This is a genomic window from Streptomyces sp. NPDC005963 (assembly GCF_040638655.1).
Classification (GTDB): Bacteria; Actinomycetota; Actinomycetes; order Streptomycetales; family Streptomycetaceae; genus Streptomyces.
This window is the reverse complement of sequence record NZ_JBEXVD010000004.1, coordinates 112,134-169,804: the sequence shown is the minus strand read 5'-3', so window position 1 is coordinate 169,804 and position 57,671 is coordinate 112,134. Positions and strand designations below refer to the sequence as shown.

General features: G+C 69.2%; 45 protein-coding genes and 2 pseudogenes (2 of these 47 cut by a window edge). 33 read left to right on the top strand and 14 right to left on the bottom strand.

The genetic code is table 11. The annotated features are described in order from the left end of the window. Positions 1-301 carry the 5' portion of a DUF6343 family protein gene (locus tag ABZ348_RS08630; protein WP_358930720.1) on the bottom strand. The gene continues 5 nt to the left of window position 1, outside the view, so 301 of the gene's 306 nt are visible here — the first part of the coding sequence; its start codon is at positions 299-301; its stop codon lies off the left edge, out of view. A gap of 369 nt (positions 302-670) precedes the next feature. On the opposite strand from ABZ348_RS08630, the gene ABZ348_RS08625 reads away from it, so the two are divergent. The 5 genes from ABZ348_RS08625 to ABZ348_RS08605 all read left to right on the top strand — a co-directional run bounded on the left by ABZ348_RS08625 (position 671) and on the right by ABZ348_RS08605 (position 9,316). Then, positions 671-1,699: a slipin family protein gene (locus tag ABZ348_RS08625; RefSeq protein WP_358930718.1), complete on the top strand. Its 1,029-nt coding sequence runs from the start codon at positions 671-673 to the stop codon at positions 1,697-1,699. A gap of 350 nt (positions 1,700-2,049) precedes the next feature. Next, positions 2,050-5,439 carry a DEAD/DEAH box helicase gene (locus ABZ348_RS08620; protein WP_358930716.1) on the top strand — a complete coding sequence of 1,130 codons (3,390 nt, stop codon included), beginning with the start codon at positions 2,050-2,052 and terminating at the stop codon, positions 5,437-5,439. A gap of 80 nt (positions 5,440-5,519) precedes the next feature. After that, a complete protein-coding gene (locus ABZ348_RS08615) occupies positions 5,520-6,773 on the top strand; it encodes an SWIM zinc finger family protein (protein ID WP_358930714.1) in 1,254 nt (417 codons plus the stop codon). A gap of 332 nt (positions 6,774-7,105) precedes the next feature. Continuing rightward, entirely contained in the window at positions 7,106-8,302 is a 1,197-nt protein-coding gene (locus ABZ348_RS08610) for a cytochrome P450 (protein WP_358930712.1), read from the top strand. A 276-nt stretch (positions 8,303-8,578) separates the two neighbouring features. After that, positions 8,579-9,316 carry a chaplin gene (locus tag ABZ348_RS08605; RefSeq protein WP_358930710.1) on the top strand — a complete coding sequence of 246 codons (738 nt, stop codon included), beginning with the start codon at positions 8,579-8,581 and terminating at the stop codon, positions 9,314-9,316. Between the two features lie 120 nt (positions 9,317-9,436). Here the strand turns inward: ABZ348_RS08605 and ABZ348_RS08600 are convergent, their stop codons facing one another. Then, positions 9,437-9,895, bottom strand: coding sequence for a hypothetical protein (locus ABZ348_RS08600; RefSeq protein ID WP_358930708.1), 459 nt, complete (start codon positions 9,893-9,895; stop codon positions 9,437-9,439). Between the two features lie 145 nt (positions 9,896-10,040). On the opposite strand from ABZ348_RS08600, the gene ABZ348_RS08595 reads away from it, so the two are divergent. From ABZ348_RS08595 to ABZ348_RS08585, 3 genes and pseudogenes are all read left to right on the top strand, one after another. Continuing rightward, the gene (locus ABZ348_RS08595; RefSeq protein ID WP_358930706.1) at positions 10,041-10,772 is read left to right on the top strand and encodes a hypothetical protein; all 732 of its coding nucleotides are present in this window, start codon (positions 10,041-10,043) and stop codon (positions 10,770-10,772) included. A gap of 638 nt (positions 10,773-11,410) precedes the next feature. After that, positions 11,411-11,851 (top strand): cupin domain-containing protein, encoded by a 441-nt coding sequence (locus ABZ348_RS08590; protein ID WP_358930704.1) that lies wholly within the window; start codon positions 11,411-11,413, stop codon positions 11,849-11,851. A gap of 69 nt (positions 11,852-11,920) precedes the next feature. Continuing rightward, positions 11,921-12,567: pseudogene (locus ABZ348_RS08585) on the top strand (uridine kinase). Between the two features lie 245 nt (positions 12,568-12,812). On the opposite strand, the gene ABZ348_RS08580 reads toward ABZ348_RS08585, so the two are convergent. The 4 genes from ABZ348_RS08580 to ABZ348_RS08565 form a co-directional block, all read right to left on the bottom strand. Then, positions 12,813-14,021, bottom strand: coding sequence for an MFS transporter (locus tag ABZ348_RS08580; protein ID WP_358931066.1), 1,209 nt, complete (start codon positions 14,019-14,021; stop codon positions 12,813-12,815). 247 nt (positions 14,022-14,268) lie between these two features. Next, positions 14,269-14,799, bottom strand: coding sequence for a methylated-DNA--[protein]-cysteine S-methyltransferase (locus ABZ348_RS08575; protein ID WP_358930702.1), 531 nt, complete (start codon positions 14,797-14,799; stop codon positions 14,269-14,271). Positions 14,800-14,916: 117 nt separating this feature from the next. Further along, entirely contained in the window at positions 14,917-15,423 is a 507-nt protein-coding gene (locus ABZ348_RS08570; protein ID WP_358930700.1) for a YfbM family protein, read from the bottom strand. A 196-nt stretch (positions 15,424-15,619) separates the two neighbouring features. Next, positions 15,620-16,519, bottom strand: a complete 900-nt coding sequence (locus tag ABZ348_RS08565) for a glycerophosphodiester phosphodiesterase family protein (protein WP_358930698.1) — start codon at positions 16,517-16,519, stop codon at positions 15,620-15,622. 286 nt (positions 16,520-16,805) lie between these two features. Between ABZ348_RS08565 and ABZ348_RS08560 the strand changes: the two are divergent. From ABZ348_RS08560 to ABZ348_RS08540, 5 genes and pseudogenes are all read left to right on the top strand, one after another. Beyond that, positions 16,806-17,546: pseudogene (locus tag ABZ348_RS08560) on the top strand (MHYT domain-containing protein); the annotation flags it as partial. A 541-nt stretch (positions 17,547-18,087) separates the two neighbouring features. Next, a complete protein-coding gene (gene uvrB, locus ABZ348_RS08555) occupies positions 18,088-20,205 on the top strand; it encodes an excinuclease ABC subunit UvrB (protein ID WP_358930696.1) in 2,118 nt (705 codons plus the stop codon). A gap of 200 nt (positions 20,206-20,405) precedes the next feature. Further along, the gene (locus tag ABZ348_RS08550) at positions 20,406-20,990 is read left to right on the top strand and encodes a TerD family protein (RefSeq protein ID WP_358930694.1); all 585 of its coding nucleotides are present in this window, start codon (positions 20,406-20,408) and stop codon (positions 20,988-20,990) included. 364 nt (positions 20,991-21,354) lie between these two features. Next, positions 21,355-23,316: a TerD family protein gene (locus tag ABZ348_RS08545; RefSeq protein ID WP_358930692.1), complete on the top strand. Its 1,962-nt coding sequence runs from the start codon at positions 21,355-21,357 to the stop codon at positions 23,314-23,316. A gap of 575 nt (positions 23,317-23,891) precedes the next feature. Continuing rightward, positions 23,892-24,917 carry a TerC family protein gene (locus ABZ348_RS08540; RefSeq protein ID WP_358930690.1) on the top strand — a complete coding sequence of 342 codons (1,026 nt, stop codon included), beginning with the start codon at positions 23,892-23,894 and terminating at the stop codon, positions 24,915-24,917. 132 nt (positions 24,918-25,049) lie between these two features. Here the strand turns inward: ABZ348_RS08540 and ABZ348_RS08535 are convergent, their stop codons facing one another. From ABZ348_RS08535 to ABZ348_RS08520, 4 genes are read right to left on the bottom strand one after another with little or no spacing between them, the layout of a single operon-like run. Further along, the gene (locus ABZ348_RS08535; protein ID WP_358930688.1) at positions 25,050-26,324 is read right to left on the bottom strand and encodes an ABC transporter permease; all 1,275 of its coding nucleotides are present in this window, start codon (positions 26,322-26,324) and stop codon (positions 25,050-25,052) included. Continuing rightward, complete coding sequence (locus ABZ348_RS08530) at positions 26,321-26,995, bottom strand: ABC transporter ATP-binding protein (protein ID WP_358930686.1); 675 nt, start codon at positions 26,993-26,995, stop codon at positions 26,321-26,323. Before ABZ348_RS08530 ends, ABZ348_RS08535 begins: the two co-directional genes overlap by 4 nt. Next, positions 26,992-28,320: a peptidoglycan-binding domain-containing protein gene (locus ABZ348_RS08525; protein WP_358930684.1), complete on the bottom strand. Its 1,329-nt coding sequence runs from the start codon at positions 28,318-28,320 to the stop codon at positions 26,992-26,994. The genes ABZ348_RS08530 and ABZ348_RS08525 overlap by 4 nt, the downstream gene beginning before the upstream one ends. After that, the gene (locus tag ABZ348_RS08520; protein WP_358930683.1) at positions 28,317-28,859 is read right to left on the bottom strand and encodes a hypothetical protein; all 543 of its coding nucleotides are present in this window, start codon (positions 28,857-28,859) and stop codon (positions 28,317-28,319) included. The genes ABZ348_RS08525 and ABZ348_RS08520 overlap by 4 nt, the downstream gene beginning before the upstream one ends. Before the next feature lie 224 nt (positions 28,860-29,083). Here ABZ348_RS08520 and ABZ348_RS08515 point away from each other — a divergent pair, with 224 nt between their 5' ends. After that, a complete protein-coding gene (locus tag ABZ348_RS08515; protein ID WP_358930681.1) occupies positions 29,084-29,740 on the top strand; it encodes a response regulator transcription factor in 657 nt (218 codons plus the stop codon). Positions 29,741-29,805: 65 nt separating this feature from the next. Further along, a complete protein-coding gene (locus ABZ348_RS08510) occupies positions 29,806-31,029 on the top strand; it encodes a HAMP domain-containing sensor histidine kinase (RefSeq protein ID WP_358930679.1) in 1,224 nt (407 codons plus the stop codon). A 21-nt stretch (positions 31,030-31,050) separates the two neighbouring features. Here ABZ348_RS08510 and ABZ348_RS08505 read toward each other — a convergent pair whose 3' ends face one another. Continuing rightward, positions 31,051-31,707, bottom strand: a complete 657-nt coding sequence (locus tag ABZ348_RS08505) for an MBL fold metallo-hydrolase (RefSeq protein ID WP_358930677.1) — start codon at positions 31,705-31,707, stop codon at positions 31,051-31,053. A 10-nt stretch (positions 31,708-31,717) separates the two neighbouring features. Continuing rightward, a complete protein-coding gene (locus ABZ348_RS08500) occupies positions 31,718-32,428 on the bottom strand; it encodes a maleylpyruvate isomerase family mycothiol-dependent enzyme (RefSeq protein WP_358930675.1) in 711 nt (236 codons plus the stop codon). Positions 32,429-32,813: 385 nt separating this feature from the next. On the opposite strand from ABZ348_RS08500, the gene uvrA reads away from it, so the two are divergent. Then, complete coding sequence (gene uvrA, locus ABZ348_RS08495) at positions 32,814-35,918, top strand: excinuclease ABC subunit UvrA (protein WP_358930673.1); 3,105 nt, start codon at positions 32,814-32,816, stop codon at positions 35,916-35,918. Between the two features lie 231 nt (positions 35,919-36,149). After that, on the top strand, positions 36,150-36,767 hold the full coding sequence (locus ABZ348_RS08490; RefSeq protein WP_358930671.1) for a DinB family protein: 618 nt from the start codon (positions 36,150-36,152) through the stop codon (positions 36,765-36,767). 90 nt (positions 36,768-36,857) lie between these two features. On the opposite strand, the gene ABZ348_RS08485 is transcribed toward ABZ348_RS08490, so the two are convergent. After that, positions 36,858-37,757 (bottom strand): carbohydrate kinase, encoded by a 900-nt coding sequence (locus tag ABZ348_RS08485; RefSeq protein WP_358930669.1) that lies wholly within the window; start codon positions 37,755-37,757, stop codon positions 36,858-36,860. Positions 37,758-37,918: 161 nt separating this feature from the next. On the opposite strand from ABZ348_RS08485, the gene ABZ348_RS08480 reads away from it, so the two are divergent. Next, positions 37,919-38,350: a Rieske (2Fe-2S) protein gene (locus ABZ348_RS08480; RefSeq protein ID WP_358930667.1), complete on the top strand. Its 432-nt coding sequence runs from the start codon at positions 37,919-37,921 to the stop codon at positions 38,348-38,350. Positions 38,351-38,454: 104 nt separating this feature from the next. Here ABZ348_RS08480 and ABZ348_RS08475 read toward each other — a convergent pair whose 3' ends face one another. Further along, the gene (locus tag ABZ348_RS08475) at positions 38,455-39,387 is read right to left on the bottom strand and encodes a hypothetical protein (protein ID WP_358930665.1); all 933 of its coding nucleotides are present in this window, start codon (positions 39,385-39,387) and stop codon (positions 38,455-38,457) included. Positions 39,388-39,642: 255 nt separating this feature from the next. On the opposite strand from ABZ348_RS08475, the gene ABZ348_RS08470 reads away from it, so the two are divergent. From ABZ348_RS08470 to ABZ348_RS08400, 15 genes are all read left to right on the top strand, one after another. Next, positions 39,643-40,248 carry a papain-like cysteine protease family protein gene (locus ABZ348_RS08470; protein ID WP_358930664.1) on the top strand — a complete coding sequence of 202 codons (606 nt, stop codon included), beginning with the start codon at positions 39,643-39,645 and terminating at the stop codon, positions 40,246-40,248. 5 nt (positions 40,249-40,253) lie between these two features. Next, a complete protein-coding gene (locus ABZ348_RS08465; RefSeq protein ID WP_358930662.1) occupies positions 40,254-41,087 on the top strand; it encodes a hypothetical protein in 834 nt (277 codons plus the stop codon). A 216-nt stretch (positions 41,088-41,303) separates the two neighbouring features. Next, positions 41,304-43,427, top strand: coding sequence for an excinuclease ABC subunit UvrC (gene uvrC / locus ABZ348_RS08460; RefSeq protein ID WP_358930660.1), 2,124 nt, complete (start codon positions 41,304-41,306; stop codon positions 43,425-43,427). Next, complete coding sequence (gene rapZ, locus ABZ348_RS08455) at positions 43,424-44,362, top strand: RNase adapter RapZ (protein ID WP_358930658.1); 939 nt, start codon at positions 43,424-43,426, stop codon at positions 44,360-44,362. The genes uvrC and rapZ overlap by 4 nt, the downstream gene beginning before the upstream one ends. Then, the gene (yvcK, locus tag ABZ348_RS08450) at positions 44,359-45,393 is read left to right on the top strand and encodes a uridine diphosphate-N-acetylglucosamine-binding protein YvcK (RefSeq protein ID WP_358930656.1); all 1,035 of its coding nucleotides are present in this window, start codon (positions 44,359-44,361) and stop codon (positions 45,391-45,393) included. Before rapZ ends, yvcK begins: the two co-directional genes overlap by 4 nt. Continuing rightward, positions 45,384-46,373 carry a DNA-binding protein WhiA gene (gene whiA / locus ABZ348_RS08445; RefSeq protein ID WP_329017067.1) on the top strand — a complete coding sequence of 330 codons (990 nt, stop codon included), beginning with the start codon at positions 45,384-45,386 and terminating at the stop codon, positions 46,371-46,373. Before yvcK ends, whiA begins: the two co-directional genes overlap by 10 nt. A gap of 210 nt (positions 46,374-46,583) precedes the next feature. Beyond that, a complete protein-coding gene (locus tag ABZ348_RS08440) occupies positions 46,584-49,529 on the top strand; it encodes a M14 family zinc carboxypeptidase (RefSeq protein WP_358930654.1) in 2,946 nt (981 codons plus the stop codon). Between the two features lie 210 nt (positions 49,530-49,739). Further along, positions 49,740-50,747: a type I glyceraldehyde-3-phosphate dehydrogenase gene (gene gap, locus ABZ348_RS08435; protein WP_358930652.1), complete on the top strand. Its 1,008-nt coding sequence runs from the start codon at positions 49,740-49,742 to the stop codon at positions 50,745-50,747. Between the two features lie 209 nt (positions 50,748-50,956). Continuing rightward, on the top strand, positions 50,957-52,168 hold the full coding sequence (locus ABZ348_RS08430; RefSeq protein WP_358930651.1) for a phosphoglycerate kinase: 1,212 nt from the start codon (positions 50,957-50,959) through the stop codon (positions 52,166-52,168). Between the two features lie 8 nt (positions 52,169-52,176). Further along, positions 52,177-52,953, top strand: coding sequence for a triose-phosphate isomerase (gene tpiA, locus ABZ348_RS08425; protein ID WP_358930649.1), 777 nt, complete (start codon positions 52,177-52,179; stop codon positions 52,951-52,953). A gap of 117 nt (positions 52,954-53,070) precedes the next feature. Continuing rightward, positions 53,071-53,301: a preprotein translocase subunit SecG gene (gene secG / locus ABZ348_RS08420; protein WP_338678195.1), complete on the top strand. Its 231-nt coding sequence runs from the start codon at positions 53,071-53,073 to the stop codon at positions 53,299-53,301. Between the two features lie 134 nt (positions 53,302-53,435). Then, a complete protein-coding gene (locus tag ABZ348_RS08415) occupies positions 53,436-53,771 on the top strand; it encodes an RNA polymerase-binding protein RbpA (RefSeq protein ID WP_079110552.1) in 336 nt (111 codons plus the stop codon). A 227-nt stretch (positions 53,772-53,998) separates the two neighbouring features. After that, positions 53,999-55,690, top strand: a complete 1,692-nt coding sequence (pgi, locus tag ABZ348_RS08410; protein WP_358930647.1) for a glucose-6-phosphate isomerase — start codon at positions 53,999-54,001, stop codon at positions 55,688-55,690. A 5-nt stretch (positions 55,691-55,695) separates the two neighbouring features. Then, positions 55,696-56,211, top strand: a complete 516-nt coding sequence (locus tag ABZ348_RS08405) for a PH domain-containing protein (protein ID WP_358930645.1) — start codon at positions 55,696-55,698, stop codon at positions 56,209-56,211. Then, positions 56,208-57,671 carry the 5' portion of a PH domain-containing protein gene (locus tag ABZ348_RS08400; RefSeq protein WP_358930643.1) on the top strand. Its footprint extends 192 nt past the window's final position, so only the first 1,464 of its 1,656 coding nucleotides appear in the window; the start codon lies at positions 56,208-56,210; the stop codon falls past the right edge of the window. The genes ABZ348_RS08405 and ABZ348_RS08400 overlap by 4 nt, the downstream gene beginning before the upstream one ends.

The following is a 57,671-nucleotide window of genomic DNA, read 5'->3' as shown; positions in this document are numbered from 1 at the left end:
GGCGGGGCCGTGGGCGCGCCTGCGGTCGCGGCTTCGGGTGGCCTTCTCCATGGACGGGTTCGTACGGGGGCACGTCCTTGCCCGGCTGGTAGTGCGGGCCCTGATGGATGTGGTGGACGATCATGCTTAGGTCGATCGTCACGATCACCAGGAGCGCTCCGAAGGCCGCGGTCCAACCGGGATGCCCCGTCAGGCCGAAGGCGACCGCACCCGCGGCGGACCAGAGGAATCCCCATACGCTCAGCCAGAACCGTGCCCGCAGCGCGCTGCGGGCGGTGAGCGGTTCACTGCCGGTGCGCATGGCTCATACATCTCCTCCTCCAGGATGCACCCATTTCTCGTCTCTTCGTCCGGTCTGAAAGGGCGGCTTGAATCTGTGGTTGCGAGGGCGTTCGTCCGCGGAATTCCTCGCACATGGAGGATCTCCTCGGCGTTCGTCCGTCCGACCGAGAGCGGCGCGCAGGTACGCGATCGGCTCGCCCTCGGCGACGAGTCGACCGCTGTCCGTAGCTCTCCGCTGCGGGTCTGTGCGTCCTGTAGGAGTCGGCCGCTGAAAGGGCGGTGGCCGCGCTGTCATGGGTATCCAGCACCTAGGAAGATTTTCGCTTTATCGGGCACATCGGGCATATCGTGAACAGTGGGCGTAGCTCGGACGGAAGGGGGTGCCCTGATGGTCGAGGAACTGGTGATAGCGGCGGTGGCCATCGCATCCGCTCTGGTGCTTTACACGATGGCGGCGGCGCGCGTGGTCAAGCAGTACGAGCGGGGCGTGGTGTTCCGCCTGGGGCGACTGCGAGGTGGGATTAAGGGGCCCGGATTCACCATGATCGTTCCGGCCATGGATCGGCTGCGGAAGGTCAACATGCAGGTGGTGACCCTGCCGGTACCCGCACAGGAGGGCATCACCCGCGACAACGTCACGGTTCGTGTTGACGCCGTCGTCTACTTCCGAGTCGTCGATCCCGCGAACGCCATCGTCGAGGTCGAGGACTACCGCTTCGCGGTCTCCCAGATGGCCCAGACCTCCCTGCGGTCGATCATCGGCAAGAGCGATCTGGATGATCTCCTCTCCAACCGGGAGAAGCTCAACCAGGGGCTTGAACTGATGATCGACAGCCCTGCGATGGGCTGGGGCGTGCAGATCGACCGGGTCGAGATCAAGGATGTGTCCCTGCCCGAGGCCATGAAGCGGTCCATGGCGCGACAGGCAGAGGCGGACCGTGAACGCCGTGCGCGGGTGATCAACGCGGATGCCGAGCTCCAGGCATCGAAGAAATTGGCAGCGGCGGCGGGCGTGATGTCGAAGGAGCCGGCGGCCCTCCAGTTGCGTCTGCTGCAGACGGTGGTCGCCGTGGCCGCGGAGAAGAACTCCACGCTGGTGCTCCCCTTCCCGGTCGAACTGCTCCGCTTCCTGGAGCGGGCCCAACAGCCACAACCGTCGCAGATGGAGCGGCAGCTCCCGTCGGGCAGCGGCCCGGGGGACCAATCTGAATCCCTTGTTGATCACGAGGGCGACGCCTCCGAGGACACGCCGCCCATGGTCTCCGACACCTTCGAAGACACGCCGCCGACAGCCACGAAGGGCCGTCAGGCGCGGCACCCCGATGGCACCCGCGAGACCCCACGGGCCACTACCGGTGGGGTGCGCCCCATGGCGTCGGCGGCTTCACGAGGAGGGGACCGGCCGCCGGCCGCATGAGCGCCGTCGAGGATCACGGACTCCCGTCCGTGCCGCCCGTTCCCTGCACGGGCGACACGGACGGGGCGATGCGGGAGAGGTCGGGGGCAGTGCGGCCTGCGGGTCGAAGAGGTACGTGCGGCGGGACCGCCCTCTCCTGGCAGTGTGCTTCTCCTACGCGGCCGGGTCGGTTGCGGCGCCGGGACCGTGTTCTCGGGGTCAGCGAATCGACGTATCACTTCGAACCTCCGCGGAACCGGTCTGAGCTGCTGGTATGCAGTGGCTCAGCGGCAATGTCAGACCCCACCCGTATGGTCGTGGTCAGTGATGAATCAGCGCCAAGACACCACATCGGTGGAGGGGGGTGACCCATGCAGCTTCCTACGAAGGTTCCGACGACGGAGCGCGCGCATCCGTCCGACTCCGAGGACCCCGCGGCGTTCTGCGCAGCCGTCTTCCTTCCGGCGGAGCTCCCGCGCGAGGGCAAGGTCGCCTTCTGGTCCCCCGAGGGGCACCGGCTGGAAGGGGCATCCGACGAGATCGCCGTCGTGTTGCCGGCCGCCGAGTCCGCCGAAGGCCTCCCGAACGATGATCGACGCCCTTCCGTTCGAACCGTCCCTGCCGTGGTCCTGCCGGTGGTCGATGCGCTACCCCTGCTGGTCCGCGCCCGCTCGCACCCGTCCGCACATCCCGCCGCCGCTTGCTGGGGAGCAGCAGCCCTGCACGCGCTGCACCTCGTCGCAAGTGGCAAGTTCCTCCCCGGTCTGACGCCGGCCGATCACGACGCATGGCGAGCAGGGCCGCTCGACGCCCATGACATCGCCCAGTTGCGGGCGATCGCCGCCGCCATGCCCTACGAGGCGTACGCGACACCGGCAGTCACCCACGCGGACACCGCCCTGCCCGAGCCCGAGGCGCTGATCAGAGCGTTCTTCGATGCGACGGCCGACGCCCTGCCACGGACTCCCGCCGCAGCCTGGGCGGTGGGCGCCCCCTTCGCAGCCCAGGTGCCGCAGTGGCTGCCCCACACCCGTGCCTGGGCGGCGGAGGCCGCCCAGGGGATGGACGCCGGCGTACGGGTGTCGCTCCGACTCGACCTCTCCTCCTTCGAGCTGTTCGACACGGCAGCAGAGGGGGAAGAGCAGCGCAAGGGTGCCGCGGCGGCCGTCGTCCAGGTGCACAGCCTCGCCGACCCCACCCTCGTGGTGGATGCCGATCGGCTCTGGGCGGGCGGCGGATCCCCACAGTTCGGGCCGAGGGCCGAGATCGATGCCGTTCTCGCCGTGCGTCGGGCGGCGAGGGTCTGGCCGCCCCTCGCCCGGCTGCTGGAACGCGACGTGCCCGATGTGCTGACCCTTGAGGAGGACGAGCTCTACGAACTGCTCGGTCCCGGCGCTCAGAAACTCGCCGCTGCCGGGGTGGTCGTGCACTGGCCCCGAGAGTTGGCGCGCTCGCTGTCGGCCACCGCCGTCGTGCGACCGGCTCCGGGATCGGCCACGGACGGCACCCCCTTCTTCGACAGTGCGCAACTCCTCTCGTTCAACTGGCAACTCGCCCTGGACGGAGATCCGCTCACCGATCATGAGATGGACCTCCTCGCCGAGGCGCACCGTCCGATGGTCCGGTTGAGGGACCGGTGGGTGGTGATCGATCCGGACCTCGTACGGAAGGCGCGCAAACGCGAGTTGGGGCTGTTGGAGCCCATCGACGCGTTGGTCGTGGCGCTCACCGGGACCGCCGAGGTGGACGGCGAGTCCGTGGCGGCCGTACCCACCGGGACCTTGGCAGCCCTGCGTGACCGACTCGGTACCGGTCCCGCACCCGTGGCGCCGCCCGCGGGCCTCGCAGCGACCTTGCGTGACTACCAACAGCGGGGGCTGGCCTGGTTGGACCTGATGACATCCCTCGGGCTCGGCGGCTGCCTCGCCGACGACATGGGCCTCGGCAAGACCGTGACGCTCATCGCACTCCATCTGCATCGCAACCGGACCGAGCCGACGCTGGTCGTATGCCCCGCTTCGCTCCTCGGCAACTGGCAGCGCGAGATCGCCCGCTTCGCCCCCGGTATCCCGGTCCGTCGCTTTCACGGTGCCGGTCGCACGCTGGACGGCGTGGCAGGCGGATTCGTTTTGACCACCTACGGCACGATGCGCTCCAGCGCCGAACAACTCGCCTCGCATCCTTGGTCGATGGTGGTCGCCGACGAGGCACAGCACGTCAAGAACCCCTTCTCGGCGACCGCCAAGGCGCTCCGCACCATTCCTGCACCCGCCCGGGTCGCGCTCACCGGCACTCCGGTGGAGAACAACCTCTCCGAGCTCTGGGCACTGCTGGACTGGACCACCCCGGGGCTCCTCGGACCGCTGAAGGCATTCCGGGCACGGCACGCCAGATTGGTGGAGCTCGGCGAGGACGACGAGGCGGCCGAGCGGCTGTCCCGACTGGTTCGACCCTTCCTCCTGCGCCGGAAGAAGTCGGATCCCGGCATCGTTCCCGAACTTCCCCCCAAGACCGAGTCGGACCACCCCGTCGCCCTCACCCGGGAACAGGTTTCGCTCTACGAGGCCGTGGTGCGCGAGGCCATGGCCACGATCGGCGGTGCCGAGGGGATCGGGCGTCGTGGGCTGGTGATGAAACTGCTCACCGATCTCAAGCAGATCTGCAACCACCCCGCTCAGTTCCTGAAGGAGTACGAGGGGGTGAAGGGCCGGGGCACCCACCTGGCGCATGAGAGGCGCGCGCTGCTCGGGAAGACCTCCGCAGACATGATGAGCCCCGCAGGGCCCAGCCTGGCTGCCGTACCGGACGGCGCCCTCCCGGTGCGCCCACGGCCGGCTGCCGGAGCGCTGGGGACGCTGAGCCCGGTGGGTTCGGGGGCATCAGCTGGCGAGGGCTCATCAGCCCTTGCCCCGTCCGCCCGGGTACCGGGCCGCCCTTCGGGCCCGGGTGCCTCCCCCTCGGACGTCGATGCATCGGAGGTTGATGCATCGGACGTCGCGGACCCGTCGGAGGTCGCGGATCCCGGACGGCGCCGGGCCCTGCGCTCCGTCGTCGAACAGGTGGGAGATCCGCAGTTCACCGCGGGTGGCCCTGCGGGCGTCGATGCCCTGGAAGATCCGCTACACAGGCCCCCGCTCGACACCTCCGGGGAGCGAGGGCGCACAGGAGGGTCGGTCCACGGTGTCACGGACCAGGGAAGCGACCGCACGGGGAGGACGGTCAGGCTCGCCGGGCGTTCCGGAAAGCTCGCCCTCCTCGACGAGTTGCTGGAAGTGATCCTGGCCGAAGGCGATTCGGTGCTGGTGTTCACCCAGTACGTCACGATGGCCAGGTTGATCGACCGACACCTGTCGTCCCGTGGTATCGCAACCCAACTCCTGCACGGCGGAACGCCCGTAGCGGAGCGCGAGAGGATGGTCGACCGCTTCCAGTCGGGGGACGTGCCCGTGTTCCTCCTCTCCCTCAAGGCCGCCGGCACCGGCCTCAACCTCACGCGCGCGGCACACGTCGTCCACTTCGACCGCTGGTGGAATCCCGCGGTCGAGGAACAAGCCACCGATCGCGCCTACCGCATCGGTCAGACACAGCCCGTACAGGTCCATCGGCTGATCGCCGAGGGCACGGTCGAGGACCGCATCGCGACCATGCTCGCCGACAAGAGGGCCCTGGCGGACGCCGTCCTCGGCTCGGGAGAGGCTGCGCTGACCGAGCTGACCGATCGCGAGTTGTCGGATCTCGTCTCCCTGCGGAGGCCCGCATGAACCCTCCCCACGGTCGTCCCCGAGTTGCCGTCCGGCAGGAGCACCAAGGGCCACACGCCCCGGTGCACGAGCTCCGGGCTGTGCGAGGACGACGAACCGCACCGGCGGCGACACGGCACGATGACCGGCGCCGCACCTTTCCCGCTCCGGAACCTCTGACCGGCGGGGAAACCGCCTCCAGTTGGTGGGGCAACGCCTGGGTCGAAGCCCTGGAGGACACCGCGCTCGACCAGGCCAGACTCACCCGCGGTCGTGCCTACGCGGGCCGAGGTCTCGTCGACTCGATCACGATCACCCCCGGGCGGGTCACCGCCTACGTCCACGGCAGTCGACCCCGCCCCTATCGGACGGAGATCCGCCTCCGCACACTAGGCGGCGACGAATGGGACGATCTCCTCGCCACCGTGGCAGCCCGCCCCGAACACATCGCCGCGCTCCTCGACAAGGACGTGCCGCACGCCCTCGCTTCCATCGTGGACCTCCTCCCGGCGGCCGGCGATCTGATCCCCGACTGCTCCTGCCCTGACGACGGCTTCCCCTGCAAGCACGCCGCCGCACTCTGCTACCAGACCGGACGCCTCCTCGACCAAGACCCGCTGGTGCTCTTCCTGATGCGGGGCATGGGCGAGCGCGAACTCCTGGCGGCCATTTCCCAACGCAACGCCACCCGGTCCGCTGCGCAGCGGACCACAGAGGTCGCCCCGCTCCCCACGGTCGACGTTCAGGAGGCGCTGGCGCGACGCCCCCTTCCCGTGCTCCCGCCGCCCTTCCCGTTTCCCGCAGCGCCCGGTCGGCCACCCGCGTACCCCCAGGGCCCCGGCGCACCCGATCCCCTCGCGCTGGACCTGCTCGCCACCGAAGCCGCCGCGCGTGCCCATGCCCTGCTCACCACGGGCCTCGATCCCATCGCGCCCCTGACTCCATGGCAGGACGCGGTTCGTCTCGCCGCCGCCCACCCCGGCTCGGGGCTCACGGCGTCCTCCCGTGTCCTGTACCGAGAACTGGCCGCAGCCACGGGCCGGACCCCCACGACCATCGCTCGGGCGGTTGCAGCCTGGCGGCAGGGCGGTTCGTCCGCGCTGACCGTGCTGGAGTCCCTTTGGGATCCGCCTGCCGGCCCCTTCGATCGGGCGAGACCGGCCCTGACGACTGCCGGATTTCCGGACTTCCGTCCCCGTGGCAACCATCTGTCCACCCCTTCGCTCCAGCTCAGATACGGTCGGGACGGCCTCTGGTACGGATATGAGTCCGACGCAGGCCGCGACGACTGGTGGCCACGAGGGACACCGCATTCCGACCCGGTCGAGGTGCTCAACGCCCTGCTGGGGACCTGAGTCCGCTCCGGAAGCCGATCGCTCGTGGTAACCGAGGAAGGGCCTCGGACACGCCCTGCTTGTTGCCGTCTGCGAGCATCTTGCGTCCTATGATCTGGGCCGCGTATGGCTGACCACCGCGGACGCACCCGCGGTGGACGCCAAGACGGGCTTCGCCTCCTTGAGAGTCCGGAGAAGTGGATGGCGCTCGGCACGCAGGAGAGGCCGCAGCCGGTACTGCCCGTCTGGTGCCGCCTCGTACATCCGGCCGCAGATGGCGCGATCTAGTGGCTCATCGGGCTTGCCCGACTCGACCGTCGGACGTGCCCATCCACGGTCCCTAGGGTGGTTCCATGGCCCTGGACGATCTGACGCACGAGTTCCTGACCCGTTCCTACCTCGTCTACGACCGGCTCAGGGAGACCACACCGGTCCATCGGACCGTAGGCCCGGACGGACTGCCCATCTGGATCGTCACCCGCTACGAGGACGTGCGCGAGGCGCTCGCCAACCCCCTCTTGTCCCTGGACAAGCGGAACGGAACCCCCGGTGGGTACCGCGGCTTTCGGCTGCCTCCCGCGCTCGACGCCAATCTGCTCAACATGGACGCGCCGGATCACACCCGCATCCGACGGCTGGTCACCAAGACGTTCACGGCCCGGCGCATCGAGCAGTTGAGGGAGCCGATCCGACGCATCGCCGACGAACTCCTCGACGGGATCGCGGCCGACGGCCGGACGGAGCTGATCGCGTCCTACGCCGCCCCGCTCCCCATCAACGCCATCTGCGAACTGCTCGGCGTGCCCCGACAGGCTCGGCACGACTTCCGGGCCTGGACGGACGCCCTGCTGCTGCCCGATCCTGCCCGCCCCGACGCCGCCAAGGAGGCCGTGGGGCAACTGAACACCTATGTTCGGGACCTGCTGGCGCACAAGCGCCGAGAGCCCGCCGACGATCTCCTCTCCGCACTGATCGCGGTCCGGGACGAACCGGGGCCTGACGGCAGCGACCGTCTCAGCGAGGACGAGTTGACCTCGCTCGCGTTCCTCATCCTCTTCGTCGGATACGAGAACACAGTCCAACTCATCGGTACCGCGGTGCTCGCCCTGCTCCGCGATCCCCGGCCACGGACGGAACTGCGGCAGAACCCTGCCAAGACCGCCGCGGCGGTCGACGAGTTCATGCGCTACGAAGGGCCTGCGCTGCTGGCCATCCGCCGCTTTCCCGTGGCCGATCTGACGATCGGCTCAGTGACCGTACCGGCGGGCGAGACGGTCATGCTCTCCCTGGCGGCGGCCAATCGAGATCCCAGCCGCTTTCCCGACCCCGACCGACTCGACCTCGATCGCGACGCCCAAGGCCATCTCGCCCTCGGCCACGGGCTCCACCACTGCCTCGGTGCCCATCTGGCCCGGCTGGAGACGGAGATCGCACTCACCGCACTGCTGGAGCGTTTCCCCCGGCTGGCACTCGACATCGACGAGAGTTCCCTGAAGTGGAGACCGTCGATCCGTGCCCGGGGGCTGTTGGCGCTCCCGGTCCGCTTCTGACCTCCCGTTGGTCGCCCTGCGTACTCGTTCCTTTCTCTTTGTACAGGTCAGGCCGGTGGAGGCGGCTGGACGCGGCGGCGGAACCGGGGGTTCAGGAGCGAGGAACGAACACGCGGAGCGCGGAGGGGCGGCCGTGTCGGACGGCGGAAGGCCGGTTCGAACAGGCGCACACTCGATGGGGTGAAAGGAGCAGGGGTCCGGATCCGAACGGCCTTTGAGCATCGTTGTCCGGGATGCGGGCGAGTGCCCGAGAAGTTCTCCTGAAGGCAGGATCCGATGAGGCAGCTTCATCGAAAGGGGCTCGCCACCGTGATGCTCACGGGCGGCGCGCTGGCGTTGGCGGGACACGCACACGCTGACTCGACCGCCAATGGCGGGGCGGTCGGCTCCCCGGGCGTGATCGCGGGCAACACGATCCAGCTCCCGATCCACGTCCCCGTCAGCGTCTGCGGGAACACGGTCAACGTGGTCGGGCTGCTCAACCCGGCCGCGGGCAACACCTGCGCGAACACCTCCGGCGGGTCCGCTCAGACCGGTACCACGGCTCCGGGCGGCCAGACCTCCGGCAACGGCCAGGGCGTGGGCAGCCAGAACGGTCCTGGCGGCGCTGTTGCCAACGGGACCGTCGCGGGCTCCCCGGGTGTGATCTCTGGCAACGGCATCCAGCTGCCGATCGATCTTCCGGTCAACGTCAGCGGCAACTCCCTGAACGTCGTGGGCATCGGCAACCCCGCCCTCGGCAACACCTCGGTCAACGGGCCCTCCGAGCCCACGGGCCCCAAGCCCCCGCCCGTGGTGGAGAAGCCGGTCACCCCGCCGACCAAGCCGGTGGAGAAGCCGATCACCCGGACTGTCGAGAAGCCCAACAAGCCCGTGATCTCCGTGGACACCGACCAGGACGACGCCCTGGCCCAGACCGGCGCCGACGGGATCGGGTACGCGGTGCCCGTGGGCGCAGCCCTGATGCTCGGTGGAGCCGTGCTCTTCCACCGGGCCCGCCGCACGGGGGCCTGAAAGGCCCTTTCACCGCGGCAGGGAAGTGCCAGCGCTCCTCCCCATGGCGGCGCACGACCGGCCATCGGGAGGGCGTGGCTCTCGACCGCGTCCGATGCGGACGGGCCCGACGCCGCGCGTTCAACGAACACTTGGGGCGGCAGCTCCGATGAACTCCGACAGGGTCTCGCGGGCCTGCTCCGACCGCTGTGAGCGGTCATCCTCATCGGGTGCCTCATGCATGCAATTGGTCACTTCGAAGGCAGCAGCCGCCAACTCCAGCGCCTTGGGGTCGTCACACACCAATTGCACCCTGATCCACGCCTGATGGGCGCTGGAGCGCAACCGGTACGAGTCGATCCGGGCCTCTTCAGCCGTCGAACTGCCCGGGGTCTCCTGGGCGCGGTGCCAGCGGTCGTTCTGCCCCCTCCTGTAGTCCACCAGCGCTCCGGCGAAGGCGCTGTAGGCCGAGATCCGCTCCTGGCGCAGTTGCTCGGCGCGGGTCAGTTCCGCCGTGAGCTCTGTCGTACGGCGCTGGAAGACGTGGGTGACCATCGAGCCGAGCAGCGTGCCGATGACCGCGATGACGGCTGTCTCCATGGTGCTTGCTCCCCAAGGGACGTTGAAGGGTGAGAGGTCGTGCAACCCCGGGGCGACGGTCCGGAGAGCGATCGGAAGATGATGATCCGACAGGGATCGCATTAATCGGTCGAGCCCACAAGATGGTCTTGATAGCTTGATCGACGTGGCGAAACTAAACCAGATCATCGCAGTGGAGAAGGGCGTCAAGTCCAAGACCCATCAGGACCTGACCGCCGCCCATCACGGGCTTCAGAAACCTGCGCTGCTCGCCGGCATCTCGCGTACCTACCAGCCGAAGGACGAGGAGGGTGAGCAACTGCCGCCCGAGTCGACGAGGGTGCAGGTCAAGGCCGAGGACGTGCTGGGCGAGACGGCGAAGACGCTGTCCCGACTCTTCGATGTGACCGCCACTAAGGACTGGGCCAACTGCACCGCCCGCGCGGACGTGTCCGTGGATGGTCGGGTGCTCGTGGGCGACGTACCCGTTTCGTATCTGCTCTTCCTGGAGAAGCAGCTCACGGACATCAACGGCTTCGTGCGCAAGCTGCCCGTCCTCGATGCGTCCGAGTCCTGGACGCAGGATCCTTCGACGGACGCTTGGAAGACGGAAGTCGTCCGCACGGTGCGTACGAAGAAGGTCCCGCGCAACCATGTGAAGGCGGAGGCGACCGAGAAGCACCCGGCGCAGGTCGAGGTGTACTACGAGGACATTCCGGTCGGCTACTGGACCACGGTGAAGTTCTCCGGTGCCCTTCCCGCGCGGCGCGTCAACGAACTGCTGGAGCGCGTGGAGAAGTTGCAGCAGGCGGTGAAGTTCGCCCGCGAGGAGGCCAATGGCGCCGATGTCACCGACCAGAGGGTGGGTGACGCAGTTTTCGGCTATCTGTTCGGTTGAGCGGGTAGTCTTGTTGACTCCCCGTCCGCTGCTGAGCGGACGGGGTGCGCGAGGAGCGCAAGCTGAAACTGAGGCTTGTCGTGATCGTGCGGTTCCAGTGGAGGTTCAAATCCTCCCCGCGACACTCGTGTACGGGTCGCGGTAGCCCAAGTCCGGTAGAGGCAGCCGCCGTCAGACTCAGATTATTCCTCTAGCTTCAGCATTCTCCGCCGATCGTCGGATCGACCGGGCCCGAGCCCTCGGTCGTCGAAGTACCGGTTCAAGTCCGGTCCGCGCAGCTCGATGTGCGGTGGTCCAAAGGCAGGACGCGACGACATAATGACTGACTCGGGTTCTTCAATGCGCCGGCGTGCAAGATGGGCGGAAACCAAGGGTCCGAAGGCCGGCTACGCCTTCGGACCCGCTCCTTTTCCGGCTGTTCGTGCTGGCCAGGGCCTGATGACCAATCCGTGCCCCCATTGCTGACACGCGTCCTCTTCGGACGGTCCCTTCTCGAATGGCGTGACGTCGTTTTGGCGAGACACCCGGGTGGACGGGTGCGCACGGCCACATCTTCCCGGGTAGAGGAGTTGGAGGCTTTCATGGGGTTCGAGGACAGGCTGGCGAGCGCTGGGCGTCATGGAAGGACTGGCGGTGCGATGGTGATGGGCGGAAGCCGAAGCACCGCACTTGTCACCGCGTCACCGTCCGTGGCGAACACCGCATCCGGTTGTGGTGCCACGGGCACGGTGCTCGCCCACGGAGTCTCCCAAGGGACCGTGAAGCTCAGGGCCGCGGGGCGAACTGACGTGATCATGCGGACGATCACGATCGCCCCGGGCGGCTCCACCGGATGGCACTACCACCACGGGCAACTGCTCACCGTCGTCACCTCGGGCACCCTGACCCGTACGCTTCAGGACCGCTCGGTCGAAGTCACTCCCGCGGGCTCGGTGTTCATAGAACCGTCCGGGCCGGAGCACCGCCACATCGGACGGAACACGGGGAGCGTGCCGGTGGTGCTGTACGTGACGTATCTGCTGCCCCACGGCAGCCCCCTCGCGGTGAACACCGCGGCGCCGAACTGGTTCAACGAGTAGGGGCCGACGGCCACCTCCCGGGGCACGGCAGGAGGTCAGGGCAGCGCCGCCGTGGTCGAAGATGGACCGGTGCGACTCAAAGCGATCACCTGGGAGCGATTGGCTTCGGCCGTGGCTGACCACGCCACGGACCTCTCACCCGAGGACGGCAGCCCCTGGCTCCGCATCGGACTGGACGGTTCCTTCGGCGCGGGAGGGGCCGACCTCGCCGCACGAATCGGACGGGAACTGAGGTTGCGCGGTCGAGCGACCGTGGGCGTGAGACCGCGGGTTTCCTCCGGCCGGCGTCGCTGCGGTACGAGTACGGACGGACCGACCCCGATGCGTACTACAGCGATTGGTTCGATACGGGGGCGCTCTGGCGCGAGGTCTTCGGGCCCTTGGAGCTCGGGGGCAGCGGGCTCGTCCTCCCCGACCTCTGGGATCCCGTCACGGACAGGGCGACCCGCAGCGCGCGAGTCGCCCTGCCCGCCGGGGGAGTGCTGCTGCTGGACGGGCCGCTGCTGCTCGGCCATGGCTTTCCGTTCGATGTGTCCGTACATCTGCGGCTGTCCCCGGGCGCCCTGCGGCGGCGAACGGGCGAGGCCGAACGCTGGACCCTGCCCGCGTTGGGGCGGTACGAGAGGGAGGTGGCCCCCGCAGACCTGGCGGACGCGGTCGTACACGCGGATGATCCGCGTCATCCCGCGTGGAGCGGCTTTCGTCGGCAGGAGTAGGCCGCTCCGGCCGGGGCGTCACCCGCGCGCCGTCAGGCGAGCCGCGCTCCGAGCGGCGAGGGGCAACACGGGCTCGTACGACACAGGCGGTGGACACAGTCTCGGGCCACGCAGGCGGTGGACACGGGCTCGGGCCACGCAGGTGTTCGCACGGTGATCTCCTCAAAGGAGGGGAGGTCCCGTGGATTCGCCCGACGCGGAGGGGCCAGGTGCTGGGCAGTGCCTCAGCGGACAGACCGTGCAGGTCAGCGCAGTGCCCGGCGGATGGCCAGGGCCGCCATCGGAAGCAGGAGACAGGCGCCGACCGCGTTCAACCAGCCGTAACCCGCCTGGGAGACGATCAGTCCCGCACACACCCCGCCAACACCGGCCGCGGCGCTCATCACCAGGTCGGACAGTCCCTGCACCGCGGCCCGTGAAGCCGGGCGCACGGAATCGGTGAGCAGCGCCGAGCCGGACACCACACCGGCCGACCAACCGAGCCCCAGCAGGAAGAGACCGACGGCGACACGGGTGTGGCTCGACCCCGCCGTACCGGCGAACAGGGCGGCGAGCGACAGCAGACCGACGGCGAGGCCGATCACCGAGATCCGTCCAAACCGGTCGGCCAACCAGCCCATCACCGGCGAGAAGGCGTACATGCCGGCGATGTGGCCGCTGATGACAAGCCCGATCAGTTCGATGTCCGCGCCGTGATGGCTGAGGGCGACCGGCGTCATCGACATGATGGCCACCATGGCGGTGTGCGAGACCGTGACGGTCACCAGTGCCAGCTTCGCCATGGCGGACTCCCGCACCGCCTGGATCCCGGACCGTAGCGAGCGTCCTTGCGGGGAGGATTCCGCGGGGGACAGAGCGCGGGCGGTCAGCAGCGGATCGGGACGCAACAGCACTTGGACGAGGAGGGCCGCCAGCAGGAACACCGCGGCGGCCCAGACGAACGGTCCGGCTTCGGAGGGAAGGCCGAGTCCGGAGATGCTGCGGCCGGCGGGAGCGGCGATGTTGGGTCCGAGGACCGCGCCGATCGTCGTGGCCCAGACCACATGGGAGATCGCCTGACCTCGCCGTTCCGGTAGGGCGAGATCTGCGGCGGCGAACCGCGCCTGGAGGGTGGCCAGCGAACCGGCACCGAAGGCGGCCATGCCGACCAACAGCAGGGGGAAGCTGTCGATCGCCGCGGCCAGTACCACCAGGCCGCCGCCGAAGGCTCCGATGAGATAGGCGAGCACGAGGCCCGGACGTCTGCCGCGGGACGCCATCAGTGAGGCCAACGGCAAGGAGAGCACCGCCGTGCCGACGACGGTCGCGGTGGGAGCCAGTCCGGCGAGCGCTTCCGTCCCGCTCAACCGCTCGGCCAGCACCGCAGCCAGGGCGACTCCGATGGCGACGCCCAACCCACCGAGGATCTGGCTGATGACCAGGACGGTGGTGGTACGGCGTCGCAGTGCGGACAGGGCTTCATCGGACGGCTGAGGCTCGGATGCGACGACGGGGGGCTCGGAGGCGCCGGATATGTCGGGCGGGTCAGGACGGATGCTCACCTGCGCAGTCTGTCAGTAGATATGACAAAGGAATATCTCCGGTCCCATCTCGGGAGCCGCCCCCTGCGAACGGTGTGAAGGATCTACACACGTCCGTACGGTGCGCTGGGGGACCCGTACGTCACCTCGGCACACGGCCCCGAGGTTGGCCCTCACGGTCTTAGAACAGCGGCTCCGGGAGCACTCCCTCCAGGGCCAGCAGCTTGCGCTTGGTCTCCAGACCACCGCTGAATCCACCCAACTTTCCCCCGGACTCCACCACTCGATGGCAGGGGACCACCACCGGCAGGGGGTTGGATCCCATGGCCGCGCCCACGGCCTGGGCGGCGCCCGGCTGGCCGACTCGGGAGGCCAGGTCGCCGTATCCCACGACCGTGCCGTAGGTGACCGTAGACGCCAGTTCGCGCAGCACCTCGCGGTTGAACCCGCCGGACAGCGACCAATCGAGGGGCAGGCTGAAGTCGAGCGGCTTCCCGGCGAAGTAGGCATCCAACTGGCGCACGGGGTCGACCAGCAGCCCCGCCGCGTCCGCGACGGGCCGGGCGCCGAGTCTGCCGGACAGTTCGCCCAGCGCCATGTCCCGCACCGATTCCTCGGCATGGAACACCACGCTGACCAGTCCGTCCTCCGTGGCGGCCAGCAGCAGCGGTCCGATGCGCGTGTCGAGCACGGTCCACTCGAAGGTCCTCATGCGCTCCACGGTACGGCGCACCACTGACATCGAGGCCCGGACCGGGCCCGGCGGCCTCGGCTCGGCCCCCGAGGTGATGCCGCCGGGGCCGAGGCCGTCATCGATCCGGGCCCACCGTCAGTCGATCCACGTGAGGAGTGCGTGACCGCGCAGTGCCGTCGTCCTGAAGAAGGCGGCGAGGGGTTGATGGATGCCGGTCACCAGTCCCAGGGAGTGCTCGTCCGCCCATGGGGAGACCGGGTAGACACCGGCCTCCGCCAGGTGCCCGGGGGTGACGCCTTCGATCAGCTCCGCGCAGGTCAGGGCGGCGAGCGCGTCGGCGGCGACGCGGACCCGCTCCGGTGTCACACAACGCGGTGGGCCGTATCCGCCCCAGTCCTCCGTGCCGGGGATCTCCTCCTCGCCGTGGACGATGTCGACGGGGAACCCCCGGCGCCGCAGGAGGAAGTCCAGGGCGTGCCACGCCCGGTACGTGTGGTGGGTTCGGGACGTCGACGGGAGGTGCACGAGATCGGACTCGGCCTCCAGCAACTCGTCTGCGTACTCCTTGGCCCAGACAGGGTCGTCCAGCGCCCGGCTGAGTTCGGACGGAGTGAGGCGTACGTACACGCCGTTCATGCTCATGCCCGGAGGGTAGGGCCAGCCGCTGACACGGCCGCCGGAGTGGTGGCGCAGACGGGGCGCACCCCGGTGGGCCCGGCGAAAGGACGAGGGGGAGCCGTCCGCCGGGCCGGTGATCCGTGTGCCCAGGGTGCATCGCCCCTCAGGCCCTGTCACATCCCGCTGGGCTCGCGACGCGACCCGGTCCGAAGGAAGGGCTCTAGCTCACCGCGTCCCGTACGACGTCCGGCCGGTCCGTGATGATGCCGTCCACGCCGAACCCGCTCATCCGGGCCGCCGTCGCCGCGTCGTTCACCGTCCAGGTGTTGACTTGCAGCCGCGCTCCGTGCGGGCCCTTGAGGCGCTGTACGGAGGCAACGTAGTCGGCTGTGACCGATGAGGCGGCGGGGTTGATCTGGTCGGTGAAGGCCGCGTACGAGGGCAACTCGGCGACGGGCGGTGTGCCCAGGAACCCGGTGATGACGTCGGGGCGCAGTCGGTGGACGGTCTTCACACTGTCCGCGCTGAAGTTCTGCATCACCAACCTGCTGCGCACGTGCGAGCGGTCGAGCCAGCCCTCCTGACGGAGTACCCGCAGGGTGTCCTTCTCGATGCCCGGATAGAGCTCGGGCCGCTTGATCTCCAGCAGGAGCTTCTGGCCGTTGCTGTCGACGCGGTCGAGATACTGCCGCAGCGTGGGCACTCGGGCGTGGGTCCACTTCTGGCCGAACCAGCTGCCGGCGTCCAGGGTTCCGATTTCCGCGGCGGTGAAGTCGCGGACCCGCCAGGGTGCGCGGTCGGGGAAGCGTTGTTCGACGTCGGTCGTCCGCGCCAGGGTTTCGTCGTGGATGACGACGAGTTGGCCGTCCCGGGTGCGCTGGACGTCGTTCTCGACCCAGTCGAAGCCCATGTCGTCGGCGAGGTCGATGGCGGCGAGGGTGTTCTCGGGGGCGTATCCCGAAGCGCCGCGGTGGGCGATCACCGTTGGCCCACCGTCCGACGAGGCGACGGCTCCCGGCCGCTCAGTGCCCTGATCGGCCTGTGCCAGCGGGGCGAAGACGAAGGAAGCGCTGATTCCCAGCAGGGTGAGGGCGGTTGCTGTGGCATGACGTGAAAACACCTTGACTCCTGACGATGCTCGGTCATTTGTGGAGGCGCGTGAACGCCCCATCGACTCAATACAGGTCAGGGCAGAGCAACGCACGTCACTCGACGGCGTACTGAAAAGTGAACAAATCCATACAGAGAATGCCAGTGGGTCATCTCGCTAGCTTTGGATCTTGTACCCATATGTTTGCCCATGGGGATGTTGGGCATATTCTCGCCCTTTGAAGGGACGTTCCACCAGCGGTCAGGGGCCGCCGCCTGGGGTTCGCAGAGTCCACAAGGAGCAAGGGACGCAGGACATGCAGGGAACACTCGACGGCTTTAGTTATGGCCTGGTCACGCCCGTGGTGGCGTTCATGATGGCCTGCCTCGGCTCGGCACTCGGGCTGCGGTGCACAACGCGGTCGGTCCATGGGACAGGCTCGTTCAAGCCAGGATGGTTGGCCCTCGGCGCCACCTCCATCGGCTCCGGCATCTGGACGATGCACTTCATCGCCATGATGGGCTTCACCGTCGCCGAGGCCCCGATCACCTACGACCGGCCCGTCACCTTCGCGAGTCTCGTCGTCGCGATCGTCATGGTCGGCATCGGCATCTTCATCGTGGGATACCGGGGGGCGACCGTGATGGCCCTGCTCACGGGGGGCACCGTCACCGGTCTGGGAGTCGCCTCCATGCACTACCTCGGTATGGCGGGCATGCGGATGCAGGGCACGATCGCGTACAGCACGCCCGTCGTGGTCCTCTCCGTGGTGATCGCGGTCGTGGCGGCGACCGCCGCGCTGTGGGCCGCAGTCTCCGTTCACGGTTTCATGGCGAGCCTCGGCGCCAGCCTCGTCATGGGTGTCGCCGTCACCGGAATGCACTACACCGGCATGGCCGCGGTCAGTGTCCATCTCCACGGGACGCTGGGCAGCGCCGGCATCGGTGACTCGCCGGCCAGCATCCTGGCCCCCATGCTCCTCGGCCCCCTCGTCTTCCTCCTGGTGGCCGGGGTGGTCGTGATGTTCGACCCCCAACTGGTGCTGGGGGAGCCCGACCGCAAGCGCTCCGGCGGCAAGGCGCAGGGGCGGGTCGACGAGTCCGTGGAGCGGATGAGTCCGTCCCTGTTCGGCCAGGCGCCCGACGCCTGGCGCGGTACCGGGCTCCAGACGGCGGAACGGCCTTTGCCGCAGCAGACGGGCCGGCCGGAACCGCTCTCCCCGCCCGACACGACCTCCCCGGAGTGGGCACCGCGGGCCGCCGAGCCCGCCGCTGCGGCGCCCTGGCCCGATTTCGGTTCCAGGCGAGCCGACGACGACTGGCCGGTTTCGCCCTCGGGCCGGTACGCCCCGGCTGCTGAACCGCTGTCGCCGTCGACGGCGCACCGCGCGGGTTCACCCGGGGGCGCTGCACCGGCCACCGAGCTGCCGGCATCGGCCGTAGAGCCCCAAACGCCCTGGTTCACCGATGACCGGCATCCCCCACACCGGCACTGACCAGCACTGATCGCACTGCCGGCCTCCTGTGCGCCCTTGGGCGCCGGGTGGTCGGCGAGCGGTGAGGCACCCGGATGTCAGTGACGGGTCGTACGGTGGATCCATGCGGCCCGTTTCCAAGATCGAACGTTCGGTGGCGCCCTTCGAGGTCGTCAGTCCCTTCCAGCCCAGCGGTGACCAGCCCACGGCCATCGCCGACCTGGAGCGCCGCATCCGTGCTGGCGAGAAGGACGTGGTCCTGCTCGGCGCGACCGGTACCGGCAAGTCGGCGACCACCGCATGGATGATCGAGAAGCTCCAGCGCCCCACCCTGGTGATGGCGCCGAACAAGACCCTGGCCGCCCAGTTGGCGAACGAGTTCCGGGAGCTCCTCCCCAACAACGCCGTCGAGTATTTCGTCTCGTACTACGACTACTACCAGCCGGAGGCGTACGTCCCGCAGTCGGACACCTACATCGAGAAGGACTCCTCGATCAACGAGGAGGTCGAGCGGCTGCGCCACTCCGCGACGAACTCGCTCCTGACCCGGCGCGACGTCGTCGTCGTCGCCTCCGTCTCCTGCATCTATGGCCTGGGGACACCACAGGAGTACGTCGACCGGATGGTGCCCCTCAAGGTCGGCGACGAGATCGACCGCGACCAGTTGCTGCGCCGGTTCGTCGACATCCAGTACACGCGCAATGACGTGGCGTTCGCCCGCGGCACCTTCCGGGTCCGGGGCGACACCATCGAGATCTTCCCGGTCTACGAGGAACTTGCGGTCCGGATCGAGATGTTCGGTGACGAGATCGAGGCGCTCTCCACCCTCCACCCGCTGACCGGCGAGATCATCAGCGAGGACCGGTCGCTCTACGTCTTCCCCGCCAGCCACTACGTCGCGGGCCCTGAGCGCTTGGAGAAGGCCGTCAACGGCATCGAACAGGAGCTCGAACAGCGTCTGACGGACCTCGACAAGCAGGGCAAGCTGCTGGAGTCACAACGGCTGCGGATGCGGACGACCTACGACATCGAGATGATGCGCCAGATCGGTTCCTGCTCGGGCATCGAGAACTACTCGATGCACTTCGACGGCCGTGACCCAGGCTCCCCGCCGAACACCCTCCTCGACTACTTCCCCGAAGACTTCCTGCTGGTCATCGACGAGTCCCATGTGACCGTGCCCCAGATCGGTGCGATGTACGAGGGGGACGCCTCCCGCAAGCGCACCTTGGTCGACCACGGTTTCCGGCTGCCGTCCGCGCTCGACAACCGGCCGCTGAAGTGGGAGGAGTTCACGGAACGGATCGGGCAGACCGTCTATCTGTCCGCCACCCCCGGTACGTACGAGCTCTCCCGCGGTGACGGTTTCGTGGAGCAGATCATCCGCCCGACCGGTCTGATCGACCCCGAAGTCGTCGTCAAGCCCACCGAGGGGCAGATCGACGACCTCGTGCACGAGATCCGGTTGCGCACCGAGAAGGACGAGCGGGTCCTGGTGACCACGCTCACCAAGAAGATGGCCGAGGACCTCACGGAGTACTTCCTCGAACTGGGCATCCAGGTGCGCTATCTGCACAGCGATGTGGACACCCTGCGCAGGGTCGAGCTGCTGCGCGAACTGCGGGCCGGCGAGTACGACGTCCTGGTGGGCATCAACCTCCTGCGGGAGGGGCTCGACCTGCCCGAGGTCTCCTTGGTGGCGATCCTCGATGCGGACAAGGAAGGCTTCCTGCGTTCCGGTACGTCATTGATCCAGACCATCGGTCGCGCGGCGCGCAACGTCTCGGGCCAGGTCCACATGTACGCAGACAAGATCACCGCGGCCATGGCGAAGGCCATCGATGAGACCAACCGTCGTCGGGAGAAGCAGGTCGCGTACAACACCGAGCGGGGGATCGACCCACAGCCGCTGCGGAAGAAGATCAACGACATCGTCGCCACGATCGCCCGCGAGGAAGTCGACACGGAGGAACTCCTCGGTACGGACTACCGGAAGCCGGCTTCGGGTAAGGGCGCCAAGGCTCCGGTCCCGGCACTCGCAGGCAAGGGCAAGCGCAGTGCCAAGGACGTGCAACCCACCGATCGACCCGCCGCCGAACTCGCCGGGATCATCGAGGAGATGACCGAGCGGATGAGGGCCGCAGCCGCCGACCTCCAGTTCGAGGTGGCCGCCAGGCTGAGGGACGAGGTCGGCGAGTTGAAGAAGGAACTGCGTCAGATGAAGGAGGCGGGTCTGGTCTGAGGCGTGCGCTCCTTGAGGTGCGGGAGAGCGGTGAGCAGGGCCCGCTGCGCACGTCACACCGGGCCACGTACCTGCTGTGTTGCAAGAACGACACAAATACTGGCCAATTGTGCCGCGCCGTTGAAGTGACTGCGTAGGGTGCTGGGCAGCCACCCGTATGGGTGGCGGAACATCGATGAACAGGAAGAAGGGGACAGCGCGTGACGGTCAACATGACCAAGGGTCAGGCCATCAGCCTGCGGAAGAGCGACGGGGGCACCCTCACGGCTGTGCGGATGGGGCTCGGCTGGCAGGCGGCGGCGCGCCGCGGTCTGTTCGGCTCGCGCACCAAGGAGATCGACCTCGATGCCTCGGCGGTGCTCTTCGCCGACAAGCAGCCGGTGGACGTGGTCTTCTTCCGCCACCTCGTCAGTGATGACGGCTCGGTGAAGCACACCGGAGACAACCTGGTCGGCGGTGCCGGTTCGGGCGGCGACGACGAGGCGATCCTGGTGGACCTCCAGAGGGTGCCCGTCCACATCGACCAGATCGTCTTCACGGTGAACTCGTTCGGCGGCCAGACGTTCCAGGAGGTGCAGAACGCCTTCTGCCGCCTGGTCGACGAGACGAACGGCCAGGAGCTCGCCCGTTACACCCTGGACGGCGGCGGTAACTACACCGCGCAGATCATGGCCAAGGTGCACCGGGGCAAGGGCGGCGACGGCTGGCAGATGACGGCCCTCGGCAACCCCGCCAACGGGCGGACGTTCCAGGACCTGATGCCCTCGATCCTGCCGCATCTCTAAGGGCCGGGCCCGCAGGGTCTGTGCCGGGCGCACGGATGGACATGCAGCTCCCGGGGGCAACGGCCGCCGGGAGCTGTAGCGCTTGCCGGTGGCGCAGCCCCACCCGACCGCCGGCACTCCCGAGCCTCTCGACCGGGCAAGGGGCGGCGCACGGGGAGCGGCGGCCCCCGAGAGGTGGCCGCGCGTCAGCAGTACAGAGTGAATGACGCAGAACCCGCAGTGCCGCAGCAATCGCAGAACCAGCAGCAGTCGCAGAACCAGCAGCAGTCGTAGGACCCGCAGACCCAAGCACCGCGTGATAGTCCATTGAGGGCGCGGTACCGACCACCGCGCACCACCGCAGAGCACCGAGGGGACGAAGGCGATGACCGCCGAGTTGGTCCGGGGGCAGAACCATCCACTGCCCGAATCCCGCCTGGAGATCCGGGTATCGGCCGGACACCCGCTGTTGGCCTGCGTCACCTGTTCCGATGACCGGGGGAGCGTACGGGGCGAGGAGCTCGCCCACCCCGGCGCACCGATCGTGCCCGGCGTGGAGGTGTCCCGGGCGACCACCGACGCACCCCGGTTCACCGTCGATCTGGACGCCGTGCCGACCGCCGTGCACCAAGTGCACCTCCTGTTGGCGCTCCCCGACGGAACCGCGGGACCGGCGCACTTCGGTGCCACGGCCGCACCCTTCCTCGCGGTGATCGGCCAGAACGGCGACGAACTGGCCAGTTTCACCATCACCGGCCTGGAGGCGGAGACCGCCCTCGTCGCGGTCGAGCTGTACCGCCGCCAGGGCGCCTGGAAGGTACGGGCCGTCGGTCAAGGCTACGCGGGCGGTCTTGCCCAGCTGCTCGGCGACCAGGGACTTCCGCAGGCCCGTGAGCGGGCGGCCGAGATCCAGGCGGCAGCCGCGGCTCCCGCCCCTCGTACCGCACCCGCGGGGTTGCGGACCAGCGGTGCGCAGGACGGCGGATACGCGCTCCAGCCCCCGGCTCCGCCCGCGCCCCAGCCTCCCGGTGGCGGCGAGCCCACCATTCCGCAAGGTCTGTCAGCCGCCGGTACCACCTCGGGCTCCGGCGTCTCGGACACCCAACACCCCACCGCCGACGCAGGCGCCCCCATCAACTACGCCCATCCCCGCAGGCGCTCGGCGCCGCCCCCGCCGCCTCCCAGCGCGCCCCCCGGCGAACCGGGCGAACCCGCTCGTCCCGTCGCGGGGGACGCCACCGGCTGGTCCATGGAGGAGCGTCTCTACAACCAGATCTGGGGCATGTTCGAGGACTACGCCCGCTCCGTCGCCGCGTACCGCAGTGCCGTCGAGTTCGCCGAGTCCCGGCTGGACCAGGAGCTCGACCAGGCCCTGTCCGACCCGCGCAGCCGCATCGGAGGCACCGGTGACGCCGCCAGGGCCGCCGCACGGGCCAAATGCGAGGAGTTGACCGCGCAGGCGCGGCAGGCGCTCGACCGTGACCTCGCGCTGCTCACCGCCGAGTCCGATGTCGTCGAGCCGGCGCTGCCGCCCGCGTACGCCCGTTGGGACAATCCGGTCTGGCACGCCTATCGGGTGCCCATGGAGACGCCCATGGCGTTGCGGCTGGGTGATCTCCAACTGCCCGAGAGCCCGGAGATGCGCATTCCGTTCCTGGTCAGGCTCCCCTTGGAGCGCGGTCTGTGGGTCGACAGCGGACGCGGGGGCGCGGAAGCCGCGCTGATGCTGGACGAGGCCCAGCTCAAGCGACTGGCCATGGACTGTGCGGTCGCGCATGCGGCCCGGTTGCTCGCCGTGTATCCGCCCGGTGAGTTCACCGTCCATGCGATCGACCCCGCGGGTACCGCCACCGCCTCCCTCGCGCCGCTCGTCGAGTCCGGAGTGCTCGCGCATCCTCCGGCCGCCGGGGCACAGGGCGTAAGCGAGACGCTTTCGAAGCTCACCCAGCGGGTCGACCTGGTCACCATGGCGGTGCGCGGCGGCGCCCCGGACGCGCTGCCCCCGGACCTCGACACGGCCGAGCAGTTGCTGATCGTCCATGACTTCCCCCACGGCTTCGATGACCGGGCCGTCACCCAGTTGCGCTATCTGGCTGACGAGGGCCCGGCGGTGGGCGTGCATCTGATGATGGTCGCCGACCGCGAGGACGCCAGCGCCTACGGGCCGGTGCTCGACCCCCTGTGGCGGTCGCTGCTGCGGATCACTCCCGTACCGGACGACCATCTGGCCGATCCCTGGGTGCGTCACGCGTGGACCTATCAGCCCCCGACGGTTCCGCCGGGCAGCGCGGTACTGCGCCAGGTGTTGGACCAGGTCACCGCCGCCCGTCGCACCTGGGGCCGCTGAGCCCTCCCCGTGCCTTCCCGGTGGGCGTTTGCCGGGGCCGGAGGGGGGCACCCGTGGGTCACCCCGGAGAGCGCACCGGACGGACGCCGACCCGGGGTACCGCTACCTCCTTCGGCCCAGTTCCGGGGTTTCCGCTCCGGGCTTCGACCGCGGTTCCGGACGGCTACGGGCCCGCGGGGGTGAGGGGGCCGGTGGCGCTCCGGGTGCCGTAGCGGAGCACAACGAGCGTAAGGAACACAAAGAACACTAGGAACATAGGGGCCGCTCCTGATCAAGGGGCGCTATTTTGAGGAACTCCCGGATGGGAAACGTCAGTCGGCGACATCGTGGTCATGACCAGAGCAAGCCGCCTGAGCAGGGAACTTGAACCTTCCTTTACCATCCTCTTTACCTTTCCTTGGTGGCTCCTGTAGGCTCCCGTGAGCGGAGGGGAGTATTCCCGGCTGCGACGTACCCGTCAGTACGGATCACCATTGGTCCCGGGGCGTCGGCCTGAGCGGCTAGGACCGCCCGGGTGGAAGAGACCTCCGGCAGCGACGACGCTGATCAAAGAGCCGTACGACGCCGGAGGCGCAGTGGACGTTTCATTCACCCTGTGGTTGCTGACCATCCTCGGTCTGTCAGCCCTGATCGCGGTCGACTTCTTCATCGGGCGCAAGCCCCATGACGTGTCGATCAAAGAAGCCGGAATCTGGACCATCGTCTGGATTGCGCTAGCCATCCTGTTCGGCATCGGCCTGATGATCTTCGGCACCAGCCAGGCATCAGGAGAGTTCTTCGCGGGCTTCATCACCGAGAAGTCGCTGAGTGTCGACAACCTCTTCGTCTTCGTGCTGATCATGGCGAAGTTCTCGGTGCCCTCACACCTCCAGCAGCGGGTGCTGCTCATCGGTGTGCTGATCGCCCTGGTGCTGCGCGCCATCTTCATCGCGGCCGGCGCGGCCATCATCGCCAGCTTCTCCTGGGTCTTCTACATCTTCGGTGCGTTCCTCATCTACACCGCCTGGAAGCTCATCCAGGAAGCGCGTTCCGATGAGGAGGAGGACGACTTCGAGGAGAACCGCCTCCTGAAGTCGATCGAGAAGAAGTTCGGCGTCGCCGACCGCTACCACGGCACGAAGCTCTTCATCCAGGTCAACGGCAAGCGCGTCCTGACCCCCCTGATGGTCGTCATGCTCGCCATCGGCAGCACCGACATCCTGTTCGCGTTGGACTCCATCCCCGCGATCTTCGGTCTGACCCAGGACCCGTACATCGTCTTCACGGCCAACGCGTTCGCCCTGATGGGTCTGCGCCAGCTGTACTTCCTCATCGGCGGTCTGCTGAAGAGGCTGGTCCACCTCAGCTACGGCCTGTCGGTGATCCTCGGCTTCATCGGCGTGAAACTGGTGCTCCACGCTCTGCACGAGAACGGGGTGCACGTCCCCGAGATCTCCATTCCGTTCTCTCTCACCGTCATCTGCGGTGTGCTGATCGTGACCACCATCACCAGCCTGATCGCCTCCAAGAAGCAGGCCGAGCGGGAAGCGGCCGAGGCGCTTGAGGCCGGAGAGCCGACCGCCAAGGCCAAGGACGACGACAAGGACAGCGTTCAGACCTGAAGGTCTTGAGCCCTGACACGACGGGGGCGGACGGCAACGAAGCCGTCCGCCCCCGTTCGTGCGTCCCGAGCCCTTCGCCCGCGAGGTCCGCCCGGCCCCGTCCCCCGGGCGAACCCCTGGCCACCACATCGCCTACGGCGAGGCCAGAGCCTCCGTGGGGGAGAGCCGGGAGGCCCGCACGGCCGGGTAGAGGCCCGCCACCGCGCCGATCGCGAGGGTCGCACCCATCCCGCCGAGCAGCGCCCAGGCCGGCACCACCACGGGCCAACCCTGGTAGTGCGCGAAGCCGGCCGTCACCGCCGACCCCAGCACCGCACCACCCGCGCCCCCCAGCGCGGACAACAGGAGCGACTCCGCCAGGAACTGGGTGCGGACCTGCCCCCGCGTCGCCCCCAACGAGCGGCGCAGACCGATCTCCGCCCGGCGCTCCAACACCGAGATCACCATGGTGTTCGCGACCCCGACCCCGCCGACCAGCAGCGCCACCCCACCGAGCCCCAGCAACAGGCCGGTGAACGCCTTCCCCGCCGCCTGCTCCGCAGCCAGCGCGTCCGACGGCCGTGAGACCTCCGCCTCATTGGGCGCCTCGGGATGGGCACTGGACCCCAGGACCGCGCGTACGTCCGCGACCGCACCCTTCTCGGCGCGGGTGTAGACGGTCGTGGGGCGTCCGTCGAATCCCAGCCGCACCCGAGCCGCCGACCAGCCCACCAGCGCGGCCGTGTCCAGTTCGGGAGCGAGCGCGGCCGGTTTGAGGATGCCGACCACGGTGAACCACTCCCCGCCGATCAGCACCCGGGTCCGCGGACCCGCACGCCCCAACCCGAGCCGCTCAGCGGCGGACGAGCCGAGGACGGTCGCGGGGTAGCGGCTGGTGGCCGCGTTCAACCAGACCCCGCTGGCGACCTCCGCCGCCACGGTGGACGGCAGGTCCTCACGTACGGCGTAGGTCGCGAGGCCGCCCGTCTCCACCTTCGGGATCTTGTCGCTGCGGTATACCTTCACGCCCTCGATCGAACCGATCGCGGAGACGGACTCCACCGGGCCGATCCGGGCCACCATCGCCTCGGCGTCCGCCGGCAACTGCGCCGCGTCGCCTGTCATCGTCGACCCCGGTGACACGGTCAGCAGATTGGTGCCCAACGCGGCGAGCGTACGGTCCAGCTCGGCGCGTGACGAGGACGAGATCCCCACGACCCCGATCATGGCCGCGATGCCGATGGCGATGCCGAGCGCGGAGAGGAAGGCCCGGAGCGGTCTGGTCCGCAGGCCCACCGCCCCGACCTTGAGGACGTCCCGCGGTCGCAACCGGGCCGGTCGCAGTGGTCCGGGGGAGGCGCCACCGGGCGGCTTCGGATCGCGTGCCGCCACCGCGTCGACCGGTGGCGGGGCCGTGGAGGAGGTCATGGCGCCACCCCCGCGCTGCCCTCGGCGATCCGACCGTCCAACATCCTGATCTGTCGGGGCAGCGATCCCGCGATCTCCCGGTCATGGGTGATGATCACCACGGTGGTACCCGCGGAGTTCAACTCGCGCAGCAAGCGCATCACACCCTCCCCCGATACGGAATCGAGCGCGCCGGTCGGTTCGTCGGCGAGCAGCAGAGCCGGGTCACCGGCCACCGCCCGGGCGATGGCGACCCGCTGGCGCTCCCCACCGGACAGCTCGTGGGGCTCGTGGTCCATCCGGTGGCCGAGGCCGACCCGTTCCAGCGCGGCGGCGGCCCGGCGGCGGCGCTCGGCGGGGCGCAGTCCGCAGTAGAGCAGCCCGTCGGCGACGTTGTTGAGTGCGGTGGTGCCCCCTGCGAGGTGGAACTGTTGGAAGACGAAACCGATCCGGCTCGCGCGCAGGGCCGACAGTTGGCGGTCGGAGAGCGCACCGACCTCGTGTCCCTCGATGTGCACGCGCCCGGTACTGGGCCGGTCCAGCGTCCCCAGTACGTGCAACATCGTCGACTTCCCCGACCCGGACGGCCCCACGATGGCCAGGAGCTCGCCCCGGGAGATGTCCACGGACACTCCGTTGAGCGCCACCACCGGACCCGGATAGACCTTGCTCACATCCCTCAGTGAGATCACTTCGGTATCCCCACCGCGGTGCCCTCGGCGATGCCCGTCCCGGTGATCTCCACCCGGCCGTCCGCGAACAGCCCGGTGGTGACCGCGACGTACGAGGAGGTGCCGTCCTTGACGACCTCCACGCCGAAGCCGCCCTCGGACAGCGCCAGCAGCGCGGCGACGGGCACGGTCAGCACGTCCTTGCGCGTCTGCGCGACGAAGTCGACGTTCACGGAGGCGAGGGCGTAGGAGTCGGCGGCCTGCTGGGCCTTCTTGCCCGTGAGCCCCACCACCACTTCGACCTTGGTCTGCGCCTCCTGCTGGCCCGTGGCCGCCTCGATGACGGTGGAGACCTGCGTCACCTTGCCCTGCACCACCGCGTCGTTGGGCAGCGTCACCGTCACCGCCGAACCCTCGGCGGCCAGCCGCTGGTCGCTCGCCTCCAACTCCACGGTGACGGCCTTGGTCAGTCCGGTGTACGACAGGACCCTGCCGCCCTGGCCGATCTGCCCGCCCACCTCGGCCTCCAGGCCGTCGATCCGTACCTCGCCCGGGGCGAACACCACCTGGCCCAGGTCCACCCGCCCCGATTCCTCCAGGCCGACGTCCTCCTGCCACTGCTTCACCGCGTCGGCGGTCGCATCGGTGAACTCCTCGTCCACGGTGAAGCCGGTGTGCCCGAGTGCGGCGAGATTGCGCTCCAACTGCTTCACGTCCGGGCCTTCGACGCCGGCACCGAGGGCGCGGTACGCGGGGAGCGAGCCGTACATCAGGGTCACCGGACGGTTGTCCACCTCGTACAACGGCTTGCCCCGACCGATGCGGTCGCCGGTCTGCGGGAGATCGGTGATGGTGCCCGGGGCGCGTCCGGACGCCGTGGTCGCCTGCCCGTAGCCGAGTTGTCCGTCCGCGCGGTGTACGTCGCGGAGGGTCTGCCGGGTCACCTGCGTCGTGTTCGGCGGCAACCCGCCTTCGCTCTCGCCGTCGGATGCGCCGCCGCTGTCCCCGAGGCCGAGCGCAGCCGCCGTGACGGCACCGCCCGCGGTCAGTGCGGCCAGGGCGACCAGGAGGGTCCCCCTACGTCTGCCCCGGCGTCGGGGACCGGTCTTTCGTACCCCGTCCGCCGCTGCCGTCACGGGCATCACGGGCGTCACATCATCGGACGGATCCGCCGAGTCGGCTGCTGGGTCGGCATTCTTGGCTGATGCGGCTGATGCGGCTGATGCGGCTGATGCGGCTGATGCGGCTGATGCGGCTGATGCGGCTGATAGGCCCGTGTTGGTCGGGGCGTTATCCGTTCCGTACGTCTGCTCGTGCAGCGCGGGCGAACCGGGCTCGCCGCTCACCGGTTCTTCTCCTCGACCCGCCGGTGCTCCGCCTCCAGGTGCTTCTTGCACGCCTTCTCGGCCGCAGCGAAGTCGGGGTCGTCATGGATGGCCCTGTCCATCTGGAGACCGCCGCCGGGCCGTGGGTCCGGGAACTTCTCCACCCCGTTCTTCCTCATGCACGTCGCGTACTTCTGCATCGCCGCTGCCGCCTTCGGATCGGCCTTCTGCCCGGAGCCCGGCCCCTGCGGCTGGAACTCCCGGCACTTCTCCATCGCCTTCTGCATGGCGGCTTCTGACTCCTTCTTCTGCATCACGACGACACGGCCCTCCTTCGGGTCCTCCATGTCGACGCCGTTCTTGCGCATGCACTGGGCGAACTTCACGCCCATCTCCTGCGGGCTCAAGCTCGCCCGGGCACTACCCGGTGCGGCCGAGCCGGCTTTCCCGCCCTCGGCGCTGGCCACCTTCTTGCCCTCGTCATCGGCCGAACATCCGGTCAACGCCAAGGCCAGCACGAACGGCAGCACCGCCAGCGCGGTACGGGTGCGTGATCGCATGGGTCGTCTCCTCCTCGGACCACGGCGGTCCGAAGACCTTCCGGCCGCCTGCGTCAGATGGAACGCCGCCCCTCGTTTCCTCGCCGTTTCCCCTCGGGCGCATCCCTCCCTAACGGCGAGGAAACACCCCGCCGGTCACCATGGAGACCTCCATCCCTCGCACCCGGTCGACCAACTCGGCGCGCGGGACTCGGAAACGGCGGACCAGGGGAAGGGAGCCGTACGTGCGCGTGCTGGTGGTCGAGGACGAACCCGTGTTGGCCGATGCCATCGCGGAGTGGTTGCGCGATGAGACCCACGCGGTCGACATCGCGCTCGACGGCGCCGCGGCGTTGGAGCGGGCCGCGGTGAACGACTACGACGTGATCGTCCTCGACCGCGACCTGCCCGTCGTCCACGGGGACGAGGTGTGCCGCAGGCTCGTCGACTCCACAGCCGCCGCCCGCGTACTGATGCTCACCGCCGCAGCCGACGTCGCGGACCGGGTGCGGGGCCTGGGGCTGGGCGCGGACGACTACCTCACCAAGCCGTTCGCGTTCGCGGAGCTCTCCGCCCGGATCCACGCGCTCGGACGCCGTTCCCGCCCCGCCGCGCCGCCCGTTCTGCGCAGGGCCGGCATCAGCCTCGATCCCGCGCGGCGCGAGGTGTTCCGGGACGGCCGCTATGTGCCCCTGTCCCGGAAGGAGTTCGCCGTCCTGAGCGAACTGCTGCGGGCGGAAGGCGCCGTGGTGTCGGCCGAAATGCTGCTGGAGAAGGCGTGGGACGAACACGCCGACCCCTTCACCGGTGCCGTGCGCCTCGCCGTCCTCAAGCTCCGCCGCAAACTCGGCGACCCGCCCGTCGTGGAAACGGTCACCGGAGCGGGGTACCGCATCCCATGAGCTTCGCCGGTATCCGAAAGCCCGCTGTCCGAAAGCACTGGACGCGCAGGCGCGGACCGCGTCGGATGCGCCTGCGGACCCGACTCACCCTGATCTACGGCGGCCTCTTCATGGTCGCCGGGGTGGTGATCCTCGCAACGGTCTACGTCTTCTTCAACCAGGAGCTCAACCGGGTCAGCCCCAGAATCATCGAGAAGTCGCTGAACCAGGCCACTCCGTCCCCCGCATCGAGTTCCGATCCGCTGAGCACGCCACCTCCCAAGGCCACCCGGACCACCCTCTACGACCGCAATGGGAAGGCCGTTCCCAGCGACGCGCCCGGCGTCTGGCTCAAGGAGCAGCGGGAAGTGATCCAGGACGCGGCCGTCACCTCCCTGCTCGCCCAGGGAGGCGTCGCCCTGGGCGTCGTGGGCGGTACGGCCGCCGTCGTCGGCTGGCTGGTGGCGGGTCGGGTGCTCGCACCGCTGCACCGGGTCACCGAGACCGCCCGGCGCATCGCAGCGGCCCCCGCCGCCGGCCGTGGACTGCACGAACGCATCGCGTTGCAGGGGCCCGACGACGAGGTGAAGGACCTGGCCGACACCTTCGACACCATGGTCGAGCGCCTCGACCGCTCCTTCGACGGCCAACGCCGCTTCGTCGCCAATGCCTCCCACGAGCTGCGCACTCCGCTCACCCTGGGCCGGGCCCTCGTCGAGGTGGCCATGCACCGCAAGTCTGCCTCCGACGACGTACAACAACTCGGCGAGAACCTCTTGGAGATCAACAGTCGACACGAGCGGTTGATTAGCGGGCTGTTGCTGCTCGCGGACTCGGAGAACGAGATCGCCGATCGGTTGCCGGTCGATCTGGCCGACATCGTCACCCACGTGCTCTCCCAGACCGGGGCGGAGGCGCGCCAAGCCGGGATCACCGTGCACGAGTGTGCGCAGGAGGCCTTCACCATGGGTGACGCCCTGCTGCTCGAACGGATGGTGCACAACCTCGTGGAGAACGGCATCCGTCACAATGCGGGCATCGGGGGTGTGTTGCACGTCGTCAGCCGCACCGGGGCCGACGGCGTTGCCGAGATCGAGGTGACCAACACCGGCCCGGTGGTGCCGTCGTACGACATCCCTGCCCTGTTCGAACCGTTCCGTCGGCTGGGCGCCGATCGGCTGGTCAGCGCCAAGGGCGCGGGGCTCGGTCTTTCGATCGTCCGGGCGGTGGCCCGTGCGCACGGCGGGACGGTCACCGCCACCCCGCGCGAGGGCGGCGGGCTGGTGGTGACGGCCACCCTGCCGGCCTGATGTACGAGACCGGTGGAGCTGTCACCAGCCCCGTTCGCGCCACTCGGGCAGGTGCGGGCGCTCCGCGCCCAGCGTGGTGTCCTTGCCATGTCCCGGATAGACCCAGGTCTCGTCCGGCAGCGGAGCGAAGAGTTTGGTCTCCACGTCGTGGAGGAGGCTGGCGAACGCCTCCGGGTCCTTGCGGGTGTTGCCCACGCCGCCGGGGAAGAGGCAGTCACCGGTGAAGACGTGGGGGTGGCCGTGGGGATCGTCGAAGATCAGGGCGATGGACCCGGGCGTGTGCCCCACGAGATGGCGGGCGGTCAGCTCCACCCGGCCCACCCGGATGGTGTCCCGGTCGTTCACCCGTACGTCGGTGGGGACGGGGATGCCCTCGGCGTCGAAGGCGCCGGCGTAGGTGCGGGCACCCGTGGCGGCGACCACCTCGTCGAGCGCCTGCCAGTGGTCGCCGTGGCGGTGCGTGGTGACCACCGAGGTGATGGAGTCGTCCCCGATCAGCCGGAGCAGGGTCTGTGCGTCGTTGGCCGCGTCGACGAGCAACTGCTCCCCGGTCGTCCGACAGCGCAACAGATAGCAGTTGTTGTCCATCGGACCGACCGCGACCTTGGAGATCATCAGATCGGTCAGTTCGTGCACGTCCGCGGGACCGCCGACCTTCACCACACCGCTGTACGTCATGGTGGGCAGCCTATAGCGGGGGCAGTACGGGCGGAGCGGCGCCGGGAGCATCGCCGCGTACGGACAGTTCCGCCAGTTCGGTTCCGGTGCGCCGACCTGCGAGCCATCCCAGGAGGACGGGTGCGGGGCCCTCGACGGTGACCCGCTTCCCCTCGGTGCCTCCCGTGTGCCACTCACCGGTGCCGGCGGCTGCGATCACATGGATCGGGGGCACCCCGGTGTGGCCCGTGAACCGGTCGGTGAGGAACGCGATCTCCCGGGCGGTGAAGTCGGCGGGCAGGTCCTCCAGCTCGTAGCCGACATCCAGGTCGACGTGGTGGAGCTCGACCTCGACGAGCCGACGGAAGGGCACTCGGGACGCCGAGTCGGTGACGCCGTTGCGGAGCTCGACCGTGCGGTTCCACTCGGCGGGGCGGGCGCCCACGGCCCCCAGGCGGGCGGCGCTGTCGCGGACGTCGTCGAGCTGTGCGGTGAGCGGACGAGGAGCGTCCCGCTCGATGTCGTCGTCGCGGGCCGCGGCGCTCTCGTACATCGGGCGCCCTTCGAGGACATTGACGAGGGCGTCGGCGTTCCGGGCCAGGTGGGCGAGCACATGGCCGCGGCTCCAGCCGGGCAGCCGTGACGGTCCGGCGAGGAGGGCGTTGTCCAGGGAGCCGGCGGCGCTGAGCAGCCGCTCGGTCGCGTCGTGGACGGAGGCCAGGTCACGTAGCGGATCGATCATGCGCCCGACCCTAGCCCGGCCACTCATTCGGGTGAAGGAGGCTTCCGATGGCCGTAAATCGAATGTGCGTGCTATAGCCTGGGGAGAGGCATCCTTGGTCGTCAGGCCCTGGTCCAGCATCGTCAGTCCCGTCAGCAGCCGTCAGTGGCCAGCCGTCAGTACGCGTCCGGTCAGCATCGACGGAGCATCGGTTCGGCGTTCATCAGGTGGTTTCCGACGCATTTGACGGTCCGCCTTACGCTGGAAGGCTGGAGCAGTCCGGATCGGGGCAGCCGCCCTCGTTTCCCTCGTCCTGCCCCTGACCTTCAGGACCTCCTTCGATCACTTGCAGCTCTGACAGCTTCTCCAGCTCTTCCAGGTCTCTCTAGAAAGGTGCGGACCCGGCGTGGCCGACCGTCTCATCGTCCGTGGCGCTCGCGAGCACAACCTCAAGAACGTCTCGCTCGACCTCCCCCGTGACTCCCTCATCGTGTTCACGGGGCTCTCGGGGTCCGGCAAGTCCTCGCTCGCCTTCGACACGATCTTCGCCGAGGGCCAGCGCCGCTATGTGGAATCCCTGTCCTCCTACGCCCGCCAGTTCCTGGGGCAGATGGACAAGCCCGACGTCGACTTCATCGAGGGGCTGTCTCCGGCCGTCTCCATCGACCAGAAGTCGACCTCACGCAACCCCCGCTCCACGGTCGGCACGATCACCGAGGTCTACGACTACCTCCGGCTGCTGTTCGCCAGGATCGGAAAGCCCCACTGTCCCGAGTGCGGGCGCCCCATCTCGCGCCAGTCGCCGCAGGCGATCGTGGACCGGGTCCTTGAGCTGCCCGAGGGCAGTCGCTTCCAGGTGCTCTCACCGCTGGTGCGCGAGCGCAAGGGGGAGTTCGTCGACCTCTTCGCCGACCTCCAGACGAAGGGGTACAGCCGGGCCAGGGTCGACGGGCAGACCATCCAGCTCGCCGAGCCGCCGACGCTGAAGAAGCAGGAGAAGCACACCATCGAGGTGGTGATCGACCGCCTCACGGTCAAGGACAGCGCCAAGCGGCGACTGACCGACTCCGTCGAGACCGCGCTCGGTCTCGCCGGCGGCATGGTGGTCCTCGACTTCGTGGACCTGCCCGAGGACGACCCCGAGCGCGAGCGGATGTACTCGGAGCACCTGTACTGCCCGTACGACGACCTGTCGTTCGAGGAGCTGGAGCCCCGGTCCTTCTCGTTCAACTCTCCGTTCGGCGCCTGCCCCGACTGCACCGGCATCGGCACCCGCATGGAGGTCGATCCCGAGCTGATCGTCCCCGACGAGGACAAGTCGCTCGACGAGGGGGCGATCCACCCCTGGTCCCACGGCCACACCAAGGAGTACTTCGGGCGCCTGATCGGCGGGCTGTCGCAGGCGCTGGGATTCTCCACCGACATGCCCTGGGCCGGGCTGCCGCAGCGCGCCAAGAAGGCCCTGCTGCATGGGCACAAGACCCAGGTCGAGGTCCGCTACCGCAATCGGTACGGCCGGGAGCGCGCCTACACCACTCCCGCATTCGAAGGCGCCGTCCAGTTCGTGCGCAGGCGGCACCAGGAGGCCGAGAGCGACGCCAGCAGGGAGCGCTTCGAGGGCTATATGCGCGAGGTCCCCTGCCCGACCTGTCAGGGCACGCGGCTGAAGCCGATCGTCCTCGCCGTCACGGTGATGGAGAAGTCGATCGCCGAGGTCTCGGCGATGTCGATCAGCGACTGCGCCGACTTCCTCGGCCGGCTCAGGCTGAACGCCCGGGACAAGAAGATCGCCGAGCGGGTGCTCAAGGAGGTCAACGAGAGGCTGCGCTTCCTCGTCGACGTCGGTCTCGACTACCTCTCGCTGAACCGCGCCGCCGGCACGCTCTCCGGCGGTGAGGCACAGCGCATCCGGCTCGCGACCCAGATCGGCTCCGGACTCGTCGGGGTGCTCTACGTCCTCGACGAGCCGTCCATCGGTCTGCACCAGCGGGACAACCACCGGCTGATCGAGACGCTCGTACGACTTCGTGACATGGGCAACACCCTCATCGTCGTCGAGCACGACGAGGACACGATCAAGGTCGCCGACTGGGTCGTGGACATCGGCCCCGGGGCCGGTGAGCACGGCGGCAAGGTGGTGCACTCCGGACCGCTCAAGGAGCTCCTCGCCAACAAGGAGTCGATGACCGGGCAGTACCTCGCGGGGAAGCGGTCCATTCCGACCCCCGAGATCCGCAGGCCCGTCGACCCCACACGTCAGCTCACGGTGCACGGCGCCCGCGAGAACAACCTCCAGGACATCGACGTCGCGTTCCCGCTCGGGGTGCTGACCGCCGTCACGGGCGTCTCGGGCTCGGGCAAGTCCACCCTGGTCAACGACATCCTCTACACGCATCTGGCGCGCGAGCTCAACGGTGCGAAGTCGGTCCCCGGCCGGCACACCCGGGTGGATGGCGATGACCTCGTCGACAAGGTCGTCCACGTCGACCAGTCACCCATCGGGCGGACGCCCCGGTCGAACCCGGCGACGTACACCGGTGTCTTCGACCACGTCCGCAGATTGTTCGCCGAGACGATGGAGGCCAAGGTCCGCGGGTATCTCCCGGGCCGGTTCTCCTTCAATGTCAAGGGGGGCCGCTGCGAGAACTGCTCCGGCGACGGCACGATCAAGATCGAGATGAACTTCCTGCCGGACGTCTACGTCCCGTGCGAGGTCTGTCACGGCGCGCGCTACAACCGGGAGACGTTGGAGGTCCACTACAAGGGCAAGTCCATCGCCGAGGTGTTGGACATGCCGATCGAGGAGGCCCTGAGCTTCTTCGAGGCGGTGCCGACCATCGCCCGCCATCTGAAGACGCTGAACGAGGTGGGCCTCGGGTACGTCCGTCTCGGGCAGTCCGCCCCGACGCTCTCCGGTGGTGAGGCCCAGCGGGTCAAGCTGGCCTCCGAGCTCCAGAAGCGCTCCACGGGCAGCACGGTGTACGTGCTCGACGAGCCCACCACCGGACTGCACTTCGAGGACATCAGCAAGCTGATCACTGTCCTCTCGGGGCTGGTGGACAAGGGCAACACGGTCATCGTCATCGAGCACAACCTCGATGTGATCAAGACCGCGGACTGGGTCCTGGACATGGGGCCCGAGGGCGGTAGCGGTGGTGGTCTGGTGATCGCGGAGGGCTCTCCCGAGCAGGTCGCCGCAGTGCCGACCAGCCACACCGGGAAGTTTCTGCGGGAGATCCTGGACGCCGACCGGATCAGCGATGCGGCGGTGCCGCAGACCCGATCGGGCGGGCGCAAGACGGCCGCCAAGTCCCCGGCGAGGAAGACGGCTGCCAAGGCGCCCGTCAAGGCGACCGCCAAAACGGTGACCAAAACGGCGACCAAGACGGCGACCAAGGGGGTGGCGGCCAAGAGCACGGCCAAGAGTGCTGCCGCCCCGAAGACGGCTGCCAAGACGGCCACCACACGCAAGACGGCCGCGGCGAAGGCCGCCCGCGCCCGTAAGGCATAGACCCGGTCCCGACCGGCGGATGCACTTCGCCGGTCGGGACCGGTGCCTCGTGCCGTCCCGACCGTGGGAACGGCGGCACGAGAGACCCGATCGGACCGTACGTCCGTACGTCGTCATGCTGTGGAGCCGCCAGGAGGACCGGGCCGCGCCGCCGGGCACGGTGTGGCACGCTCACGGTCTGCGGACCGCGCCTCCGCCTCAGCCGACCGGTTCGTCCCCTGGAGCATTGCCGTGATCCCACCCCGTCTGGCTCCTCTGCTGGAGCAGTTCGACTTCGCCCACGAGCGCCTCGCCAACCGCATGGCGGGTCCCGTCATGGACAGCGGTGACGGGACGGACACCGAGGTCGGCCCCATGACCGACGGCGAGTACCTCTGGGAGCCGGTGCCGGACTGCTGGTCGGTGCGGCGACGCGCTGACGGGCCGGGGCCGCGGGCGACGCTCCTGGCCGGTGCGGGCGAGTGGGGGCGCGACGCAGCGGCCTACCCGCACCCTTGGCCGCCGCCCTTCACGACCATCGCATGGCGCCTCAGCCACCTCACCGAGATGCTGACCCTGCGTGCCGACCACACCACCGGCAGCCGTGCCCTGACCAGGGACGATCACCCGGTGCACGCGGACGCGGCGGGGGCGATGGCGGCCTTCGGCGCGGGAGCCGCCGCCTGGCGTCGCGTGCTGTCGAGCGCCGACGACACCGCACTGGACACCGTGGGCCACTGCACCTACCCCCATGGCAGTGACGCGGAAGAGCCGTTCATCGACATCGTGTGGTGGGTCAACCAGGAACTGCTGCACCACGGGGCGGAGATCGCCCTGTTGTGCGATCTCCATCGGGCATCGGCCCGCTGACCCCGCTGACCCCCTTCGATCCAGGCAGCCAGAACGGAACGCCGTCGGCCCGTGGCGCCCCGCCCCCGCCCCTTCACGGCGGGGAGGACGTCATCTTCCGTCCAGTTCGCTCGCGTACGGCGGTTGGGCACCGGAGCGGGAACACGTCACCGCCGCCGCGCGGGCGGCGAACTCCAGTACCTCGCGCCAGCCGTCGGCGTCCAGGGCCGCCAGTGCGTGGGGCGAGAGGGCGTCACGGGTCGCCAGACCGTGGAGCAGGGCGGCATTCACCGTGTCGCCGGCACCGATGGTGTCCACGACCTTCACCGCAGCGGCCGGAACCGACACCTCCACGCCCTGGCGGGTCCATACGGTCAGACCCGCCGCGCCCCGCGTCAGCACCACGGCCCCGGGACCCTGCGGCACACCCCCCAGCCATCGGGCGTCCTCCTCCGACAGCTTCAGCAGTGACACATCGGGCAGCCAGCTCGAATACCGCTTCCGATACGCATCCGGGTCGGGGATCAGACCGGGCCGCACATTGGGGTCGAGGAGGGTCACCAGGCCGCGCCGGGCCTCCCGCCGCAACAGGGCCTCATAGTCGGTCGCGGCCGGTTCCAGCACCAGCGAGCAGGTGCCCAGGGCCACCGCGCGGGCCTCGTCGGGCAGGGCCGCTGGCAGCTCGAAGAGACGGTCGGCAGTGCCCTCGGCGTAGAACGTGTATCCGGCCGAGCCGTCGGCGCCCACGGTGGCCACCGCCAGCGTCGTCGGCTCGGGGCCGCGCACCACGAGGGACGTGTCCACACCGGCGCCGTGCAGCCCCGCGAGCAGGGCGTCACCGAAGCCGTCCGTCGACATGCGCGAACAGAACGCCACCCGTGCGCCCAGCCGCCCCAGGGCCACCGCGGTGTTGTACGGTCCGCCGCCGAGGCGGGGGAGCAGGGGTGCGAGTCCCGTTCCCTCGGGGTGGGGGACGAGGTCGATCAGGGACTCTCCGGCGACGACGATCACCGACCGAAAGTAACGCATGGGGCTCGTGAGACTCGGGCCGGGGAGGGGAGCCCGCTCGACGGGTGAGCGTCCGGCGTCGGTATTGTCGGCTCTGTCGCCACGGCCGCAGCACCGACCGCCCACGCGACACCCCGCCTCATGATCGAAACCGTGGAGCCCTCATGCCCGGCCACTCCCCAGCCGCCCGTCGCACCGTGCTGAAAGGCGCGGCCCTCGCCGGGGCCGCCGGTCTGGGGGTCGCCGCCTGCTCCACCGAGTCCAAGCTCGGACACGCCAAGAACCCGGTTCCCACCGCATCGGTGGAACTCGGTGCGGCGGACGCCGTCCCGGTCGGCGGGTCCAAGCTCTACCGCGAGGAACGCCTCCTCGTGAGCTGCCCCGCCGAGGGCCAGTACAAGGCGTTCAGCGCCCAGTGCACCCACGCGGGCTGTGTACTGGACAAGATCGTGGCCAACGAGGGCAACTGTCCCTGCCACGGCAGCCGCTTCGACGTCACCACCGGCACCGCGCTCCAGGGGCCCGCGACCGTACCGCTCCCGGAAGTGCCGATCAGGGTCGAGAACGGGCAGCTGATCGCCGGTCCCCAGGTCTGAGAGCCGACCGGTACGCCACCCCGGGAACCGGTCGGTGCCCGCTCCCGTAGCCGCGGGCGGCCCCTGTCGGGCGTCCGCACGGGCACGGACGTGCCGCCCACGGCTCAGTCCCAGTCCCAGTCGATGCCCAGGATCCCGGGCCGCACCCCCTGCTCGACGAGATGGACCGTGCGGTGCTGGCCGCTGAGGGTCAGATTCGTCCGGGCGCCGCGCGGCGCCCCGGTCGTGGCCTGTGCGAACCGTCGACAGCGCACCGGCAGTGCCCCCTCGTCGAAGGCGATCTGGAGCACGTACTGGCCGCCGGCGTAGGTGAAGCCCCGTACGTACTCGCTGCTCTCGCCCCCCGTTCCGTCCTCGAACCCGTAGCTGAAGAGGTACGTGTCACTGGCGCGCAGCCGGGCGTCGAAGAGGAGTTCCGCGATGACCACCCCCGTCTCCCGGTCCCAGCGGACCCGTCCGGGCCGGCAGTTCTCCCGGGCGCTGACCTCGATCCGCTGTGGATCGCACCCGAGTTCGCCGTGGTGGATGGCGAGGTAGCGGTCGACGCCGTCCCGATGGGCGCGGACGACGTGCTGCGATTCCCGCGCCAGCAATTGCCGCCGGGCCCCGATCCGTACCCTTTCGTGGTGGCCGACGGTGTGCAGTCCGCCGTCGGCGGGCGTCTCCAGGTCGGCGAGCAGCCGCTCGACGGTGTCCGACACCTCCAGCAGGGCGCGATAGGAGCGCGACGCCGGTCGCTCCACATCGGAACGCGTGCTGTTCTCGCCGCTGTCGAGCAGCCTGACCAGGGAGTTCCCGGGGAGGGACAGGACGTCTTCGAGCGCTCGGACGGCGCGCAGCGACTCGGGGCGCTGCGGTCTGCGGGCTCCCTGCTGCCAGTAGCTGAGGCTCGTCACCCCGACCTTGATGCCGCGGTGCGCGAGGTGGTGCTGGACGCGGTGCAGGGGCAGTCCGCGCACGGCCAGCGCGGCCCGGAGCGCCAGGTGGAAGGGGCCGGTGTGCAGCACCTGCGCAAGATCGGCTTCGGTATGACCCATGAGTTGCCTCTCCCCTGTGCGTGCTCGCTGCACGGAGGACAGTGAACGTTCACGACCGGGGCGTGGCCGGTGGCCGGGCGATCACGGCCGTCCAGGTGGGGCGGGACTCATCCGTTCACATCCCTGCCGTCGCGTTCACAGCTCCATGTCTCCCGCATTGAAGCGTGTTGACCTGCTCGCGACAAGGATTGATGCTCAACCAGCAGCGTCCGGACGCGCTCCTCCACCCCTCACCATCCCTCAGGGAGGACCGCGATGCGCAGTACCAGGAGACGACTCGCCGCGATGGCGGCAGTCCTCGCCGCCCTCGTCACCCTGCCCCTGTCCTCGGCCGTCGCCGGCACACCGACGGCCGACGGCAGCTCCGCCCAGGCCGCACTGGCCAGCAAGCGGCTCAACATCACCATGCAGGCCCAGTTGAAGACCAACTGGTGCTGGGCCGCAGCCGGAAACACGATCGCCACGTTCTACGGCCGCAACTACTCACAGAACCAGTTCTGCAACGCCGCCTTCAACCGTGCACAGAACACCCAGTGCCCCAACAACCAGGCCACGCTGGGCAATGTGCAGACCGGGTTGCGCTGGGCGGGCATCTCACCGGGCTCGTACGTCAACGGTTGGCTGAACTACTCCACGGTCCAGACCGAGATCAATGCCAACCGTCCGATCGAAACCCGCATCCAGTGGTCCAGCGGCGGCGGCCACATGCATGTGATCTACGGCTACGACACCGCCAGCAGCTGGGTCTACTGGGGCGATCCATGGCCCTCCAGCGGACGGTACAACTGGGCGTCGCACGCCTGGTACATCAACAACAGCAGCCACTCCTGGACCCACTCGCTCTACCGGATCGGGGCGTGAGCGCGATGAAGCGAACGTCAAGAGCACCCAGGCTGGCCGCTTCGGTCGCCGCCTGCGTCGCACTGGGCACGGCCGGCACCCTCACCGGCGCCTCCACGGCCGCAGCCGACAGCACACCGGGCGTCACGGCAGCAGCCGCGGACCTCACCGAGGGCCGCAAGGCCGCGACGGCTCCCGACACCCTCGACACCCTCTCCCGGTTCTTCGCCCGTGACGGGGCCGTGGCCAGGTCGGCAGCCGCCCCGCGTGCGCAGGGCGCGACCGTACCCGTCCACACCCTGTCGCCCGCTTTCGTCGCGGGCAAGACGGGCGCACCCGTGGCCCAACTGGAGTTCGTCGCCACCACGGCCGTCTCGTCCGACGGTCAGAAGGCATCGGTCTGGGCCGCCCGGACGGGTTCCGGTTGGCAGGTGGTGAACATAGCCACCGGTGACGACGAGTTCCGGTACGCCCAGCTGGGCGCCGGCAAATTGGCCGGCGGCACCGTCTTCAAGGAACCGCAGATCGACGCCTGGTACGTCAGCAAGGGCACCAAGGTCCTTCCGCTCGACGAGGACGCGGTCCGCGCGGTCGGCAGCAAGGGCACCACCCTCGCCGCCTACGGCAACCGGGTGCGCGCCGCCTACGGCGACAAGCTCCCCGGCTCCACCTACGCCAAGAAGGGCGTGGCCGGCGGCTACGACCAGTCGGCGCAGGCGCCCGAAGCCGCGCGAGCCCAAGCCGTCGACGAGCGCGACGGCGGAGCGCTCACGGTCTCCTCGGTCGCGGCGGGAGCGGGCGCCGTGCTCGCCGCCGCCCTGTGCGGGGTGACGGTCCTGCGGGTCCGCCGCCGCGGCTGAGTGCCAGGGGCGCCCGCCACCCCGACCGGTGGCGGGCGCCCGAACCACGACCGGGCGCCGTGCACCCCCGTTGACGGCACCCCCTGCGGCCTGACGGCCCACCCCACCGAACGACGCAGGGATCCCGGCCGCGGGGTCGGTGCTCCCCTGGGCACCGGCCCCGCGGCCGTGCCTGACGTGGCCTGACTGTCAGCCCCCGCCAGTAGGGTGGACGGTATGGCAGCCCCCTCCAGCTACCGTCCCAGGCCGGGAGAGATCCCCGACTCCCCGGGGGTCTACAAGTTCCGCGACGAGCACCGCCGGGTGATCTACGTCGGGAAGGCCAAGAGCCTGCGCCAGCGCCTCGCGAGCTACTTCCAGGACCTGGCCAACCTCCACCCGCGCACGGCCACCATGGTCACCACCGCCGCGTCCGTGGAGTGGACGGTCGTCTCCACCGAGGTGGAGGCCCTCCAGCTGGAGTACTCCTGGATCAAGGAGTACGACCCCCGGTTCAACGTCAAGTACCGCGACGACAAGAGCTATCCCTATCTCGCGGTCACCCTGAACGAGGAGTTCCCGCGGGTCCAGGTCATGCGCGGGGCCAAGCGCAAGGGCGTGCGCTACTTCGGCCCGTACGGTCATGCCTGGGCCATCCGTGAGACCGTCGACCTGATGCTGCGCGTCTTTCCCGTACGGACCTGCTCCGCGGGCGTGTTGAAGAACCACCAGCAAAAGGGCCGGCCCTGTCTCCTCGGGTACATCGGCAAGTGCTCGGCCCCGTGCGTCGGGCGGGTCACCCCCGAGGAGCACCGCGAACTGGCCGAGGAGTTCTGCGACTTCATGGCGGGCCGCACCGGCACGTACATCCGCCGGCTGGAGAAGCAGATGATGGCGGCGGCCGAGGAGATGGAGTACGAGCGGGCCGCCAGGCTGCGCGATGACATAGAGGCCCTCAGACGCGCCCTGGAGAAGAACGCCGTGGTGCTCACCGACGCCACGGACGCCGATCTGATGGCCCTCGCCGAGGACGAGCTGGAGGCCGCCGTACAGATCTTCCACGTCCGCGGCGGACGGGTCCGCGGACAGCGCGGCTGGGTCACCGACAAGGTCGAGGCGGTCGACACCGCGGGCCTCGTCGAACACGCGCTCCAGCAGCTGTACGGGGAGGAGCGCGGCGAATCGGTCCCCAAGGAGGTCCTGGTCCCGGCGCTGCCCGAGGCGGCCGACACGGTCGGCCAGTGGCTCAGCGAGCGCCGCGGCGCCCAGGTGTCGCTGCGGATCCCCCAGCGCGGTGACAAGAAGGACCTGATGGCGACGGTCCAGCGCAACGCCCAGCAGGCGCTGGCCCTGCACAAGACCAAGCGCGCCAGCGACCTCACCACGCGGTCCCGGGCCCTGGAGGAGATCGCCGAGGCCCTCGGTCTCGACTCGGCACCCCTACGGATCGAGTGCTTCGACATCTCGCACTTCCAGGGCGAGGACATCGTGGCCTCCATGGTCGTCTTCGAGGACGGACTGCCCCGCAAGAGCGAGTACCGCCGGTTCCAGATCAGGGGGCGGGTCGGGGACACTCAGGTGTGGCACGGCGAGGGCCAGGACGACGTCCGGTCCATGCACGAGGTGATCAGCCGCCGGTTCCGCCGCTATCTGGCCGAGAAGGACCGCACCGGCGAATGGATCGGGGCCGACGACCCGACCGACCGGGCCGACGAAACGGCTGAGGCCGGGACGACCGCAGTGCCCGGCCCGGCCACGGCCCCCGATGCTCCCGGCGCTCCGGCCGCGCAGCCCGCCCCGGACGTCCTCGCCGGCTCGCCCACCGAGGACGACGGTCGGCCCCGGCGCTTCGCCTACCCACCCCAGCTGATCGTGGTGGACGGCGGTCAGCCGCAGGTCGCAGCGGCCCAGCGTGCCCTGGACGAACTGGGCATCGACGACGTCGCCGTCTGCGGACTCGCCAAGCGGCTGGAGGAGGTCTGGCTGCCGGGCGAGAGCGATCCGGTCGTCCTGCCGCGCTCCAGCGAGGGCCTCTACCTCCTCCAGCGGGTGCGTGACACCGCCCACGACTTCGCCATCCGCTACCAGCGGTCCAAGCGCACCAAACGCATCCGCACCAGCCCGCTGGATGACGTCCACGGCCTCGGCGAGCGTCGCAAACAAGCGTTGATCAAGCATTTCGGCTCGGTCAAGCGGCTGCGACAGGCCACAATCGAGCAGATCTGCGAAGTACCCGGCATGGGCCGCAAGACCGCCGAATCCGTGGTCGCCGCCCTTGCCGCGGCGGCACCCGCCGCCCCTGCCGTGAACACGGCGACAGGAGAGATCATGGAAGAGAACGACGGGGGCAGCACAGCATGAGCGAGCACGACGGAGACGGAGCAGCAGAAGTGAGTACGGCCACCCCCACGGAGCCGGGCGAGGCAGCCGAAGCCGCCATCCCCGAGCTGGTGATCATCTCTGGCATGTCCGGCGCCGGGCGCAGCACCGCGGCCAAGTGCCTGGAGGACCTTGGCTGGTTCGTCGTCGACAACCTGCCGCCCGCGCTGATCCCCACCATGGTGGAGCTGGGCGCGCGCTCCCAGGGCAACGTGGCCCGGATCGCGGTCGTCGTCGACGTCCGCGGCCGGCGGTTCTTCGACAACCTCCGCGAATCCCTCGCCGACCTCGACGCCAAGCAGGTCACCCGGCGGATCGTCTTCCTCGAATCCTCGGACGACGCCCTCGTACGCCGCTTCGAGTCGGTCCGCAGGCCGCACCCCCTCCAGGGTGACGGCCGGATCGTCGACGGCATCGCCGCCGAGCGCGACCTCCTGCGCGAGCTGCGCGGAGACGCCGATCTGGTGATCGACACCTCCAGCCTGAACGTGCACGAACTGCGTGCCAAGATGGACGCCCAGTTCGCGGGCGAGGAGGAGCCCGAGCTGCGGGCCACCGTGATGTCCTTCGGCTTCAAGTACGGCCTGCCGGTCGACGCCGACCTCGTCGTCGACATGCGGTTCCTGCCCAACCCGCACTGGGTGCCCGAGCTGCGCCCCTTCACCGGCCGCAACGAAGAGGTGTCCAACTACGTCTTCAACCAGCCCGGTGCCAAGGAGTTCCTCGACCAGTACACCGAGCTGCTCCAGCTGATCGCCGCCGGCTACCGCCGCGAGGGCAAGCGCTACGTGACCGTCGCCGTCGGCTGTACGGGCGGCAAGCACCGCTCGGTCGCCACCTCCGAGAAGCTGGCGGCGCGCCTGTCCGCGGCCGGCGTCGAGACCGTCGTCGTCCACCGGGACATGGGGCGCGAGTGAGCATCAACACCCTGCGGCTGCGGCGGTTGCGCAGATCCGCGCACACCGCCGTGGGCCGCAAACGCGGGGCTCAGCCCAAGGTCGTCGCCCTCGGCGGCGGCCGGGGGCTGTCCGCGTCGTTGGCGGCCCTGCGTCGCATCACCGGAGACCTCACCGCCGTGGTCACCGTCGCCGACGACGGCGGCTCCAGCGGTCGGCTCCGGGAGGAGCTCGGTGTGCTGCCGCCGGGCGATCTCCGCAAGGCGCTGGCCGCCCTGTGCGGGGACGACGACTGGGGCCAGACCTGGTCCCGGGTGATCCAGCACCGCTTCCAGTCCCATGGCGATCTCCACGAGCACGCGGTCGGCAATCTGCTGATCGTCGCCCTCTGGGAGCAGCTCGGCGACCATGTCCAGGCCCTGGACCTGGTGGGCAAGCTGCTGGGCGCCCACGGCAGGGTGCTGCCCATGTCCGCCGTGCCCCTGGAGCTCCAGGCGCTGGTCCGGGGCCACGATCCGGCGCGCCCCTTCGACGTGGACACCGTCTGTGGACAGGCGACCGTCGCCCTGACCCCGGGCGAGGTGCAGTCCGTCCATCTCGTCCCGCACGATCCGCCCGCCGTCCCGGAAGCCGTGGCCGCCGTCCTTGACGCCGATTGGGTGGTTCTCGGTCCCGGTTCCTGGTTCTCCTCGGTCATCCCTCATCTCTTGGTGCCCGAGCTGCTTGATGCCCTGGTGGAGACCAAGGCGCGGCGTGTCCTCTCGCTCAATCTCGCACCCCAGCCCGGCGAAACAGAAGGCTTCTCACCGCAGCGTCATTTGGAGGTTTTGGGACGACACGCGCCTAAACTCGCACTGGACGTGGTGCTGGCCGACGAGGCCGCCGTGCCCGATCGCAGCTTGCTCGCCGATGCCGCCGAGCGTCTCGGCGCAGCGGTCGAGCTGGCCCCTGTGGCCTCGCCCGACAGGGTTCCCCGGCACGACCCGGAACTGTTGGCCGCCGCGTACGACCGTATTTTTCGGATGCATGGAAGGATCGGCCCATGGCGATGACGGCAGCGGTGAAGGACGAGATCTCCCGGCTTCCCGTCACCCGGACCTGCTGCAGAAAGGCAGAGGTTTCGGCGATCCTGCGGTTCGCGGGCGGGTTGCACCTGGTGAGCGGACGGATCGTGATCGAGGCGGAGCTGGACACCGGCATCGCCGCCCGGCGGTTGAAGCGGGACATCCTGGAGATCTTCGGCCATGGCTCCGAGCTGATGGTGATGGCTCCCGGAGGGCTGCGCCGCGGTTCCCGCTATGTCGTTCGGGTGGTCGCCGGTGGTGACCAGTTGGCTCGCCAGACCGGTCTGGTGGACGGCCGCGGTCGACCGATCCGCGGACTGCCGCCGCAGGTCGTCTCCGGTGCCACCTGCGATGCCGAGGCGGCGTGGCGTGGCGCCTTCCTGGCCCACGGTTCACTCACCGAACCGGGCCGTTCCTCTTCGCTGGAAGTCACCTGCCCCGGCCCGGAAGCGGCGCTCGCCCTGGTGGGCGCGGCGCGTCGGCTCTCCATCGGTGCCAAGGCGCGCGAGGTGCGCGGAGTGGACCGGGTCGTCGTACGCGACGGTGACGCCATCGGTGCGCTGCTGACCCGACTCGGTGCCCATGAGTCGGTGCTGGCCTGGGAGGAGCGCCGGATGCGGCGCGAGGTGCGGGCCACGGCCAATCGGTTGGCCAACTTCGACGACGCCAATCTGCGCCGCTCCGCGCGGGCCGCGGTCGCGGCCGGCGCGCGGGTCCAGCGGGCGTTGGAGATCCTGGGCGAGGAGGTTCCCGAGCACCTCGCTGCCGCCGGCCGGCTGCGCATGGAGCACAAGCAGGCGTCGCTGGAGGAGTTGGGAGCGCTCGCCGATCCGCCGTTGACGAAGGACGCGGTCGCGGGGCGCATCCGCCGGCTGTTGGCGATGGCGGACAAGCGGGCACAGGACCTGGGGATCCCCGGGACGGAGTGCAATTTGACGGAGGAAATGGCGGACGGCCTCGTCGGCTGATCCTCGCCCCGGCGAACGGGGGCCAGCGGCCCGCTGCACGGCACTCCCTGGAGTGCCGTGCACTGCTTTGTTCCGGGATCCGGTTCGACCGAGAGCCACAGCAGCCCCGTCCCGCTCTCATATACCAGCGCGAGCTCCTTGACATGGCCATGGACGCTGATGAGTCTGGCGTCTGTTCACTTTCCTGGCACACACCAGCAAGGGGGGCTTATGAGACGCAGAGCGAGTGCGATCCTTGCCGCCGTTTCACTTCTGACCGCCGCACTAGCCGTCGCACCACTCGCCCAGGCCGATCCGGCCCCGGACGGGGGCGGCGACGGACTGTCCGTATGGCACGCCAAAATCACCAAGGCCCAGGTCCCGCTGATCCTCGCGACGGGCGCCGACGGGCACGAACTCAGTTCCCAGGTGCCCGACCAGGGCACCGGCACCGTTGAGCTGTACCTCACCGACGAGCAGGCCGGTGAACTGCGCCAACAGGGCGTCGGCGTCACCGAACACAAGATCTCCGCCGCCGTCAGCAAACGCCTCGCCGCCGCGGGTGACGGCGTCTTCCGTCCGTACGGCGGCGCCGGTGGTCTCAAGAACGAGATCCTCACCACCGCCCAGGCCCACCCCTCCCTCACCAAGGTCATCAGCATCGGCAAGTCCGTGAAGGGCCAGGACATCCTCGCCCTGAAGGTCAGCAAGGGCGCCGACCGCTACCGGGACGGCTCCAAGCCCTCCACCCTGTACATGTCCAACCAGCACGCCCGGGAGTGGATCACCCCGGAGATGACCCGGCGGCTGATGCACCACTACCTCACCAACTACGGCAAGGACCCGCGGATCACCAAGATCGTGGACTCCACCGAGCTGTGGTTTGTGATCTCGGCCAACCCCGACGGATACGACTACACGTTCCAGGGCACCCAAGAGCGGCAGTGGCGCAAGAACCTGCGCGACAACAACCGCGACGGGCGCATCGAAGCGGGCGACGGCGTCGACCTCAACCGTAACTTCTCGTACAAGTGGGGTTACGACAACGAGGGTTCGTCCCCCGACCCCTTCGACGAGACCTACCGCGGCACCCGCCCCGGCTCCGAGCCCGAGACCAAGGCCATCGACGCCTTCCAGAAGCGCATCGGCTTCGAGTACGGCATCAACTACCACTCCGCCGCCGAGTTGATCCTCTACGGAGTCGGCTGGCACATCGCCACCGACACCCCCGACGACGTCATCTACAAGGCCCTGGCCGGCACACCCGGAAACCCGGCGATCCCCGGATACCGCCCCCAGGTCTCCTCCGAGCTCTACATCACCAACGGCGAGGCCGACGGACACGCGGCCAACGTCAACGGGATGATGATGTACACCCCGGAGATGTCGACCTGCTCCACCATTTCGCGGATCGACCCCAACGACGCCTGGAACGCGGCCGACTGCGCCTCCGTGTTCACCTTCCCAGACGACGAGAAGCTGATCCAGCAGGAGTTCGCGAAGAACATCCCGTTCGCCCTGTCGCTGGCCGAAAGCGCACCGACCCCCGACCAGCCGGTGTCCTCGCTCGGACTGAAGGCCGCCGACTTCACGCCGGACCCGTTCACGGTCTCGTACGCCCGCGGCGGTGACCAGGAGGTCTCCGTCATCGCCCGGAAGTCGCTCCGGAACAAGGAGCTCAACTACCGCATCAACGGCGGTCGAGCCCAGGACGAGGACCTCAAGGCGTGGAAGGGCGGTGAAACCTACGGCGGCGAGGACAACATCCGCTTCGACGAGTACCGCGCCGAAGTGGAGGACGCCCGCCCCGGCGACAAGGTCGAGGTCTGGTTCACCGGCCGCACCAGGGACGGGAAGACCACCGCCAGCACCCCGTTCACCTACACGGTCGCCGAACGCGCCCGCGCCGACACCCTGGTGATCGCCGAAGAGGGCGGCACCGCTCCGGCCCGGCACGCGGCCACCTACACCCAGGCGCTCGCCGACAACAAGCGCAGCGGAGTCGTCTGGGACGTGGCCACCCAAGGCGTACCGCACCGGCTCGGTGTGCTCAGCCACTTCCCGACGGCCGTCTGGTACACGGGCGCTGCGGCCCCCTCCTGGGCCGTCACCAAGTCCGTCCGCTCCTACCTCAACGAGGGCGGCAAGGTCATCACCACCGGCGAACGGGCGGGCGGCAACGCCAACCTCGGCCGGGCGATCAGCGATGACTTCGCCCAGTACTACCTGGGTGCGTCGGGTCGTGCCTCCCTCGGCAATGTGACCGACTTCGCGGGTCAGGGACGGCTCTCCGGAGCGGCGGCTGCCCTCACCGGAGCCGAAGGCAACCCCCTGGATGCGGCCGGTGCCTACACCGTCACGTCGGACACCCTGCCGGCCGACGAGTTCCCGCAGTTCCGCAGCGCCGCGGCCGGCGACTACAAGGGCGTACGGATGCCCTTCTCACCGTACGAGGGGCAGTACTACGCGGCGGCCAGCCACCGCAACGCCTCCTGGATGCGGCTCAGCCGCCCGGTCGATCTGACCGGCACCACCGCGGCCGACGCCCCGAAGCTCGATCTGCGCCTCAGCTTCAACACCGAACCCGGCTACGACAACGCGGTGGTCGAGGTGCACACCGTCGGTCAGGACGACTGGACGACGCTCCCCGACATCAACGGCGGCACCCGCACCACAGTGCCCGCCGAGTGCGGTGCCGGGTTCTACGTCAACCAGCATCCGCATCTGAAGCGCTACCTCACCGTCGGCGACAACGGATGCACGCCCAGTGGCACCACCGGCACCTGGAACTCCTTCACCGGAGCCTCCGACGGCTGGCGGTCCGCCTCCTTCGACCTGAGTGCCTACGCGGGCAAGCAGATCGAGGTCTCCGTCTCGTACATCACCGACCCCAGCGACGGTGGACGGGGCGTCTTCGTCGACGACACCAAGCTCGTCACCGCGGGTGGGACACAGGGCGAGGGCTTTGAAGCGTCGCTCGGTGCCTGGACGGTCGCGGCACCGCCCGAGGGCAGTCCGGCGCCGCGCGGGAACTGGGTCCGCAGCCAGGACCTGTACCCGTCGGCGAGCGCGGTGACCACCCGGGACACCGTGTTGATCGGCTTCGGTCTGGAGCACGTCGCTGCACCCGACCGCAAGCAGCTCATCGGCAAGGCGCTCAGTGCTCTGCGCCGTTGACGCTGGGTAGCGAACCACCCCTCTAGATCAGGTCAAGATCAACCGACGGCGGTCCGCGCCCCCTACCCGGGGGTACGGATCGCCGTCGCCACGTACGGGCCCCTTGATGTCACCTCGGACCGCCCGGAGAGGTAGGGTCGTAAGCGGTCGGGGACATCCCATACAACTCGCCGGCGTCGAAACCCGGCGTACCAACGAGGAGATCGGTTCGTGACGATCCGCGTAGGCATCAACGGCTTTGGCCGCATCGGGCGTAACTACTTCCGCGCGTTGCTGGAGCAGGGTGCGGACATCGAGATCGTGGCTGTCAACGACCTGGGTGACACCGCGACCACGGCCCACCTGCTGAAGTACGACACCATCCTGGGCCGGCTGAAGGCCGAGGTGTCGCACACCGCCGACACCATCACGGTCGACGGTCACACCATCAAGGTGCTCTCCGAGCGCAACCCCGCCGACATTCCGTGGGGTGAGCTGGGCGTCGACATCGTCATCGAGTCGACCGGCATCTTCACCAAGAAGGTGGACGCCGAGAAGCACATCGCCGGCGGCGCCAAGAAGGTCCTCATCTCGGCTCCGGCCAGCGGTGAGGACCTCACTGTCGTCATGGGCGTCAACCAAGACAAGTACGACCCGGCGAACCACCACGTCATCTCGAACGCGTCCTGCACCACCAACTGTGTGGCGCCGATGGCCAAGGTCCTCGACGAGAACTTCGGCATCGTCCGCGGTCTGATGACCACGGTCCACGCCTACACCAACGACCAGCGCATCCTGGACTTCCCGCACAAGGACCTGCGTCGCGCCCGCGCCGCCGCGGAGAACATCATTCCGACCACGACGGGTGCCGCCAAGGCCACCGCCCTGGTCCTCCCGCAGCTCAAGGGGAAGCTGGACGGCATCGCCATGCGCGTCCCGGTCCCCACCGGCTCCGCCACCGACCTGGTGGTCGAACTCGGCCGCGAGGTCACCAAGGACGAGGTGAACTCGGCCTTCCGCAAGGCGTCCGAGGGCGACCTCGCCGGCATCCTGGCCTACACCGAGGACCAGATCGTCTCCTCGGACATCGTCAGCGACCCGGCGTCCTGCACCTTCGACTCGTCCCTGACCATGGTCCAGGACGGCAACTCGGTGAAGATCCTCGGCTGGTACGACAACGAGTGGGGCTACTCGAACCGCCTCGTCGACCTCACGGTCTTCGTCGGCAACCAGCTCTGAGCACCACGGCTCTGAACGGCTTCGCTCAGATCAGCAACGAGAGCACCACGAGGTGAGCAACAGGGCTCGGGCTGCGCAGTGAAGCGCGGTTCGAGCCCTGTCGCACGTCCCAGCCCATGCCGACCGGGCCACGCCGTCCAAGGCGCGGCCCGGCCCGGCGAAACACAGCCCAGTCCAGCTCTCAGACAGCCCTCCGAGGAGTCCTGTCCATGAAGACGATCGACCAGCTTCTGGCCGATGGAGTCGCAGGCAAGCGGGTCTTTGTCCGCGCCGACCTCAATGTGCCGCTCGACGGCACCACCATCACCGACGACGGCCGCATCCGCGCCGTCCAGCCGACCATCACCGCCCTCGCCGACGCAGGCGCGCGCGTGATCGTCGCCTCACACCTCGGCCGCCCCAAGGGCGCGCCCGACCCCGCCTTCTCGCTCGCCCCCGCCGCTGCCCGCCTCGGCGAGCTCCTCGGCACGGACGTCGCGTTCGCCACGGACACCGTCGGCGACTCGGCCAGGGCCACGGTCGCGGCACTGGGCGACGGCCGCGTCGCGGTGATCGAGAACCTCCGCTTCAACCCGGGCGAGACCAGCAAGGACGACGCCGAGCGCGCGGCCTTCGCCGATCAACTCGCCACCCTCGCCGACGTGTACGTCGGCGACGGATTCGGCGCCGTGCACCGCAAGCACGCCTCCGTCTACGACCTCCCGGCCCGACTGCCGCACGCGGCCGGCTATCTCATCGCCACCGAGGTCGGCGTACTGAAGAAGCTCACCGACGAGGTGCAGCGCCCGTACGCCGTCGTCCTCGGCGGTGCCAAGGTCTCCGACAAGCTCGGCGTGATCGACCATCTGTTGGACAAGGCCGACCGCATCCTGATCGGCGGCGGCATGGCGTACACCTTCCTCAAGGCCCAGGGCCACGACGTGGGCAACTCGCTGCTCCAGGAGGACCAGGTCCCGGCGGTCCAGAAGTACCTGGAGCGCGCGAAGGCGCAGGGCGTCGAGTTCGTCCTGCCCGTCGACGTCCTGGTCGCCTCCGGTTTCCCGGACCTGAAGACGAAGGCGCCGGCCAACCCGGACACGGTCCCCGCGGACGCCATCCCGGCCGGCCAGGAGGGTCTGGACATCGGCCCGGAGAGCCGCAAGCTGTACGCGACGAAGCTCGCGGACGCCGCCACGGTCTTCTGGAACGGCCCGATGGGCGTCTTCGAACACCCCGACTACGCCGAGGGCACCCGGGCACTGGCCCAGGCGCTCATCGACTCCCCGGCCTTCACCGTCGTCGGTGGCGGGGACTCCGCAGCCGCCGTGCGCATCCTGGGCTTCGACGAGAACGCCTTCGGTCACATCTCGACCGGTGGCGGTGCCAGCCTCGAATATCTCGAAGGCAAGACCCTTCCCGGCCTTGCCGCACTGGAGGACTGATCCTTTCCATGAGTACCCGTACCCCCCTGATGGCGGGCAACTGGAAGATGAACCTCAACCACCTTGAGGCCATCGCCCACGTCCAGAAGCTCGCCTTCGCCCTGGCGGACAAGGACTACGACGCCGTGGAGGTCGCCGTTCTGGTGCCCTTCACCGATCTGCGGTCGGTGCAGACCCTGATCGACGGCGACAAGCTGAAGATCAAGTACGGCGCCCAGGACATCTCCGCCCATGAATCCGGCGCGTACACCGGCGAGATTTCCGGCTTGATGCTTTCGAAGCTCAAGTGCTCCTACGTCGCCGTTGGTCACTCTGAGCGACGTCAGTACCACGCCGAGACGGACGAGATCTGCAACGCCAAGGTGAAGGCCGCGTTCAAGCACGGCATCACTCCGATCCTCTGCGTCGGTGAGGGCCTGGACGTCCGCAAGGCCGGACAGCAGGTGCCGCACACCCTCGCCCAGCTCGACGGCGGCCTCAAGGACGTCCCGGCCGAGCAGGCCGAGACGATCGTCATCGCCTACGAGCCCGTCTGGGCCATCGGCACGGGCGAGGTCGCCACCCCCGAGGACGCCCAGGAGGTCTGCGGCGCGATCCGCGGCCGGCTCGCCGAGCTGTACTCGCAGGAGCTGGCCGACAAGGTCCGCATCCAGTACGGGGGCTCGGTCAAGTCCGGGAACGTCGCCGCGATCATGACCCAGCCCGACGTCGACGGCGCCCTGGTGGGCGGTGCGGCGCTGGACTCGGACGAGTTCGTCAAGATCGTCCGGTTCCGCGACCAGTGAGTATGCGGTAGGGCAGATCCGTCGTACCCTTGCGGGGGCCGGGGTGGCTTGCCATCCGGCCCCCGTCGTCATAGAAGTTCCGAGAGATTTGCCAGGAAGTAGGGTCCAGCCGTGGTTATGGGGTTCTCGATCGCCCTGATCGTCTTCAGCCTGCTGCTGATGCTGCTGGTGCTGATGCACAAGGGAAAGGGCGGCGGCCTCTCCGACATGTTCGGCGGCGGTATGCAGTCGTCCGTCGGCGGGTCCTCGGTCGCCGAGCGCAACCTGGACCGCATCACCGTCGTGGTCGGTCTGATGTGGTTCGCCTGCATCGTCGTGCTGGGTCTGCTGATGAAGCTGGACAGCTGACCCACGGGTTATCCGCCCCGGGATGGTAGGTAACTCCAATCCCTGGACGAGCGTTGGGCCTTACGTAGACTGGGGCACCGCGGCGCAGCCGCTGTGAGACGCTGTACAGCACCATCACGCAGGGAGTTACGACCGTGGCAAGTGGCAACGCGATCCGGGGAAGCCGGGTCGGAGCGGGGCCGATGGGCGAGGCCGAGCGCGGCGAGTCCGCGCCCCGCTTGCGCATCTCCTTCTGGTGCTCCAACGGGCACGAGACGCAGCCGAGCTTCGCCAGTGACGCGCAGGTCCCTGACACCTGGGACTGCCCGCGCTGTGGATTCCCGGCCGGTCAGGACCGGGACAGCCCTCCGGACCCACCGCGCACGGAGCCGTACAAGACGCACCTCGCCTATGTACGGGAGCGGCGCAGTGACGCGGACGGGGAAGCGATTCTCGCCGAGGCACTGGCCAAACTGCGCGGCGAGATCTAGGACTTGGAAACCGGCCGGGACACCTTGGGTGCCCGGCCGGACGCATGTCCCGCGCTTGCCGGGACCGGTCGGCCCCTCGGGCGTCCACCACGACCGTCGTGTGCCCTCCGGCCTGTTTTCGCTCCTACCGGGCGACGCCGCTGCGTGCTTCTCTCACCCGCCGTTCTGATCAATTAGGTTGGAGACGGCGCAGCAGGCAAGCACGACAGAATTGGGCTGATGTCCGAGTGAACGCACCAAGCCGCCCCAGGCTCAACCGCATTCCCGAGTGGACCGCTCTCGGTGAGCACCGTGAGCAGTTGGGACAGACACATCTACGGGAGCTGTTCGCGGCGGACGCGGCGCGCGGCACCGCGTACACCCTGCGGGTCGGCGATCTGCATCTGGACTACTCCAAGCACCTGGTGACGGACGAGACACTGGGTCTGCTGCGGGCGCTGGCCGAAGCAACGGACGTGGCAGGGCTGCGGGAGGCGATGTTCCGCGGCGACCGGATCAACATCACCGAGGACCGGGCAGTGCTCCACACCGCGCTGCGCGCCCCCCGCGACGCGGTGATCGAGGTGGACGGGGTGAATGTGGTCCCCGACGTCCATGCGGTGCTGGACCGCATGGCGGCCTTCTCCGAGCAGATCAGGGCGGGGGAGTGGACCGGTCATACGGGACGGCCCATCCGGGCGGTCGTCAACATCGGCATCGGTGGATCGGACCTCGGTCCGGCGATGGCGTACGAGGCACTGCGTTCGTTCTCGGCGCGCGATCTGACGGTCCGTTTCGTGTCCAACGTCGACGGGGCCGACCTCCACGAGGCGGTACGCGATCTGGATGCGGCCGAGACCCTCTTCGTCGTGGCCTCGAAGACGTTCACCACGGTCGAGACCATCACCAATGCCACCGCGGCGCGCGACTGGCTCCTCGGCGAGTTGAAGGCAGGTCAGGAAGCGGTCCCCCGGCACTTCGTGGCCCTGTCGACGAACGCGGAGAAGGTCGCCGACTTCGGGATCGACACCGCGAACATGTTCGAGTTCTGGGACTGGGTCGGCGGGCGCTACTCCTATGACTCCGCCATCGGCCTCTCCTTGATGATCGCCATCGGGCCGGCGGCGTTCCGGGAGATGCTCGACGGCTTCCACCTGGTCGACGAACACTTCCGCACGGCACCCGCCGAGGCCAATGCGCCGCTCTTGCTGGGTCTGCTGGGCGTCTGGTACGGCGCGTTCTTCGACGCCCAGTCGCATGCCGTGCTGCCGTACTCCCACTATCTGAGTCGGTTCACCGCCTATCTCCAGCAACTCGACATGGAGTCCAACGGCAAGTCGGTGGATCGTACGGGTGCGCGCGTCGACTGGCAGACGGGACCGGTCGTATGGGGCACTCCGGGCACCAACGGGCAGCATGCGTATTACCAGTTGATCCATCAGGGCACCAAGACCATCCCGGCGGATTTCATCGGCTTCGCCCGCCCGGTCGCCGACCTCGGGCCCGCCCTCGCGGCCCAACACGACCTCCTGATGGCGAACTTCTTCGCCCAGACGCAGGCGCTCGCCTTCGGCAAAACGGCCGACGAGGTACGGGCGGAAGGCGTGCCGGAGCGGTTGGTTCCGCACAAGACGTTCCTCGGCAACCACCCGACGACCACGATCCTCGCCGACGCACTCACCCCCTCGGTCCTGGGTCAACTGATCGCCCTGTACGAGCACAAGGTGTTCGTGCAGGGCGCGATCTGGAACATCGACTCCTTCGACCAGTGGGGTGTCGAACTGGGCAAGGTGCTGGCGAAGCGGATCGAGCCGGCGCTCACGGCCACGTCCACGGACACCCAAGACGCGACAAGTGCAGCGGCTGGTTCGGGCGACGAGCGGCTCGACAGTTCGACCGCCGCCCTGGTCGCCGCCTATCGCTCCTTGCGAGGGCGTTGATCCGGATGGATGAGGGGGCGAGGGGCGAAGAGGCAGTGGTGCGATTGAGACCGCCCATCCACATGCTGGATGAGCGGGTCGTGGCCTGGTGGCGGGTGCAGTCCCTGATCGGTACCGCGGCGGTCGCCGCGGTACCGGCCGTCCTCGCGATCTTCCTGGACCCCGCGCGGGGCTGGCTGCTGGCGGTGGCGGTCGCGCTGGCCGTCCTCGGGGCGCTGGAGGCGCTCGCCGTCCCCCCGTGGCGGTTCCGGGTCCACCGCTGGGAGGTGACGGACGAGGCGGTCTACGTCCGGACGGGAGCCTTCTGGCAGGAGTGGCACATCGCGCCCATGTCCAGGATCCAGCGCGTGGACACCATGCGGGGACCGCTGGAGCGGGCCTTCGGACTCTCCACGGTCACCGTGACCACCGCCTCGTCCCGCGGCGAGATCAAGATCGAGGGGCTCGACCGGCAACTGGCGGCGGAACTGGCGGAGCGGTTGACCCGGCTCACCCAGGCCACGCCCGGGGACGCCACATGACCTGGGAGCGCGCGCCGAAGCCCGAGGGGGAGGAGCCCCCGACGGATGCTCCCAGGGATGCCCCCGGCCCGGCGGCCGACAGTACTCCCCGGCCACACCCCACCGAAGACGCTGGTGACCCGGCCGACTGGCGGAAGCTGGACCAGCGGGGCGTTCTCGTCACCGCCGCTGTGCTGTCGTCCGTCGCTGCGGGCATCTGTCTCCCCGTGCTGCTGGGCCTCTCCAGCGGTGCCTGGTTCGGCGCCGGGCCGCGGCGCGGCACCGGTCTCGTCGTGCTCCTCGGCGCCGCCGTCCTGCTCGTGGTCGGCGGGGCGGCCGTCGAACACCTCAACTGGCGCCGGACCCGCTACCGCGTCGGCGCCGAGCGGGTGGAACTGCACACCGGAGTCCTCTGGGTCACCCGTCGCTCACTGGCCCGCGAGCGCATCCGCAGCGTGGACCTCTCGGCCAATCCGCTGCTGCGCATCCTCGACCTGGTGAAGGTCCGCATCGGCACCGGGGAGCGCAGCGGCGGCGAGTCCACGCTGGAGCTCAGCCCGGTCTCCAAGGCTGAGGGCGAGCGGTTGCGCACGGAACTCCTCGGCCGCCCCAGCCGCCCCGACACCGTTCACGGGGACGGGGTGCTCGCCGCCGTCGATCCCGCCTGGATCCGCTATGCGCCGCTGTCCGTGCTCGCCCCGGTGCTCGGTGGTGCGGCGGCGGGTGCGGTGATGCAGGTCAGTGAGTGGTTCGGGGCGCAGGGAGAGGTCATCGAGTGGGTGGGCGACCGTTTCGAGGAGACCTCCATCGCGGTGATGGTGGTCGTCCTGGTGCTGGCCGCGCTCATGGCCGGTGTGGTGGGGGCCCTCGGCGTCTGGGTCGAGGTCTGGTGGGCCTATCGGTTGGAACGGGAGCCGGGCGGCACGCTCCGGGTGCGCCGGGGACTGTTCACCGCCCGTTCCGTCTCGATGGAGGAGCGCCGGCTGAGGGGTGTCGAGTTGATCGAACCCTTCGGCATACGTTTTCTGGGGGCGGCCCGTCTGGACGCCGTCGCCACCGGGATCTCCCATGACGACGGGGACAAGCACGCCGACCTCAAGTCCCTGTTGCCACCGGCGCCCCGGGAGATCGCGGACACCGTCGCGGGCCGGGTGCTGCGGGAGGTGCGCACACCGACCAGCGCCGCCCTGACCCCGCACCCCCGGGCGGCCCGGGCCCGCCGACTGCGCTGGGCGCTGGCGGCCGTTGCGTTGCCGGCCGCAGTCCTGGCCGTCCTGGGTGCATGGCTGACGCCGGTCCTGGCATATCTGGCCGCGGGGTACGTCGTGGTGGCGCTGCCCGTGGCGGTGTTCTTCGCGCTGGACGCCTACCGGAGCCTGGGGCACACGCTCAGCGGCGACTATCTCGTCGCCCGTTCCGGTACGGCCCGTCGGGCGACCGTCGCACTCCAGCGCGGCGGGGTGATCGGCTGGGCGATCCAG

Excerpts from the sequence above, each read along its gene's own strand:
- ABZ348_RS08625 (WP_358930718.1), top strand. The coding sequence starts at position 671 with ATGGTCGAGGAACTGGTGATAGCGGCGGTGGCCATCGCATCCGCTCTG.
- ABZ348_RS08620 (WP_358930716.1), top strand. The coding sequence starts at position 2,050 with ATGCAGCTTCCTACGAAGGTTCCGACGACGGAGCGCGCGCATCCGTCC.
- ABZ348_RS08610 (WP_358930712.1), top strand. The coding sequence starts at position 7,106 with ATGGCCCTGGACGATCTGACGCACGAGTTCCTGACCCGTTCCTACCTC.
- ABZ348_RS08605 (WP_358930710.1), top strand. The coding sequence starts at position 8,579 with ATGAGGCAGCTTCATCGAAAGGGGCTCGCCACCGTGATGCTCACGGGC.
- ABZ348_RS08600 (WP_358930708.1), bottom strand. The coding sequence starts at position 9,895 with ATGGAGACAGCCGTCATCGCGGTCATCGGCACGCTGCTCGGCTCGATG.
- ABZ348_RS08590 (WP_358930704.1), top strand. The coding sequence starts at position 11,411 with ATGGTGATGGGCGGAAGCCGAAGCACCGCACTTGTCACCGCGTCACCG.
- ABZ348_RS08575 (WP_358930702.1), bottom strand. The coding sequence starts at position 14,799 with ATGAGGACCTTCGAGTGGACCGTGCTCGACACGCGCATCGGACCGCTG.
- ABZ348_RS08570 (WP_358930700.1), bottom strand. The coding sequence starts at position 15,423 with ATGAGCATGAACGGCGTGTACGTACGCCTCACTCCGTCCGAACTCAGC.
- uvrB (WP_358930696.1), top strand. The coding sequence starts at position 18,088 with ATGCGGCCCGTTTCCAAGATCGAACGTTCGGTGGCGCCCTTCGAGGTC.
- ABZ348_RS08545 (WP_358930692.1), top strand. The coding sequence starts at position 21,355 with ATGACCGCCGAGTTGGTCCGGGGGCAGAACCATCCACTGCCCGAATCC.
- ABZ348_RS08535 (WP_358930688.1), bottom strand. The coding sequence starts at position 26,324 with ATGACCTCCTCCACGGCCCCGCCACCGGTCGACGCGGTGGCGGCACGC.
- ABZ348_RS08520 (WP_358930683.1), bottom strand. The coding sequence starts at position 28,859 with ATGCGATCACGCACCCGTACCGCGCTGGCGGTGCTGCCGTTCGTGCTG.
- ABZ348_RS08510 (WP_358930679.1), top strand. The coding sequence starts at position 29,806 with ATGCGCCTGCGGACCCGACTCACCCTGATCTACGGCGGCCTCTTCATG.
- ABZ348_RS08505 (WP_358930677.1), bottom strand. The coding sequence starts at position 31,707 with ATGACGTACAGCGGTGTGGTGAAGGTCGGCGGTCCCGCGGACGTGCAC.
- ABZ348_RS08500 (WP_358930675.1), bottom strand. The coding sequence starts at position 32,428 with ATGATCGATCCGCTACGTGACCTGGCCTCCGTCCACGACGCGACCGAG.
- ABZ348_RS08480 (WP_358930667.1), top strand. The coding sequence starts at position 37,919 with ATGCCCGGCCACTCCCCAGCCGCCCGTCGCACCGTGCTGAAAGGCGCG.
- ABZ348_RS08475 (WP_358930665.1), bottom strand. The coding sequence starts at position 39,387 with ATGGGTCATACCGAAGCCGATCTTGCGCAGGTGCTGCACACCGGCCCC.
- ABZ348_RS08470 (WP_358930664.1), top strand. The coding sequence starts at position 39,643 with ATGCGCAGTACCAGGAGACGACTCGCCGCGATGGCGGCAGTCCTCGCC.
- ABZ348_RS08465 (WP_358930662.1), top strand. The coding sequence starts at position 40,254 with ATGAAGCGAACGTCAAGAGCACCCAGGCTGGCCGCTTCGGTCGCCGCC.
- uvrC (WP_358930660.1), top strand. The coding sequence starts at position 41,304 with ATGGCAGCCCCCTCCAGCTACCGTCCCAGGCCGGGAGAGATCCCCGAC.
- rapZ (WP_358930658.1), top strand. The coding sequence starts at position 43,424 with ATGAGCGAGCACGACGGAGACGGAGCAGCAGAAGTGAGTACGGCCACC.
- whiA (WP_329017067.1), top strand. The coding sequence starts at position 45,384 with ATGGCGATGACGGCAGCGGTGAAGGACGAGATCTCCCGGCTTCCCGTC.
- ABZ348_RS08440 (WP_358930654.1), top strand. The coding sequence starts at position 46,584 with ATGAGACGCAGAGCGAGTGCGATCCTTGCCGCCGTTTCACTTCTGACC.
- ABZ348_RS08430 (WP_358930651.1), top strand. The coding sequence starts at position 50,957 with ATGAAGACGATCGACCAGCTTCTGGCCGATGGAGTCGCAGGCAAGCGG.
- tpiA (WP_358930649.1), top strand. The coding sequence starts at position 52,177 with ATGAGTACCCGTACCCCCCTGATGGCGGGCAACTGGAAGATGAACCTC.
- secG (WP_338678195.1), top strand. The coding sequence starts at position 53,071 with ATGGGGTTCTCGATCGCCCTGATCGTCTTCAGCCTGCTGCTGATGCTG.
- ABZ348_RS08405 (WP_358930645.1), top strand. The coding sequence starts at position 55,696 with ATGGATGAGGGGGCGAGGGGCGAAGAGGCAGTGGTGCGATTGAGACCG.